General features: G+C 71.0%; 59 protein-coding genes and 2 tRNA genes (1 of these 61 running past the window's edge). 27 read left to right on the top strand and 34 right to left on the bottom strand.

Annotation, left to right across the window (positions count from 1 at the left end; all coding sequences use genetic code 11):
• On the bottom strand, positions 1-184 hold the 5' portion of the coding sequence (locus ABT367_RS03460; protein WP_352249114.1) for a cupin domain-containing protein. 215 nt of this gene lie to the left of the window's left edge; the window shows 184 of its 399 coding nt (coding positions 1-184); its start codon is at positions 182-184; the stop codon falls past the left edge of the window.
• Between the two features lie 200 nt (positions 185-384).
• Between ABT367_RS03460 and fdhA the strand changes: the two genes are divergently transcribed.
• The 3 genes from fdhA to ABT367_RS03445 all read left to right on the top strand — a co-directional run bounded on the left by fdhA (position 385) and on the right by ABT367_RS03445 (position 3,818).
• Entirely contained in the window at positions 385-1,620 is a 1,236-nt protein-coding gene (fdhA, locus tag ABT367_RS03455) for a formaldehyde dehydrogenase, glutathione-independent (protein WP_352249112.1), read from the top strand.
• 163 nt (positions 1,621-1,783) lie between these two features.
• On the top strand, positions 1,784-2,683 hold the full coding sequence (locus ABT367_RS03450; protein WP_352249110.1) for a pseudouridine-5'-phosphate glycosidase: 900 nt from the start codon (positions 1,784-1,786) through the stop codon (positions 2,681-2,683).
• Between the two features lie 121 nt (positions 2,684-2,804).
• On the top strand, positions 2,805-3,818 hold the full coding sequence (locus tag ABT367_RS03445) for a carbohydrate kinase family protein (RefSeq protein ID WP_352249108.1): 1,014 nt from the start codon (positions 2,805-2,807) through the stop codon (positions 3,816-3,818).
• A 372-nt stretch (positions 3,819-4,190) separates the two neighbouring features.
• Here ABT367_RS03445 and ABT367_RS03440 read toward each other — a convergent pair whose 3' ends face one another.
• Positions 4,191-4,985 (bottom strand): methyltransferase domain-containing protein, encoded by a 795-nt coding sequence (locus ABT367_RS03440; RefSeq protein ID WP_352249106.1) that lies wholly within the window; start codon positions 4,983-4,985, stop codon positions 4,191-4,193.
• A 141-nt stretch (positions 4,986-5,126) separates the two neighbouring features.
• Here ABT367_RS03440 and ABT367_RS03435 point away from each other — a divergent pair, with 141 nt between their 5' ends.
• Positions 5,127-5,780 (top strand): hypothetical protein, encoded by a 654-nt coding sequence (locus ABT367_RS03435; protein WP_352249104.1) that lies wholly within the window; start codon positions 5,127-5,129, stop codon positions 5,778-5,780.
• Between the two features lie 45 nt (positions 5,781-5,825).
• Here ABT367_RS03435 and ABT367_RS03430 read toward each other — a convergent pair whose 3' ends face one another.
• Together ABT367_RS03430 and ABT367_RS03425 are read right to left on the bottom strand one after the other, a co-directional pair.
• Positions 5,826-6,245, bottom strand: a complete 420-nt coding sequence (locus ABT367_RS03430; protein WP_352249103.1) for a CBS domain-containing protein — start codon at positions 6,243-6,245, stop codon at positions 5,826-5,828.
• Positions 6,246-6,420: 175 nt separating this feature from the next.
• On the bottom strand, positions 6,421-7,053 hold the full coding sequence (locus tag ABT367_RS03425) for a uridine kinase (protein WP_352249101.1): 633 nt from the start codon (positions 7,051-7,053) through the stop codon (positions 6,421-6,423).
• Positions 7,054-7,267: 214 nt separating this feature from the next.
• Between ABT367_RS03425 and ABT367_RS03420 the strand changes: the two genes are divergently transcribed.
• Positions 7,268-7,750, top strand: a complete 483-nt coding sequence (locus ABT367_RS03420; RefSeq protein ID WP_352249099.1) for a DUF1772 domain-containing protein — start codon at positions 7,268-7,270, stop codon at positions 7,748-7,750.
• Between the two features lie 361 nt (positions 7,751-8,111).
• Entirely contained in the window at positions 8,112-8,855 is a 744-nt protein-coding gene (locus ABT367_RS03415) for a DUF2293 domain-containing protein (protein ID WP_352249097.1), read from the top strand.
• 180 nt (positions 8,856-9,035) lie between these two features.
• Here the strand turns inward: ABT367_RS03415 and ABT367_RS03410 are convergent, their stop codons facing one another.
• Complete coding sequence (locus ABT367_RS03410) at positions 9,036-9,998, bottom strand: D-2-hydroxyacid dehydrogenase family protein (RefSeq protein WP_352249095.1); 963 nt, start codon at positions 9,996-9,998, stop codon at positions 9,036-9,038.
• Between the two features lie 210 nt (positions 9,999-10,208).
• Here ABT367_RS03410 and ABT367_RS03405 point away from each other — a divergent pair, with 210 nt between their 5' ends.
• Positions 10,209-11,696: a glutamate synthase subunit beta gene (locus ABT367_RS03405; RefSeq protein WP_352249093.1), complete on the top strand. Its 1,488-nt coding sequence runs from the start codon at positions 10,209-10,211 to the stop codon at positions 11,694-11,696.
• 89 nt (positions 11,697-11,785) lie between these two features.
• On the top strand, positions 11,786-12,763 hold the full coding sequence (locus ABT367_RS03400; protein WP_352249091.1) for an SGNH/GDSL hydrolase family protein: 978 nt from the start codon (positions 11,786-11,788) through the stop codon (positions 12,761-12,763).
• A gap of 25 nt (positions 12,764-12,788) precedes the next feature.
• On the opposite strand, the gene ABT367_RS03395 is transcribed toward ABT367_RS03400, so the two are convergent.
• From ABT367_RS03395 to ABT367_RS03385, 3 genes are all read right to left on the bottom strand, one after another.
• On the bottom strand, positions 12,789-13,610 hold the full coding sequence (locus tag ABT367_RS03395) for an SAM-dependent methyltransferase (RefSeq protein WP_352249089.1): 822 nt from the start codon (positions 13,608-13,610) through the stop codon (positions 12,789-12,791).
• Between the two features lie 133 nt (positions 13,611-13,743).
• Positions 13,744-14,007, bottom strand: coding sequence for a DUF397 domain-containing protein (locus ABT367_RS03390; protein WP_352249087.1), 264 nt, complete (start codon positions 14,005-14,007; stop codon positions 13,744-13,746).
• Between the two features lie 41 nt (positions 14,008-14,048).
• On the bottom strand, positions 14,049-14,909 hold the full coding sequence (locus ABT367_RS03385) for a helix-turn-helix domain-containing protein (protein WP_352249085.1): 861 nt from the start codon (positions 14,907-14,909) through the stop codon (positions 14,049-14,051).
• Positions 14,910-15,149: 240 nt separating this feature from the next.
• Here ABT367_RS03385 and ABT367_RS03380 point away from each other — a divergent pair, with 240 nt between their 5' ends.
• The 3 genes from ABT367_RS03380 to ABT367_RS03370 all read left to right on the top strand — a co-directional run bounded on the left by ABT367_RS03380 (position 15,150) and on the right by ABT367_RS03370 (position 18,098).
• Entirely contained in the window at positions 15,150-15,593 is a 444-nt protein-coding gene (locus ABT367_RS03380; protein WP_352249083.1) for an ATP-binding protein, read from the top strand.
• Positions 15,594-15,595: 2 nt separating this feature from the next.
• Positions 15,596-16,009, top strand: a complete 414-nt coding sequence (locus tag ABT367_RS03375) for a hypothetical protein (protein WP_352249081.1) — start codon at positions 15,596-15,598, stop codon at positions 16,007-16,009.
• Between the two features lie 202 nt (positions 16,010-16,211).
• The gene (locus tag ABT367_RS03370) at positions 16,212-18,098 is read left to right on the top strand and encodes an ABC transporter ATP-binding protein (protein WP_352249234.1); all 1,887 of its coding nucleotides are present in this window, start codon (positions 16,212-16,214) and stop codon (positions 18,096-18,098) included.
• A 42-nt stretch (positions 18,099-18,140) separates the two neighbouring features.
• On the opposite strand, the gene ABT367_RS03365 is transcribed toward ABT367_RS03370, so the two are convergent.
• Together ABT367_RS03365 and ABT367_RS03360 are read right to left on the bottom strand one after the other, a co-directional pair.
• Positions 18,141-18,323 (bottom strand): hypothetical protein, encoded by a 183-nt coding sequence (locus ABT367_RS03365; protein ID WP_352249079.1) that lies wholly within the window; start codon positions 18,321-18,323, stop codon positions 18,141-18,143.
• A 184-nt stretch (positions 18,324-18,507) separates the two neighbouring features.
• A complete protein-coding gene (locus ABT367_RS03360; protein WP_352249077.1) occupies positions 18,508-19,869 on the bottom strand; it encodes an amidohydrolase in 1,362 nt (453 codons plus the stop codon).
• Positions 19,870-20,022: 153 nt separating this feature from the next.
• Here ABT367_RS03360 and ABT367_RS03355 point away from each other — a divergent pair, with 153 nt between their 5' ends.
• A complete protein-coding gene (locus ABT367_RS03355) occupies positions 20,023-21,459 on the top strand; it encodes a WGR domain-containing protein (RefSeq protein ID WP_352249076.1) in 1,437 nt (478 codons plus the stop codon).
• Here the strand turns inward: ABT367_RS03355 and ABT367_RS03350 are convergent.
• The 4 genes from ABT367_RS03350 to ABT367_RS03335 all read right to left on the bottom strand — a co-directional run bounded on the left by ABT367_RS03350 (position 21,423) and on the right by ABT367_RS03335 (position 23,525).
• A complete protein-coding gene (locus tag ABT367_RS03350) occupies positions 21,423-22,328 on the bottom strand; it encodes a bile acid:sodium symporter family protein (RefSeq protein WP_352249074.1) in 906 nt (301 codons plus the stop codon). The genes ABT367_RS03355 and ABT367_RS03350 overlap by 37 nt on opposite strands.
• A 180-nt stretch (positions 22,329-22,508) precedes the next feature.
• Positions 22,509-22,648: transfer RNA gene (locus tag ABT367_RS03345), tRNA-Pro, on the bottom strand.
• Positions 22,649-22,677: 29 nt separating this feature from the next.
• A tRNA-OTHER gene (locus ABT367_RS03340) sits at positions 22,678-22,777 on the bottom strand.
• A 16-nt stretch (positions 22,778-22,793) separates the two neighbouring features.
• Complete coding sequence (locus tag ABT367_RS03335; RefSeq protein WP_352249072.1) at positions 22,794-23,525, bottom strand: hypothetical protein; 732 nt, start codon at positions 23,523-23,525, stop codon at positions 22,794-22,796.
• A gap of 77 nt (positions 23,526-23,602) precedes the next feature.
• Between ABT367_RS03335 and ABT367_RS03330 the strand changes: the two genes are divergently transcribed.
• Together ABT367_RS03330 and ABT367_RS03325 are read left to right on the top strand one after the other, a co-directional pair.
• Entirely contained in the window at positions 23,603-24,205 is a 603-nt protein-coding gene (locus ABT367_RS03330; protein WP_352249070.1) for a hypothetical protein, read from the top strand.
• A 258-nt stretch (positions 24,206-24,463) separates the two neighbouring features.
• A complete protein-coding gene (locus ABT367_RS03325; protein ID WP_352249068.1) occupies positions 24,464-24,697 on the top strand; it encodes a DUF5999 family protein in 234 nt (77 codons plus the stop codon).
• Between the two features lie 64 nt (positions 24,698-24,761).
• Here the strand turns inward: ABT367_RS03325 and ABT367_RS03320 are convergent, their stop codons facing one another.
• The 4 genes from ABT367_RS03320 to ABT367_RS03305 all read right to left on the bottom strand — a co-directional run bounded on the left by ABT367_RS03320 (position 24,762) and on the right by ABT367_RS03305 (position 29,466).
• Positions 24,762-26,276 carry an MFS transporter gene (locus ABT367_RS03320; RefSeq protein ID WP_352249066.1) on the bottom strand — a complete coding sequence of 505 codons (1,515 nt, stop codon included), beginning with the start codon at positions 26,274-26,276 and terminating at the stop codon, positions 24,762-24,764.
• A 161-nt stretch (positions 26,277-26,437) separates the two neighbouring features.
• Positions 26,438-28,117, bottom strand: a complete 1,680-nt coding sequence (locus ABT367_RS03315) for a membrane-associated oxidoreductase (protein WP_352249064.1) — start codon at positions 28,115-28,117, stop codon at positions 26,438-26,440.
• Positions 28,118-28,204: 87 nt separating this feature from the next.
• On the bottom strand, positions 28,205-28,975 hold the full coding sequence (locus ABT367_RS03310; protein ID WP_352249061.1) for a nucleotidyltransferase domain-containing protein: 771 nt from the start codon (positions 28,973-28,975) through the stop codon (positions 28,205-28,207).
• Positions 28,972-29,466: a MarR family winged helix-turn-helix transcriptional regulator gene (locus tag ABT367_RS03305; protein WP_352249059.1), complete on the bottom strand. Its 495-nt coding sequence runs from the start codon at positions 29,464-29,466 to the stop codon at positions 28,972-28,974. Before ABT367_RS03305 ends, ABT367_RS03310 begins: the two co-directional genes overlap by 4 nt.
• Before the next feature lie 106 nt (positions 29,467-29,572).
• Between ABT367_RS03305 and ABT367_RS03300 the strand changes: the two genes are divergently transcribed.
• The gene (locus ABT367_RS03300; RefSeq protein ID WP_352249057.1) at positions 29,573-31,042 is read left to right on the top strand and encodes an MFS transporter; all 1,470 of its coding nucleotides are present in this window, start codon (positions 29,573-29,575) and stop codon (positions 31,040-31,042) included.
• A gap of 86 nt (positions 31,043-31,128) precedes the next feature.
• Positions 31,129-31,695, top strand: coding sequence for a pyridoxamine 5'-phosphate oxidase family protein (locus ABT367_RS03295; protein WP_352249055.1), 567 nt, complete (start codon positions 31,129-31,131; stop codon positions 31,693-31,695).
• A 61-nt stretch (positions 31,696-31,756) separates the two neighbouring features.
• On the opposite strand, the gene ABT367_RS03290 is transcribed toward ABT367_RS03295, so the two are convergent.
• Positions 31,757-32,473: a class I SAM-dependent methyltransferase gene (locus ABT367_RS03290; protein WP_352249053.1), complete on the bottom strand. Its 717-nt coding sequence runs from the start codon at positions 32,471-32,473 to the stop codon at positions 31,757-31,759.
• A gap of 97 nt (positions 32,474-32,570) precedes the next feature.
• On the opposite strand from ABT367_RS03290, the gene ABT367_RS03285 reads away from it, so the two are divergent.
• From ABT367_RS03285 to ABT367_RS03275, 3 genes are all read left to right on the top strand, one after another.
• Positions 32,571-33,167, top strand: a complete 597-nt coding sequence (locus tag ABT367_RS03285) for a DUF4291 domain-containing protein (protein ID WP_352249051.1) — start codon at positions 32,571-32,573, stop codon at positions 33,165-33,167.
• A 76-nt stretch (positions 33,168-33,243) separates the two neighbouring features.
• Positions 33,244-34,041: a thymidylate synthase gene (locus tag ABT367_RS03280; RefSeq protein WP_352249049.1), complete on the top strand. Its 798-nt coding sequence runs from the start codon at positions 33,244-33,246 to the stop codon at positions 34,039-34,041.
• A complete protein-coding gene (locus tag ABT367_RS03275; protein WP_352249047.1) occupies positions 34,038-34,541 on the top strand; it encodes a dihydrofolate reductase in 504 nt (167 codons plus the stop codon). Before ABT367_RS03280 ends, ABT367_RS03275 begins: the two co-directional genes overlap by 4 nt.
• A 72-nt stretch (positions 34,542-34,613) precedes the next feature.
• On the opposite strand, the gene ABT367_RS03270 is transcribed toward ABT367_RS03275, so the two are convergent.
• Complete coding sequence (locus ABT367_RS03270; RefSeq protein WP_352249045.1) at positions 34,614-35,342, bottom strand: flavin reductase family protein; 729 nt, start codon at positions 35,340-35,342, stop codon at positions 34,614-34,616.
• A gap of 65 nt (positions 35,343-35,407) precedes the next feature.
• Here ABT367_RS03270 and ABT367_RS03265 point away from each other — a divergent pair, with 65 nt between their 5' ends.
• Entirely contained in the window at positions 35,408-36,265 is an 858-nt protein-coding gene (locus ABT367_RS03265; protein ID WP_352249043.1) for an ArsR/SmtB family transcription factor, read from the top strand.
• Between the two features lie 10 nt (positions 36,266-36,275).
• Here ABT367_RS03265 and ABT367_RS03260 read toward each other — a convergent pair whose 3' ends face one another.
• Positions 36,276-37,199 (bottom strand): NADP-dependent oxidoreductase, encoded by a 924-nt coding sequence (locus ABT367_RS03260; protein ID WP_352249041.1) that lies wholly within the window; start codon positions 37,197-37,199, stop codon positions 36,276-36,278.
• 188 nt (positions 37,200-37,387) lie between these two features.
• Between ABT367_RS03260 and ABT367_RS03255 the strand changes: the two genes are divergently transcribed.
• On the top strand, positions 37,388-37,822 hold the full coding sequence (locus tag ABT367_RS03255) for a RidA family protein (protein ID WP_434975390.1): 435 nt from the start codon (positions 37,388-37,390) through the stop codon (positions 37,820-37,822).
• A gap of 56 nt (positions 37,823-37,878) precedes the next feature.
• Positions 37,879-38,328, top strand: a complete 450-nt coding sequence (locus tag ABT367_RS03250; protein WP_352249039.1) for a GNAT family N-acetyltransferase — start codon at positions 37,879-37,881, stop codon at positions 38,326-38,328.
• A gap of 75 nt (positions 38,329-38,403) precedes the next feature.
• Here the strand turns inward: ABT367_RS03250 and ABT367_RS03245 are convergent, their stop codons facing one another.
• From ABT367_RS03245 to ABT367_RS03230, 4 genes are all read right to left on the bottom strand, one after another.
• Positions 38,404-39,780, bottom strand: coding sequence for an alpha/beta hydrolase (locus ABT367_RS03245; RefSeq protein ID WP_352249037.1), 1,377 nt, complete (start codon positions 39,778-39,780; stop codon positions 38,404-38,406).
• An 80-nt stretch (positions 39,781-39,860) separates the two neighbouring features.
• Complete coding sequence (locus tag ABT367_RS03240; protein ID WP_352249035.1) at positions 39,861-40,787, bottom strand: helix-turn-helix domain-containing protein; 927 nt, start codon at positions 40,785-40,787, stop codon at positions 39,861-39,863.
• Between the two features lie 61 nt (positions 40,788-40,848).
• Positions 40,849-41,304: a (2Fe-2S)-binding protein gene (locus tag ABT367_RS03235; protein WP_352249033.1), complete on the bottom strand. Its 456-nt coding sequence runs from the start codon at positions 41,302-41,304 to the stop codon at positions 40,849-40,851.
• Positions 41,305-41,377: 73 nt separating this feature from the next.
• Complete coding sequence (locus tag ABT367_RS03230; RefSeq protein WP_352249031.1) at positions 41,378-43,567, bottom strand: xanthine dehydrogenase family protein molybdopterin-binding subunit; 2,190 nt, start codon at positions 43,565-43,567, stop codon at positions 41,378-41,380.
• Positions 43,568-43,735: 168 nt separating this feature from the next.
• On the opposite strand from ABT367_RS03230, the gene ABT367_RS03225 reads away from it, so the two are divergent.
• On the top strand, positions 43,736-44,137 hold the full coding sequence (locus ABT367_RS03225) for an RNA-binding S4 domain-containing protein (RefSeq protein ID WP_434975389.1): 402 nt from the start codon (positions 43,736-43,738) through the stop codon (positions 44,135-44,137).
• Positions 44,138-44,251: 114 nt separating this feature from the next.
• Here ABT367_RS03225 and ABT367_RS03220 read toward each other — a convergent pair whose 3' ends face one another.
• The 3 genes from ABT367_RS03220 to ABT367_RS03210 form a co-directional block, all read right to left on the bottom strand.
• Positions 44,252-44,695 carry a DoxX family protein gene (locus ABT367_RS03220; protein WP_352249029.1) on the bottom strand — a complete coding sequence of 148 codons (444 nt, stop codon included), beginning with the start codon at positions 44,693-44,695 and terminating at the stop codon, positions 44,252-44,254.
• Between the two features lie 151 nt (positions 44,696-44,846).
• Positions 44,847-45,260, bottom strand: coding sequence for a cupin domain-containing protein (locus ABT367_RS03215; protein WP_352249027.1), 414 nt, complete (start codon positions 45,258-45,260; stop codon positions 44,847-44,849).
• 61 nt (positions 45,261-45,321) lie between these two features.
• Positions 45,322-45,588 (bottom strand): DUF6343 family protein, encoded by a 267-nt coding sequence (locus ABT367_RS03210; RefSeq protein ID WP_352249025.1) that lies wholly within the window; start codon positions 45,586-45,588, stop codon positions 45,322-45,324.
• A 94-nt stretch (positions 45,589-45,682) separates the two neighbouring features.
• Here ABT367_RS03210 and ABT367_RS03205 point away from each other — a divergent pair, with 94 nt between their 5' ends.
• Positions 45,683-46,270 carry a pyridoxamine 5'-phosphate oxidase family protein gene (locus ABT367_RS03205; RefSeq protein ID WP_352249023.1) on the top strand — a complete coding sequence of 196 codons (588 nt, stop codon included), beginning with the start codon at positions 45,683-45,685 and terminating at the stop codon, positions 46,268-46,270.
• A 72-nt stretch (positions 46,271-46,342) separates the two neighbouring features.
• Positions 46,343-47,446, top strand: a complete 1,104-nt coding sequence (locus tag ABT367_RS03200; protein WP_352249021.1) for an ABC transporter substrate-binding protein — start codon at positions 46,343-46,345, stop codon at positions 47,444-47,446.
• Between the two features lie 4 nt (positions 47,447-47,450).
• Here the strand turns inward: ABT367_RS03200 and ABT367_RS03195 are convergent, their stop codons facing one another.
• The 5 genes from ABT367_RS03195 to rpsA form a co-directional block, all read right to left on the bottom strand.
• A complete protein-coding gene (locus ABT367_RS03195; RefSeq protein ID WP_352249019.1) occupies positions 47,451-47,834 on the bottom strand; it encodes a tetratricopeptide repeat protein in 384 nt (127 codons plus the stop codon).
• A gap of 153 nt (positions 47,835-47,987) precedes the next feature.
• Positions 47,988-48,371: a DUF3592 domain-containing protein gene (locus ABT367_RS03190; protein WP_352249018.1), complete on the bottom strand. Its 384-nt coding sequence runs from the start codon at positions 48,369-48,371 to the stop codon at positions 47,988-47,990.
• A gap of 11 nt (positions 48,372-48,382) precedes the next feature.
• Positions 48,383-48,985, bottom strand: coding sequence for a dephospho-CoA kinase (gene coaE, locus ABT367_RS03185; RefSeq protein ID WP_352249016.1), 603 nt, complete (start codon positions 48,983-48,985; stop codon positions 48,383-48,385).
• A gap of 133 nt (positions 48,986-49,118) precedes the next feature.
• A complete protein-coding gene (locus ABT367_RS03180; protein WP_352249014.1) occupies positions 49,119-50,057 on the bottom strand; it encodes a PAC2 family protein in 939 nt (312 codons plus the stop codon).
• A 183-nt stretch (positions 50,058-50,240) separates the two neighbouring features.
• Positions 50,241-51,755, bottom strand: a complete 1,515-nt coding sequence (gene rpsA / locus ABT367_RS03175; protein WP_352249012.1) for a 30S ribosomal protein S1 — start codon at positions 51,753-51,755, stop codon at positions 50,241-50,243.
• A 346-nt stretch (positions 51,756-52,101) separates the two neighbouring features.
• Between rpsA and ABT367_RS03170 the strand changes: the two genes are divergently transcribed.
• Positions 52,102-52,947: a class I SAM-dependent methyltransferase gene (locus ABT367_RS03170; protein WP_434975392.1), complete on the top strand. Its 846-nt coding sequence runs from the start codon at positions 52,102-52,104 to the stop codon at positions 52,945-52,947.
• A 31-nt stretch (positions 52,948-52,978) separates the two neighbouring features.
• Here ABT367_RS03170 and ABT367_RS03165 read toward each other — a convergent pair whose 3' ends face one another.
• The gene (locus ABT367_RS03165; protein WP_352249008.1) at positions 52,979-53,944 is read right to left on the bottom strand and encodes a glycoside hydrolase family 6 protein; all 966 of its coding nucleotides are present in this window, start codon (positions 53,942-53,944) and stop codon (positions 52,979-52,981) included.
• 100 nt (positions 53,945-54,044) lie between these two features.
• On the opposite strand from ABT367_RS03165, the gene ABT367_RS03160 reads away from it, so the two are divergent.
• Positions 54,045-55,085: DEAD/DEAH box helicase (locus ABT367_RS03160; RefSeq protein ID WP_352249006.1), on the top strand; the 1,041-nt coding region annotated here is incomplete at its 3' end.

Here is a 55,085-nt window from a genome sequence, read left to right as displayed (position 1 = left end):
GCTTGCCGTCCGGCGACTCCCACAGCACCTTGCCGGTCACCTCGGGCGTACCCGACACGATCTGGGCGGGGTCGAGCGGTTCGGGTTCGAGCTGGGCGTCCGGGATGTGCACGGCGAAGGAAGCGGGGGCTGCGCTGTCGGCAGCGGCTGTTGCGGTGGCTGCGGGATCAAGATCAGTCGTCATGGCCGGTCACTCTAGAGACCCTGGCCGCAGGGGCCTCGGCCGGGCCGTGCGAACCGGTCCGATTACCCCTCCGCACCCCCTGGCCGCCTCCGCGCCCCGGTAGCAGACTCCGCCATGCGCACAGGCCGTACGAGCCACGGGCGCGACCCGCCCGTGGACGCACATCCGCTGCCGAGAGCCGAAGGGACGGCGAACGTGCCATGAGCGGATCCGCCGGAAACAAAGCAGTCGCGTATCTCAAGCCGGGAGCCGTGGAAGTCAGGACCATCGACTACCCGACACTTGAACTCCAGGACGGACCGGGCGTCGCACCCGAGAACGTCGGCCGCAAGTGCCGGCACGGTGTGATCCTCAAGGTCCTCGCCACCAACATCTGCGGCAGCGACCAGCACATGGTGCGCGGCCGCACCACCGCACCCGAAGGGCTTGTGCTCGGGCACGAGATCACCGGAGAGGTCGTCGAGCGCGGCCCCGATGTGGAGACCATAGAGACCGGTGACATCGTCTCGGTCCCGTTCAACATCGCCTGCGGCCGCTGCCGCAACTGCAAGGAACGCAAGACCGGTCTCTGCCTGAGCGTCAACCCGGCACGCCCCGGGGCCGCTTATGGCTATGTCGACATGGGCGGCTGGGTCGGCGGACAGGCCGAGTACGTCATGGTCCCGTACGCGGACTTCAACCTGCTCAAGTTCCCCGACCGGGACCAGGCGCGCGCGAAGCTCCTCGACCTGACCATGCTGTCCGACATCTTCCCGACCGGTTTCCACGGCGCGGTCACCGCCGGGACGAAGGTCGGCTCGACGGTGTACGTGGCCGGGGCCGGGCCCGTGGGGCTCGCGGCCGCGGCGTCGGCGCAGCTGCTCGGTGCGGCTGTGGTGATCGTCGGAGATCTCAATGCCGAACGCCTCGCCCAGGCACGGAGTTTCGGCTGCGAGACGATCGATCTGACCCGCGGCAGCGTGGACGAACAGATCGCCCAGATCCTCGGCGAGCCCGAGGTGGACGCCGCGGTCGACGCGGTCGGCTTCGAAGCGCGGGCGCATGGTCCGGACGCCCCCGAAGCACCGGCCACCGTGCTCAACTCCCTGATGGGTGCGGTCCGTGCGGGCGGCGCCCTCGGCATCCCCGGCCTCTATGTGACCGACGACCCGGGCGGCGTCGACCAGGACGCGCGCAGCGGCACGCTCAAGGTGCGCCTCGGCCTCGGCTGGGCCAAGAGCCACCGGTTCACCACGGGGCAGTGCCCGGTGATGAAGTACCACCACGGCCTGATGAAGGCGATCCTGCACGAGCGCGTGCATATCGCGAAGGCGGTCAACGCCACCGTGATCGGCATCGAGGACGCCCCGCGCGGCTACGCCGAGTTCGACCAGGGCGCCAGCCGTAAGTACGTACTGAATCCGCATGGCGTGCTGGACGGAGTGCGTCCCGTCTGAGCGGCTGCGCCGTCTGCGTGCCCGCGTATCCGCAGGGGTACGCGGGCACTCACATGCCTGCGGATACGCGGGTACGCGCATGCCGCGGCGGTTTGGCGGTCCGCCGCGCTCGCCAAGGATGAAGGGGACACGACGAGTGTGCTCGACGAGGGGAGACGTGCGCGTGCTGGTGGTTTCCGCTGAAGTACGGGACGCGATCGCGGGGCGGCGGCCGGTCGTGGCCCTCGAGTCGACGATCATCGCGCACGGGCTGCCGCGCCCGCGCAATCTCGAAGTCGCCCTGGAATTCGAGCAGTCGGTACGGGAGGAAGGCGCCGTACCGGCGACGATCGCCGTGGTCGACGGCCAGGCACGGATCGGTCTGGACAAGCAGCAGCTGGAACGGATCGCGGCCGGTGACAGCGTACGCAAGCTCGGCCAGCGAGACCTGCCGCTCGCCCTGGCGACGGGCTCGACCGGGGCGACCACCGTGTCCGGTACGGCGTTTCTGGCCGCACTCGCCGGTATCCGGATCTTCGCGACCGGCGGACTCGGCGGCGTGCACCGGCAGTGGACCGCCACGCAGGACGAGTCGGCCGACCTGGGGCTGCTCGCGCGGACCCGGATCGCGGTGGTCTGCGCCGGGGTGAAGTCGATCCTCGACGTACCGGCGACGCTGGAGCGCCTGGAGACGCTCGGCGTCGCGGTCGCCGGCTATCGCACGGAACGTTTCCCCGGGTTCTATGTGGCGGATTCGGGTCAGCCGGTGGACTGGTCGCTCTACTCCCCCGCGGATGTCGCCGCGGTGCTGCGCGCCCAGGACGAACTCGGCGGCCCCGACGCCGCGTTGATCGTCGCCAACCCGGTGCCGGTCGCGGAGCAGCTCGACCCCGCTCTCCACGACCGGGTGCTCGACGACGCGCTGCGGGCCTGCGACGAGCAGGGGGTGACGGGGCAGGCGGTCACCCCCTTCCTTCTCGACTTCCTTGTGCGGCGCACGAAAGGGGCCTCGCTGCGGGCCAATCTCGCGGCGGTACGGGGGAACGTACGCCTCGCCGCGAAGATCGCGGCGGCGTGGGCATGAGCGGGGCTCGCGGTCATGGGCGCGGTGGTGTGGGGTGAACGGGGCTCGGGGCGGCGCGGGGGTGAGCGGGGCTCACAGCAGCGCGGGGGTGAGTGGGACGCGCGGTGAATGGGGGCAGGCCGTGGGTGGCGGGACGGCGTCGTCCGGCGGACTGCTCGTTCTCGGCGATGTGGTGACCGACGTGGTGGCGCGCCATGCGCAGCCCCTCGCGTCGGGTACGGACACGGCGGCCGCGATACGGATGATGCCGGGCGGCGCGGGCGCCAACGTGGCTTGTTGGGCGGCGTATTGGGGCACCGAGGACGTCCGGTTCGCCGGCCGTGTGGGCGCGGATGCCGCCCAGTGGCACGCCCGGCGGCTGGACGCAGCGGGGGTACGGGCTCACCTCACGGTCGACGAGGAGGCGCCGACGGGCACCGTGGTATGCCTGGTGAACGGGGGCGAAGCGGCGGAACGCACGTTTCTGACGGACAGCGGTGCCGTGTTGCGGCTGCGGCCCGAGGACCTCTCATCCGGCCTGTTCGACGGGATCGCCCATCTCCATGTGTCCGGCTATCTGTTCTTCGCCGAGTCCAGCCGGGCCGCTGCGGTCACCGCCATCCGAACGGCACGAGCCCGGGGTGCCACGGTGAGCGTGGACCCCGCGTCGGCGGGCTTCCTGGCCCGGACCGGGGTCGACCGCTTTCTGGACGCCGTACGTGGTGTGGATGTTCTGCTGCCCAGCAACGCCGAGGCGGAACTGCTCGCGGGAACAGCTGAACTCACCGCCGCCGCATGCCGGTTGAGCCGGACGTTTCCGCTGGTCGTGGCCAAGAACGGTGCGCAGGGCGCCCTGGTGTGCCACGCGGGGGACGTGGTGGCGCGGGTGCCGGCGACGTCCGTGGAGGCGGTCGACACCACGGGCGCCGGTGACGCCTTCACGGGTGCGTTCCTGGCCGCGCGGCTCGCGGGGGCCCCCGCCGCGAAGGCGGTGGTCGAGGGGTGCCGGGCGGGAGCGGTCTCGGTGGGGAGGGTGGGTGCGCGACCCCCGCGCGATGCGCCCGGGGCTCGGGCGGGCGAACAGTGGCGGACGACGGTGCCGGCGGCCGGTTGGGGCGGGGTGGAGGACGGTCGGGGCGGGGCGGCGGACGGTTAGGGCGGGGCGGGGCGGAAGACGGTTGGGGCGGGCCGGCGGATTCGGGGGCGCGGGCGGTGGATCCGGGGCGCGGGCGGTGGATCCGGGGCGCGGGCGGTCTTGAGGGTCAGTGACCGCCCGCGGCGGAGGGCGTCCGGCAGGTCCGACAGTTCGGAGTCCGGCAGTTCCGAGTCCGACTGTTCGGAGTCAGGCAGTTCGGAGTCGAGCCTGCCGAGTCCGGCCCGCGGAGTCCGGCCTCGGGATCGGGGCCTTGTGGGATCCAGGCCTGTGGGATCCAGGCCCGTGGGATCGGGGCCCCTGGACTCGGACTTGCGGACCGGGCCTTGCGGACTCGGCCTTGCGGTTCAGGCCTTGCGGATCGGGCTTTGCGGTTCAGGCCTTGCGGCCCCAGGCCGAGATCATCGGTGAGGTGGCCAGGTCCATGGAGCCGTCCGCGACGTTGGCCAGGTGGCGTTCGACATCGGCGTCGGTGGCATAGCCGGCCGCGACCAGCTTCTCGCGCACCTGCTGCACCGTCGCGAGCTCCAGCGCCGTGCAGGCCGGTGAGGACACAGGGAAGTATGCGTCCGCCTCGACCTGCGAGAGTCCCGCCTCGCGCAGCAGCCGGGGCAGTCTGCGGCCATACGTGAGGTCGGCACCGCGTTCGGCGAGCAGCGCGCGGAAACCGTGCCGCAGACGGTTCGCCAGCTGCTGCTCCGGGCCGTGCTCGTCGGGGCAGATCAGCGGCTGCAGCGCCGGGTCCGCGTCCTCGACCAGCAGCCGGCCGCCCGGGCGCAGCGCCCGGACCATGGAGCGCAACGCGCGCTCCCGGTCCGGCACATGGACCAGGACAAGGCGGGCGTGCACCAGATCGAAGCCCTCCCCCGGCGGCTCCTCGGCGCCGACGTCGTGGCGCAGCACCTGGACCGGCGGGCGCGCGGCATCGGCCGCCCACGAGGTGTCGATGTCGGTGGCGAGTACCCGTCCTGTCGGTCCGACCTTCTTCGCCAGCCAACCGATCACGGAGGTGCCGCCCGCACCCACCTCCCAGACGCGCCAGCCGGGGCCGACGCCGAGACGGTCGAAGTGCCGGAAGGTCGCGGGGTCGAAGAGGGCCGAGAGCGCGTCGAAGCGCTGTCCGGCCTCGGTCTGGCGGTTGTCGAGGAGGTAGCCGTCGGTTCGCGTCATGGGGCCGATCATCCCAGTTGTCATGGTCTGGGACGGTTCTTGTACGGGGTCCGCGGGCGGAAATTTTCCGGGCGGAGCAGTTCGCGGTGGAAATTTTCGGAGCGAGTGGAACCTCGTCCGGCCGAGCGGTGTATCCCATGCATGAACACGATTCGTGTGGACAGCAGTCGGCGGCTCGGCGCTCGCCTCGGAGCTGCAGTGGCGCTGCTCGGCGTCCTGGTGCTGACCGCGTGCTCCGCCGGGTCGCCTCGGGAGGAGCGCGCCGGTCAGGCAGGCCAGGAGCGATCTGGCCGAGCGGGCGGGGTGAGCGATGCGAGTGCGGGAGCCGAAGTGGCGGACGCCGTACGGACGGTGAAGGGCGGCTGCGGTGAGACGGAGATACGGGAGGGGGCGCCACCGGGCTGGAATCCCGAGCCCGCGGGGTTCTCGGATTCGGCGGCCGGTCTGCCCTATGTCGTCGGGGCGCACGACCAGATCATGGGGTACCTGTGGGAGCACCCCATGACGCCGAAGGCTGCCGCCCTCGGCGACGGGGGCGACGGGGGCGACGGCAACAAGGTGCTCTGGTATGTGCGTTCGGCACGCGAGGGGAAGCCGCTGACGATACGGGCGCATCCGCGCGGAGCGGAGCGGCCGGTCGTGGAGCTGTCGGTCCCTGCGGACTCGGGTCCCGGTGAGATCTACCCCTCGGACATAGCCGTACCTCGTCCCGGCTGCTGGACGTTCGAGCTGTCCTGGGCCGGACACCGGGACGAGGTGGACCTCAAGTTCCTTGCGGAGAAAGGGGCTTCATAGGCGGGCGAGGGCTGACGTGGCCCGGCGGTTGGGGCCGAGGGCGGGTCAGCCCTTGGCGTAGACGCTCTCCACCCAGGTGGCGATCTGATCCTCGGAAAGGTGCTTGGCGAGGTCGGCCTCGCTGATCATGCCGACGAGCCGCTTGTTGTCGATGACGGGCAGCCGGCGAATCTGGTGGCTCTGCATCTCCTCGAGCACCTCACCGACATCGGCACCCGCGTCGATCCAGCGCGGTGTGCCCTTGGCCATCTCGCCGGCGGTGGTGTTCGCGGGGTCGTGCCCCATGGCGACGCATCCGACGACGATGTCACGGTCCGTGAGGATGCCGCAGAGCCGTTCGTTCTCGTCACTGATCGGCAGGGCGCCGACGTTGAGGGTGCGCATCAGTTGTGCGGCGCGGTCCAGGGTTTCGTGGGCGGGGATCCACTGAGCCCCGGGGTGCATGATGTCTGCGGCGGTGGTCATGGGATACCTCCCGGTGTCCGGCAGAACCGGCGCGGCACGGGCGGCGCCGCGGGGACCGGCGGAATCATTCTCGTCCGGGGGCAGGAAGGGCGCACCTGGGGGGCGGCAGGTGGCTACGGTGCGTGACGGCCGGGGTGGCTGTCTGGCCACGGGGCGGGTGTCGGGTGCTGCCCTGTCAGCCGTTCCATGCCGGATGGCGGGGGTCGTCGGCGCGGATGAGCACGTCGGCCGTCTCCTGCGGGGTGGCCTCCTGCTCGTAACGCTCGAAGGCCGGCAGGGTCCAGTGCTGGTCGTCGGGGGTGCGTCGGCGCAGCGAACCGGGTCCGAGGCGGATATGGACCGAGAGATCGAAGGGGAACCAGCGACCGAGCAGCAGCGGACCGTGGAGCAACAGCACACCGCCGGAGGGGAGTTCAACCGGTGCACTGCGCGTCGCCCGGTCGGCGACCGGATCCCACAGGTCGGGCAGCACGCGCCCGCTGCCGCCGGGCTCCAGTGGGCCGAACACCTCACGCCACAAGGCACTTGCGTCGAACCAGCCGTCCACATAGGAATCGGGGTCCTGATGACCATGCTCATAGCGAAGTGACGCCGGGCGCAGAAAGCCCTCGGCAGCGACCACCAGCGGAGAACGGCCACGGACACGCAGCGCCTGCGCCAGAGCTTCGGCCAGCTCGCCAGTGCCCGCGGCCGGCGCCCCGTCCAGGCCGATGCGCAGCCGGTCGCCGCCGTCCAGCGCCTTGAGGGCGAGCACGCGGTCGGCGAGGGCCTCGGTCAGGCGGTCCCAGGTGATCGGTTGGAGTCGCACGGACGCCATGATGCCGTGCGGCACGGAAGCACGGCCGTCGAGGGGCGAGACGCTCGCGTATGGGGGTGCGCGCCTGGTCGATGGCCGCAGGGTGCGAGCAGGGATTTCACTTGTGGTGACACCGGCGGCCGTGGAGGATCGGCGCGGTTGCCGCACTGATCGCGGTCACCGTCGACCGGTGCGTCCAACACCCCTTACTCACAATGGAGTTGCCATGATCGAAGGACCGTTCTTCGCGCTGACCCTGCTGGCGGCGCTCGGCTGCGGCCTGATCGCGGGCGTGTTCTTCGCCTTCTCCACCTCGGTGATGAGGACGCTCGGCGCGCTGCCGTGGAAACAGGGCCTCACCGCGATGCAGAAACTCAATGTGCTGATCATCAACCCGGTGTTCCTCGGAGTGTTCGTCGGCACCGCGGTGCTGAGTGTCGTGGTGGCCGTGATGACCTTTGTGATCTGGCCCGACGAGGGAGCGTGGGAGCTGCTGATCGGCTGTGCGCTCTACCTGGTGGGCTGCTTCGGGGTGACGATAGCGGCCAACATTCCGAGGAACGACGCGCTGGACAAGCTCGACCCCGAGTCTCCGGAGAGCGCCGAGCAGTGGCAGACCTACGTCAAGGAGTGGACCGCCTGGAACCACGTACGGGGCGCCGGAGCCCTCGCGGCCTGCGCGGCACTGGTGCTGGCGCTGGCGGCGTGAAGGGTCGCGCCGTTGGGGAGAGTTGGGGCGCGGCGCGGTCGGGGCGGGGCGTGGCCGGGAGGGTTCCGGCATCGGGCGGTTCTTGGCGGTGAGGATCCGGCGGCGTGGGAGTCCGACGTTATGAGGGTCCGGCGTCGTGGGAGTTCGGGGTCCGGTGGCGGGCGTGGTCCGTAAGAAGTCCGAGTGGCGGGCATCGTTCGTAAGAGGTCCGGGTGGCGGGCATTGTTCGTGAGAGGCCGTCGTTCGTCAAAGGGCATCGTCCGTGACACGGCCTCGGCGTGAGGGCCGTCCTTGAAGGGCCTTCTCCAAGGGCCTTCTCCAAAGGGCCGTCTTCGAGGGGCCGGGCGGGAGGTCTGCAGTGATGGCGCGTTCGCGTGCGGGGGCCGGCTCGTCCAGCTCGGCCTCCAGGGCGAGCCGGACTCCGCTCAACGCCTCCGACCTGGTCGCCGTCGAGCCTCGGGGGCGGCGGCACTGTGCGGAGTGCCGCACGGGTCCGCTTGCGCTCCTGGTCATGGCGGATGGCGCCCCGCGCTGTCTGGACTGTGCCGACCTCGGACATCTGGTGTACCTGCCGCGGGGCAACACGGCGCTCACCAGGCGGGCACGGGAGGGCAGTTCGCTGTCCGTGGTCGTGGTCCGGCGCAACAGCAAGCGCCGGCGGTACGAGCGCCAGGGCGTCCTCGTCGAGGAGGCGGCCTTGGCCCTGGCCGAGCGGCGCTGCCTCGCCGATGCCGAGGCCAGGGCCCGGCGGCGGGAGCGGGACGCGGTACGCCGGGCGGAGCAGGATGTGCGGTTCACGGCGGCGTTCGCCGAAGAGGTGCGGCGGCTGTTTCCGGGGTGTCCGCAGGACCGGGCCCGCGCCGTGGCCGAGCATGCCTCGGTGCGGGGCAGCGGACGGGTCGGGCGCAGCGCGGCGGGCCGGGCTCTTGACCGTGGCGCGGTCACGGCGGCGCTGCGGGCGGCGGTGCGCCATGTGGACACGGAGTACGACTCGTTGCTGATGTCGGGTGTCCCGTGGGCCGAGGCCCGTCGCAGGGTGTCACCGGCAGTCGAGGCCCTCCTCAGCGCCTGGCGCGGACGGGCAGACAACTCCCCGCACCCATAACCCGACACCGACCGCCAAGCCTCAGCCCGAACTCCAGCTCAACCCCAGCCCCAACTCACCCCCGGCGCCCGCGCCCTAACCCCAGCCCCAACTCACCCCCGCGCCACGCGCCCTAACCCCAACCCCAGTCCAGCCCCACCCCCCTCACCCCAACCCCAGCCCAGCCCAGCCCCACCCCCCTCACCCCAACACCCGAACCCCCTCCCCCCGCAAGAACCCCTCAATGTCCTCGACGGCCCCCGTGAAGTACCCCTCGTAGTTCCGCCGTGTGACATACCCCAGGTGCGGCAGCCCGAGGAAGTTCGGTGCCGTGCGCAGCGGATGGTCGGCCGGCAGCGGCTCGGTGTCGAAGACATCCGATCCCGCACCCGCGATCCAGCCCTCGTGCAGCGCCCGCACCAGCGCCTCCTGATCGACGATCGCGGCACGCGAGGTGTTGACCAGGTACGCCGTGGACCGCATCCGCTTCAGCTCGGCGGCACCCACCAAGCCGCGCGTCCGGTCGCTCAACTGCACATGCACGGAGACGAAATCGCTGGACGACAACAGCTCGTCGAGCGACCCGGCCAGCGTCACGCCGACCTCGTCCGCCCGGGCCGCCGTCAGATTCTGGCTCCACGCGGTCACGTCCATCCCGAAGGCCCGTCCGACCCGCGCCACCTTGGCACCGATCTTCCCGAGCCCGATCAGACCGAGCCGCCGCCCGTGCAGGTCCGCACCGAGCGTCGACTGCCACGGACCCCCGGTACGCAAAGCGCCGGCCTCCGTCGTCACGGAGCGGGCGAGCCCCAGGAGCAGAGCCCAGGTCAGCTCGGCCGGCGGCTCCGAGTTGCTGGGCGTCCCGCACACCGTCACCCCGCGGCGGGCCGCGGCCGCGAGGTCGATGGAGGCGTTGCGCATCCCGGAGGTGATCAGCAGCCGCAGCGCGGGCAGCCGCTCGAACAGCGCGGCGGGGAACGGTGTCCGCTCCCGCATCACCACCACGATCTCGCAGTCCCCGATCTCCGCGGCCACCGCGTCGGGCCCGTCCAGATGACGCCGTACGAAACGCACGTCGACCTCGTCCGCGAGGCGCGACCACTCACCGAGGGACTCCGCCACACCCTGGTAGTCGTCGAGCACCGCACACCGCAACCTGGCCATGTCCACCCCTGTCCGTTCCGCATACGCCGGCCGATGCCAGTCGATACGCCGACCGATGAGCCGGCTCCGACACCGTACAAACGAAGATCCCCGCACCCTCGCGAGCCCCCCGTGCAGCGCATGGTGCCGAGCCCGAAGACCCGACGTATCGTGACGAAAACACCGACCGCCACCGCCCCACCACTGAAGCCGCCGCAAGGGAGGCCGGCCATGGGCGACCCCAAGGGCTTTCTCACCGTCGGACGCGAGGACTGGCCGCGCCGCCCCGTCGAGGAGCGGGTGCACGACTGGCAGGAGGTGTACGTACCCGGCGCGCTGCTCCCGATCATCGGCAAGCAGGCGGATCGCTGTATGGACTGCGGTATCCCGTTCTGCCACCAGGCCTGTCCGCTGGGCAATCTGATCCCCGAGTGGAACGACCTGGTCGCCCGCGACGACTGGTGGGCCGCGGCGGACCGGCTGCACGCGACGAACAACTTCCCCGAGTTCACCGGCCGGTTGTGCCCCGCGCCGTGCGAGTCGGGCTGTGTTCTCGCGATCAACCAGCCCGCGGTCACCATCAAGAACGTCGAGGTCGCGATCGCCGACCGGATCTGGGACGAGGGCTGGGCCGTACCCCAGCCGCCGGACCGCCTCACCGGCAAGGTGGTGGCGGTGATCGGCTCGGGCCCCACCGGCCTCGCCGCCGCCCAGCAGCTCACGCGCGCGGGCCACACGGTCGTCGTGTACGAGCGGGACGACCGGATCGGCGGGCTGCTGCGGTACGGGATCCCCGAGTTCAAGATGGAGAAGGTGCATCTGGAGCGCCGGCTCGGTCAGATGAAGGCGGAGGGCACCAAGTTCCGTACCTCGGTGACCGTCGGACGCGACGTCACCGCCGCCGAACTCCGTACGCGCTACGACGCGGTCCTCCTCGCGACCGGCGCCACGGCCTGGCGTGAACTGCCGCTCCCGGGGCGCGCGTTGTCGGGCATCCACCAGGCCATGGAGTACCTGCCGCTGGCCAACAAGGTCTGCGAAGGCGATCTGCCCGCCAACCCGCTCTCCGCCAAGGACCGGCATGTGGTCATCATCGGCGGCGGCGACACCGGAGCGGACTGTCTCGGCACCGCGGTACGCGAGGGCGCGGCCTCGGTCTCCCAGCTGGACATCTACCCGCAGCCGGCCGCCGACCGCGACGAGCTGGCCGAACCCTGGCCCGTCCACCCCAAGATCTACCGGCTCTCCGCCGCCCACGAGGAGGCCCGCGATCTGGCGACGGCACCGCAGGCGGATGCGGACGCCCGGCTCTTCAAGGCGTCGACGCTGCGCTTCACGGGCGACGATCAGGGCCGGGTACGGGAGTTGCATCTGGTCGAGGTCGATACGGAACGCCGCCCGCGTCCCGACAGCGAACGCATCCTCCGGGCCGACCTGGTGCTGCTCGCCCTCGGTTTCTCGGGTCCGGACCGCTCGGACGGGCTGATCGACGCCCTCGCCCTGGACCTCGACGAGCGCGGAGTCCTCGTACGGGACGCGGAGTTCGCGACTGAGGTGCCGGGCGTGTTCGCGGCGGGGGACGCCGCGCGCGGTCAGTCGCTGATCGTCTGGGCGATCGCGGAGGGGCGCGCGGCGGCGGCCTCGATGGACCGCTATCTCACCGGCCGCACCACTCTGCCCTCCCCGATCAGTCCGACGGACCGCCCGCTGACCGCGTGACGCGGAAGCGGCCCCTCCTCTGGACCTCTGCGCCCGTACCCGTCACCGTGGTGCGTCCGTCTCACCGAGCGACAGCGCCAGGGGGTCCCATGGCAGGCAAGCGCACCGCGGGGTTGACCATCACCGTCACGGTGTTCGGGCTGCTCGCCGTCGCCGTGCTCGGCTGGCGTCTGCTCGTGGCCTCCGACCCCTCGGGCGCCGCCGCGGCGCCCGCGGTGCCTGCTTCCCGTACCCCTGAGGGCAAGGCCGCCCCGCCCGACCGGGCCACTCCGGAGCCCGCGGCCGACAGCGAACAGGCCGCGTCCGAACAGGAACAGGCCCCGGTCCCCGCCCTCTATCTGGGCGACTCCCTGGCCATGGAGAACCAGCTCGTCCTCACGGACCTGCTCGAGAAGACCGCCACCGTACGCAACGCCCCGTACTCCGGCACCACCCTCTGCGACTACCTGGAGCGCGGCAAGGACCGCTCCCTCGTGCCGCCGCAGCACAAGGCGGCCGCGCTGGTACGGGAGGAGAAGCCGGCCGTCGTGGTGCTGCAGTTCTGGGGCAACTCATGGGGCTATACGCCCTGTATGGGCAGCATCGTCCAGGGATCGGAGGCGTACTACACGCGCTACGCCGCCGACACCCGCGCCCTGACCGCCGAGATCGAGCGGGCCGCGGCCGACGCGGGGATCGCGCGGCCCACGATCGTCTGGGTGCTCCAGGGCCCCGACCCGATGTCCCCGGACCGGATCCGCCGGGTCAACGGCCTGTACGAGAAGCAGGCCGCCGCGGCCGGTGACCTCACCGCGGACGCGGGCGCCTCGGTGAGCCGGGCAGGCGACCGCTACACGCATGCGCAGCGGCTGCCGTGCACGCCGTACGAACGCGCGCACCCCGAGTACTGCACCGACGGCGACAGCACCCGACTGCACCGCGACGACGACTACTTGCACTTCTGTCTGGCCCCGACCACACAGACACCGAAGCCGTGCCCCAAGCGCTCACCGGGCATCCTGCGCTACAGCAAGGCGATCGCGGACGCGGTCACCGACCACGTCCGCGAGTCCCGTACGACGGGGTGATTCAAGGCTTACGCGCCATCGCCGCTCAAGGCTTACGCGCCATCGCCGCATACCCCGGAATGGGCTCGTCGCCGAGCACCGGCACCCGCTCCCCCAGCTCCGGATGCCACTCGGCCGTCAGCGAGACACCGGGCTCGACGAACTCGAGGCCGTGGAAGAAGCGCTCGAACTGCTCGCGCGTACGCAGCGCCAGGATCAGGCCGCGCGCCTTGTAGAGCTCCTGAGCCTCGTCCGCGCCACCGGGATTGAAGTCCCCGGTGGTCTGCGACAGGACGACATAGCTGCCGGGGGCGAGCCGCTCGACCAGGTGGTCCACCAGCTCGTACGCGCCGTCCTCGTCGGAGACGAAGTGCAGGAGGGCGAGCAGCGAGAGCGCGACGGGCTTGTCGAAGTCGAGGAATTTCGCCGCGTGTTCGAGGATCACCTCGGGAGTGCGGGCGTCCGCCTGGATGTACTCGGTGATGCCCTCGGGCGTGGAGCGCAGCAGCGCCTCGGCGTGGGCGAGCACGATCGGGTCGTTGTCGCAGTAGACGATCCGCGACTCGGGGGCCGCCTTCTGGGCGATCTGGTGGAGGTTGGGCTCCGTGGGTATCCCGGTGCCGATGTCCAGGTACTGATGCACCCCGTTGGCGGCGAGCCAGCGGATCGCGCGGCGCATGAAGGCCCGGTTCACCTGGGCGAACTCGCGGGCGCGCGGGTCGATCGTGAGCAGCTGCTCGGCCATCTGCTCATCGACCGGATAGTTGTCCTTGCCGCCCAGGAACCAGTCGTACATACGGGCCGGATGCGGCTTGCTGGTGTCGATCTGCACGGCGGCCTGCCGGTCCGCCGCCTCTTGCCCGGTCATAAGACGCTCCAAGTCCCGTGATGGATGAGAGAGTTGAGCCCCGTGATGCGCTTGGTTCCGATGCGCTCGACTTTGATCATGACAGCAGCAGGCCGCTTCACGACAGGCTGCATCACGACAGACGGAAACTTCATCACGACAGAAGGAAGTCGGCCTGCCCCGACTTCGCACCCTCGATGAAGGCGTGGATCTCGCCCAGGGTGTAGATCAGTGCGGGACCGTCGGGATCGTTCGACTGCCGCATGGCCACGCGTCCGTCGGCGAGCTTCATCGCCTCGACGCAGTTGCCTCCGTTGCCTCCGCTCCACGGCTTGTGCCAGCCCTCGGAGCCCAGCTCACGCGCCGGCATCCCGTTGTATATCCGGTCCTCGTCGCCCTTCGTGGTCCTCATGGTCATCCTGGACTCCATCCGGCCCCCGTTCGCGGACAGTTGACCCATCAGAGCTCCTTGCGGAGAGTCTTGAGAATCTCCTTCGTACGGTGTGCCGACGCGGCCTGCGCCGCCATCCGGTCCATGGCCTCGAGGTAGGTGACGACCTCGGCGCGCCGGTCCAGATAGACGGCACCGGTCAGATACTCGGCGTAGACCATGTCCTGCAGCTCGGGGACCCCGAACCGGAACAGCACGAAGGGCCCGTAGGTCCCGGGGTGGTGTCCCGCGGAGAACTCCGCGATCTGCAGCGTCACATTGGGCAGCTTGGTGGCCGCGATGAGCCGGTCCAGCTGCCCGCGCATCACCTCGGGCGTGCCCACGGCGCGGCGCAGGACGGTCTCGTCCATGATCACCCACAGGCGGGGCGCGTCCTCCTTCTCGAGCAGCTGCTGGCGCTGCATCCGCAGCGCCACATGCCGGTCGATCTCCTCGTCGCTCGTGCTGCCGAGGGAGCCGGCCCGCAGCACCTCACGGGCGTACGCCTCGGTCTGCAGGAGTCCGGGCACGAAGTGCGGTTCGTACGACCTCAGGAGGCTGGCCGCGCCCTCCAGGCTGACGTACATGGAGAACCAGTTCGGCAGGATGTCGTGGTAACGCTGCCACCAGCCGGGCTTGTTGGCCTCCTCCGCAAGCTCGATGAAGGACTCGGTCTCGGCTTCGTCGGCCCCGTACGCCTTCAACAGGAGTTGTACGTACGGGATCTTGAAGGAGACCTCGGCCATCTCCATGCGGCGGACCGTCGCCGGCGCGACGCGCAGCACCCGGGCTGCCTCCTCACGCTTGAGCCCGGCGCTTTCGCGCAGGTCCTGAAGGCGTTTGCCCAGGACGACCTGGCCCACGGTGGGAGCGGACCGCGGTTCGCTCACGTCTACCTCACTCGGTTCGATCTGCAGGGCGGCAACTGCGCCCTGTATCGCGGCGGCTGCACCCGTTACAGGGCGGGCGGGCCGCGACCGGTTCGAGCAGTGTGCCACGGCCTTCCAAGGTGTAACACCGCACTCTGCAATTTTCAGAGTGCGTCTTGCCAAGTGTTCATGGCGGGGAGATAGTGGCAGGCGTGAACCCGTCCCGCAGGGGAGACCCCACTGCCCCGTTAGGAACCGGCCGTGGCTATCGGTAACGCAGCACAACCGGAGCTCGGCCGTCGTTGCCGTTTCGAGCTCCCGGCAGGCGTCGAATCCGTACCTCGCGCCCGCCGGCTGACGCACGACCGCTTGCTGGGCTGGGCGGTCTGCGACGAGACCCGCGACCTGGCCGCCCTCGTCGTCTCCGAACTCGTCACCAACGCCGTGGTGCACACGGCGAGCCGCCGTATCGTCTGCGAGCTGCGTGACGATCACGCGGCGGACCTCCTGCGGATAGCGGTCATAGACGAGGGCTGCGGCCCCGACCGCCCCGCCCCGCACCCTGCGCGTGACGGCGACGAGGACCACGGGCGCGGGCTGCTCCTGGTGCAGGCGCTCTGCCGTTCGTGGGGCGCACAGGAAGCGGGCCTGGGACTCGAGGTCTGGGCGGACCTTCCCCGTACTGCCGTCTCGGAGGTGGGCTGAGTATGCGCGCGATGACTCTCGACCGGCTCACCTCGCTCGCCCGACGCCTCAGCGACATACCGCTGCCGCTGCCCGAGGGCATGCAGACCCGGCTCGGCTGCGACGCGGTGGGGATGCCCGCGGAAATCGGCCGCCAGGTGATGAGCCGGATGAACCGCGTCGGCTGTGTGTACGCGGCCGGTGACCGCTGGTGGTGGATCGTGCCCTCGCATTCGCAGCAGTCCCTGGACTGGCCGGAGCCGGTACGGTACGCGGCCCGCGCGCTGGTGCCCGCGTCTCCGGGAGGCGCGCAGCTGATCCATCTGCCGCAGCGCGACGCCCCGTATACGCCCCCGATCCCGCTGTATCTGACCCTGTGCCGGATCACGCGGACCGTGCCGGTGTGGATGCGGCCCGCGGAGGCCGGGGGCTTCTGAGGGAGGGACGGGCTGCCGGGGGCTCGCGAGGAGCTCGCGGCTCGTCCGGTTCACGCCCTGCCCGAATCCCCTGTTCCGGGCGATAGTTGACCTCCTGATCCGAACGGAGGTCTGAGTGAGACTCGGCTGGGGGGCCAGGACTACTACCGCACCGACCGCACAGGAAAAGGCGTCCACGGACGCGACCTCGGACTCGGAACGTCTGCTCTTCGGCGGCCCGCTCCGCTACGACACCGGCTGGGCCAAGCACGAAGACGCGGCCCTGGAGCTGGACTTCAGGGCCATGGTCCGCCGCTTCCCCGCTCTCATCGCCTCGAGCCTGAGACTCGCGTGGGGCGCCGACCGCCAAGCCGCCCGGGTCATGGTCTCGGCTGAACTCGGCCGCGGACTCGCCCAGGCGGTGAGCCTGCTCGCGGTCAACAGCGTGCTCGGCCGTCTGATGGGCGACGCCCCGATGGAGGAGCGGCTGCGCCAGGCCCTACCGGCGCTCATCACGGTCGCCTGCGTCCTGTTCGTATCGGCACTGCTCCGCTCGGCCTCTTTGTACGCCACCGGCCGGCTTGAGCCGAAGGTCGAACGGGTCGCCACCGAGCAGTACTTGGAGCGGGCGGCCTCGGTGGAGCTGGCGGCGATCGAGGACGACGCGTTCCACAAGTTGCTCGACACCGCGCAGTACGGGGCGGCATCGGCCCGCCGGATGGTCTCGCTCGCCACGCGCGTGATGAACGCGGCGATCTCGCTCGTCGCGGCGGCCGGGGTGCTGACGGTGCTGCACCCTCTGCTGCTTCCGCTTCTGGTGACGATGACGCTGCCGAGCGCCTGGTCCGCGCTGACCAACGCCCGCAGGCGCTACCGCTCCTTCCACGCCTGGGTGCAGCACGCGCGGGCGGGCCGGCTGCTCAGCAGTCTGCTCACCGAGGCCCGGGCGGCTCCGGAGATCCGGGTGCACGGTGTCGGCCCGTTTCTGCTGCGGCACTTCCGCGCCATGTCCCAGTCCGCGGAGACCGAGCAGACCCGGCTCGCCCGGCTCGCGGCCGGCACCAGCCTTGTCGCGGCGGCCTGGACGGGCCTCGCCACGGCCGCCGCCTATACGACGCTCGGCGCCCTGCTCCTGACCGGGGCGATGTCGCTGGCCGTGGCGGGCACTGCGGTGATCGCGATCCGGACCGGCTCGGCGAACCTCAACACACTGGTCCTGGAAGTCACCGAACTGCATGAGAACGCCCTGTTCGTGGGCGACCTGGAACGGATGCACAAGGAGGCCGAGACCCGGACCGTGCCGGTCGGCGGCGCCGAACTGCCCGCCGAACCGCGGGAGATCCGCTTCGAGAAGGTCACCTTCCGCTACCCGAAGAGCGCCAAGGAGCGCCCGGCGCTCGACGACATCACGCTGTCGCTGCCCATGGGGAAGATCATCGCGCTGGTCGGCGAGAACGGTTCGGGCAAGACCACCCTCGTCAAGCTCCTGGCCGGTCTCTACGCCCCTCAGCAGGGCACCATCTGGTGGGACGACGTGGACACGGCGGGCGCTGACCGGCAGCAGCTGGCCGAGCGGATCGCGATGCTGGCGCAGGACTTCAAGCGGTGGCCGTTCACGGCGAAGGTCAACATCGCCATCGGCCGGCCGTCCGCCGAACTCACACAGGAGCGGCTCGCGCGCTCGGTGGACGAGGCGGGTGCGGGCGAGGTCGTTGCCGATCTCCCGCACGGTCTGGAGACCCTTCTTGTACGGGTGTTCACCGGCGGGCATGAGCTGTCGGGCGGACAGTGGCAGCGGCTCGGCATCGCCCGGGCCGCCTACCGGCGCGGCGGGATCCTGATCGTGGACGAGCCCACGGCGGCCCTCGACGCCCGCGCGGAGCTCGAAGTCTTCGACCGTATCCGGGCGCTGGCGGGCTCGGGCCAGACGGTCATCCTCATCACGCACCGCCTCGCCTCCGTACGGCATGCGGATCTGGTGCACGTACTGCAGGGCGGACGGCTCGTGGAGTCGGGGTCGCCGCAGGAGCTCCTGGACAGCGGGGGTGTGTACGCGGAGTTGTACGGGTTGCAGGCACGGCAGTTCGCACGGGACGCGGTCACGGACTGAGGCCCGGCTGCCCGCCCCGCGGGCAGGCGGCCGCCCGCGCGCCTACTCGATGCCCTCCCCGCCCTGCTGGACCACCAGGAAGGCATCCGAGGCGAGGTCCATCACGACCTCCGCCCTCTCGCCCTCGAGACGGCGTGCTTGGGCGAACTCCTCGGCAGGCCACGACCCGCGCGGACCGCCGGCCGGGAAGCTGCGGAGAACCACTCGTCCGTTACGTGTGTTCATGGAGCACCCCCGTGCTCTTTCGTGTTGCGACACCTGTGCGCAACGAAGAATCACAGGGAAAGACACCGCCGGGCGGGTGGAAGGTGCCCAACGTGACGCACCCGACACCAAGTTGATGCATTACGCGACATAAGTCCGGAGTCCCGTCGACCGCCGGTCGTGGCTGTGTGCCGCCCCAGCACCCTCAGCCGTCGTACGTCTGAATGCGCTGCCCATGGCTGCGGTCCGTGAGCGCGGGCAGCCGGCCGGTGAGTTCGGCGACCGTGGCGGGCACGTCGACGGTGAGCAGCCGGCGGTCGCGCATGAGGACCCGCCCGTCGACGACGGTCGTCGTCACATCGCTCGCCCGTGCGCTGTGCACCAGGGTGGCGGCCAGATCGTGCACGGGCTGCGTATGCGGCCCCGACAGGTCCACGAGGACGAGATCGGCCCTGCGCCCCGGCGCGAGCGAACCGATCCGTTCGCCGAGCCCCAGGGCGCGGGCGCTCTGCAGGGTGGCGTGGTGCAGCGCCTGGCGCGCGGTGAGCCACCGCGAGTCGCGCGTGGCGTGCTTCTGCACCAGGGCGGTGAGCGTCATCGCCTCCCATACGTCGAGGGTGTTGTTGGACGCGGCGCCGTCGGTGGCGAGGCCGACCGGGATGCCGAGGGCGGCGAGTTCCCGTACGGGGGTGGTGTCCCAGCCGAACTTCATATAGCCGCGTGGCGCGGTCGCGACGGCGATCCGGCCGCTCGCGCGGGCGAGCACTTCGAGGTCGCGCTCGATGATGCCGGTGCCGTGCGCGATGAGCAGGTCGGTGTCCAGGAGACCGGCGCGGTGCAGCACCTCGATGGGCGTGCGGCCTTCCTGCGCCAGCGAGTTGTCGGTCTGGGCGCGGTTCTCGGCGGCGTGCAGATGGACGGGCAGGGCGTGTGCGCGGGCGAGTTCGGCGGTGGCCGCGAGATCGTCCGCGGTCACGGTGTACGGCGCGTGCGGGGCCAGCGTGGTGGTGATCCGGCCGTCGGCCGATCCTTGACGGCGCAGGGCGAAGTCCAGTGAACGCTCCCTTCCCTCCGGCCCTTGCGAGGAGAAGTAGGCCCAGCCGAGGTGGGCACGCAGTCCGGTCTCGGCCACCACATCGGCGACTTCGTCCATCGCGAAGTAGTGGTCGGCGAAACAGGTCACCCCGGCCCGGATCATCTCCGCGCACGCAAGGCGCGCCCCGAGCGTCACATCGCGCTCGGTGAGCCGGGACTCGATGGGCCAGATCCAGTCGTTGAACCACTCCTCCACGGGGAGGTCCTCGGCGATCCCCCGCAGGGCCACCATCGGGGCGTGCGTATGGCAGTTGATGAACCCGGGCAGGGCGAGCTGCCCGCCGGCGTCGATGCGTTCCCGCGCCCCGATCGCGGCCGCCTCGGCGGCGGGGACCAGGGCTTCGATGACTCCGTCGCGTACGACGACGGCGCAGTCGGGGCGGAAGGCGATCTGCTCCCGCTCGTCGTGGACGAGGGCGGTGCAGGGGGAGATGACGAGATCCGCGGGGGCCTGGGCGGCGGTCGTGGTCATGTCGTCACGTTAGCGGGGGTGCGATCAGGTGGCGGGGGTGCGACCCGGTACCGCGGGCGCGACCAGCCGATTGTCAGTGCCGGACCGTAGATTTCTCTCAGTGGCCGCGAACGCCGGTGGGGCGCCGCGCCCGGACCTGGGGAGAGGTGTGCGATGGGGGACCGTACGTATCTGGAGCTGTCCCAAGACGGCGGCGGAGCGCACAAGTTCTACGAGGTGACCGTGGAGGGGACGGTCGTCTCGGTGCGCTATGGACGGATCGGCGCGAGTGGCCAGGTGCAGACCTCGACCTTCCCGACGGTGCAGAAGGCTCAGGCCGCCGCGGCGAAGAAGATAGGCGAGAAGGTGCGCAAGGGGTACGCACCGGCGGTCCAGGGCCTGCGCGCTCCCCGCGCCGTGACGCGCCGTCAGGTCGCCTCGGCGCCGTCCCGGGCCCGCTCGGTGGCCCCGGTCCTGTGGCGCTTCCGCACCGGGTCCGCGGCCTTCGGCATCCACATCGACGAGGACCGCTGCTGGGTGGGCAACCAGTCGGGCGATGTGTACACCCTCAGCCACGGCGGCGAGGTGCTCGCCCACTATGCGCTGCCGGACGGCGTCAAGTGCCTGGTGGCGGACGACTTCTGGATCTATGCGGGCTGCGACGACGGGAAGGTGTACGACCTGTCGTCCAAGCTCCCGTTCGCCGCGTACGACATCGCCGCCGACGTGGACATCTTCTGGCTGGACATCCACGAGGGCGTGCTCGATGTGTCCGACCGGGACGGCGGCCTCACGGTGATCGACCATGAGGACGAGTACCAGTGGTCCCGTAAGTCGCACGGTGCGCACGCCTGGATGGTGCGCGCCGACGAGCACGCGGTCTACCACGGCCATGCGGGCGGTGTGACGGCCTATGCGCCGGACGGCGGACGCGAGTTGTGGCATACGCCGACGCAGGGCGCGGTCCTGTTCGGCTGGCAGGAGGACACCTCGGTGTACGCGGGCACGGCCCGCCGTACCGTGCAGCGCCTGTCGAAGAGGACCGGCGCGATCGAGGCGACCTACGGCTGCGACGACCCGGTGTACTCGTGCGCGACCTCCCCGGACGGCCGCCATGTCTTCGCGGGGGACAACGCGTCCTCGGTGTACTGCTTCTCCTCCGACGGCACCCGGCTGTGGAAGCTGGGCACGGGCGGCGGCTCGGCGCTGTCCATGCAGTACCTCGACGGGAAGCTCTACATGGTCACCACGGACGGCTCCCTGGTCTGCGTGGACGCCTCCGAGTCGGCGATCGCGGCGGCCCGCTCGGGCTCGGTGCCGACGGCGGTCGACATCAAGTACTCGGCGGCCACGCCGACGTACACCCCGGCGACGGCGGTCACCCAGGTGGCCACCGTGACGGCCGCTCCGGCACACGGCGTGATCGTGGAATGCGTCCAGGACGGCAACAGGCTGCGCGTCCATGTGGCCTCCGCCGGCTATGAGCCGACGTGGAACGTGCAGTTCCCGCGCGATATCCGCCAGGCCGGCGCCCGCTATGTGGTCGACGCGCTGCACCCGGCCGCGGGCGGCTTCTATCGCGTACGGGGCGAGATACGCCGGCTGGTCTGACGGGCGCCGACCCTGCGCAGCAGCAGTCCGGCCGTACCCGCGGTGAAGTACATGAGGATCGCGTACACGGCGCTGGGCACGGCGATCTCGGTGCTGTCGAGCAGCGACGGGCTGAGCGCGATGGTCAGGGACAGGGAGGTGTTGTGCATCCCGATCTCCATGCACGCCGCGACGGCCTGCGGATGCCCGGCCCCGGCGCTGCGGGCGGCGAGGTAACCGGTGCCGAGGGAGATGAAGCTGAACAGCACGGCGACGGGCCCGACTTCGGCGAGGTACTCCCCCACGTTGGACCGTTCGGCGAGCAGCGCGGCGACGATCACCCCGGCCAGGATCACCAGACACAGCAGCTTGACGGGCCGCTCGGCACGCTCGGCGAACCCGGGGCGCTTCGCCCGTACGACCATGCCCACCGCCACCGGAATCAGCACGAGGGCGAACACCTGCAGCGTCTTGCCGAACTGCAGCCCGACGCTCCCGCCGTCATCACCTTCGACATCCCAGTACCCGACCGCGAGGTTCACCACGAGCGGCAGGGTGAACACGGCGAGGACGGAGTTGATGGCGGTGAGCGTGATGTTCAGCGCGACATCCCCGCCGAACAGATGGCTGTACAGATTGGCCATGGTCCCGCCGGGCGAGGCGGCGAGCAGCATCATCCCGACGGCCGGCGCGGCACTCAGCCCGAAGGCCACCACAAGCCCGAAACACACGGCGGGCAGCACGATCAGCTGACACCCGAGCGCGGCGACGACGACCTTCGGATACTCCCGCACCCGCCTGAAGTCCCCGACGGCGAGGCTCATCCCCAGCCCGAACATGATGACCGCGAGCACGATGGGCACGAGGATGGTGACGAGGCCGGAATCCATGGGGGTCAGGGTGGTGGGTGCGGGGTGAGGAGTCCATGGGCGCGGGAAAAGGAGCGGGCCCGAGGGCGTAGCCGGCCCCCGAGCCCTGGTGATGCCACCCCACGTGCACGCCGGCACGCTTGAGGACCCGGGTCAGGTTGATGTCGCCGCGTCCTGCCTTTGGACCACCGCGCATCGAGCTGCGCGGGCCGGAGTTGAACCGGCATTTCGACGTCCGGGGCCCGGGCCCGGTCGATCCGGCGATGGGTGGCGGATGCTGAGTCTGGAGCAAGAGTCTGAGATTGATCGCGGTCTGCCTCTGCCGATTGGGCTACCGCGGCCCGAAAGCCCCTGCACGGAGGGCTTGTTGTGCCGCGGGGAGGACTCGAACCTCCACTGGAACCGCGCAGTCACGACAAGCTTCAGTTTCAGCTTGCGCTCCTCGCGCACCCCGGCCGTTTTTCCACGGCCGGGGAGTCTTTGAGGCTACCCGAACAGGTAGCCGAACACGGCGTCCCCGACGCGCTGATCGGTGACGTCGACCCCGTTCGCCTCCTCGCGCGCGAATTTCACCGCCTGCTGCAACTTCTCCACGCGCTGCAGGAGTTCATTGACCCGCTGGGCGGGCAGGGCGCCCGAGAACTTGACGGTGGTCCAGTACCCCACCGGGATGTCCTCGTAGTACACCTCGACCTGCGCCGGGTGCTTCTCCGTCGCCTCGGCCTTCACGTGGTTGCGCGGCACCTTCTTCGTCCGCACCGTGCGTACGGGCTCGGTCTTCCACGCGTCCGTGGAAGGGTCCCGTACCCAGAACTCCGCGGCGTCCAGGACCGGCAGCTTCCGTACGAAGGTGTTGAGATCGGTGAGCTGCTTCTCGAGGAAGAGCAGATACGACACCGGCACGCCGGCGACCAACACCCGGCCGTCGACGGTCACATCGGCCTTCGCGCTGCAGTTCGCCCAGTCCTTGGTGGCGGTCACATCGAAGAGCCGGGTCAGCGTCGCCGCGGTCTCCCGGAGTACGTCCTCGGCCTGCACCTGCACCCGCGTCGACTCGGGCGGCAGCTGCTCGCCCTCCTCGTCCTTGGGCTGGTACGTGCGGGCGATGCCGGACAGCAACGCCGGTTTCTGCAGCCCGTGGTGGGCCGCGGTCAGGTCCTGATGGGACTTGGACTTGACGCCCTTCTCCACTGCGATGATCTGATTGAGTTTCGCCACCTGGGCAAGGTAGCAACGGGAACGCCGGGAGTTCGACGGGTTATTCACGCCTCCGCGGCCATGCAAGACTCGCGATCATGAACCCGGAACCCAGCGCGTACGTACGCAACCTGCCGATAGGCGAGCAGATCCCCTTCCCCGCCGAGGGCGTCCCGGCCTGGGAGATCTTCCCGTACGAAGGGGACTTGAGGATCAAGGTGCTCGAGGAGCCGGTCCTGCCCGAGCCACCCCGACACGGTGAAGCCGGGCCGCAGGAATGCGGGACGTGCCGCAAGGGCGACGAGGAGTTCCTCTGGACCGACGAGCACTGGCGGCTCACCGGGTTCAGCGAGCCCGAATCCCTGCCGGCCATGGTGATGCTGCAGCCTCGCGGCCACTACGACCTGCATGACCTGCCGGCCGAACGGGCCGCCGAGCTGGGCGGGATGCTGCAGCGGGCGGAGCGGGCCGTGAAGTCCGTCGGAGGGATCTCGCGGGTGCATGTGAACAAGTGGGGTGATGGCTGGGCCCACTTGCACATGTTCCTGGTCGGACGGCCCGAGGGGATGATGCAGCTGCGCGGCAGCTGCCTCGTGCTGTGGGGCGATGTGCTGCCCAAGGTGGCGGCCGAGGTCTGGGCCGAGACCAATCGGCGGATCGCGCGGGCGATGGCCGAGGGCGGCGGGACGGCTCACGTGTGAGATGTGCCTACGCGCGGAATCTTCAAGATCGATTGTCAGTTCCGGCTGCCACAATGGAAGCAGTTCGGAAGACGAATCCTCATGCGGGACCGATGAGTTGTCGTAGCCCGGCCGGTCATTACCGGTGACAGGACCGGGACGTTCGGAGCCCATCATCGAACCAACGGACCAGAGCAAGCCACCGCAGGATCGGCGCCCGGAGCGTCACAAGAGAAGAAGAACCGGAGCAGGAGTCATTCCAGAATACGGAGTTACATCATGTGCACTCACCAGCCTTCGTGCCCCACCGCCGACCGCCCCGACCGCGAAGCCGCGCGCGTCGTCGCCTCCCACCCCGAGCAGGGCTGGAGCCGCTTGTGCAACGGCACGATCGTGTTCGACGACACCGGAGAGCTGCTGCCGGGTGGCGAGATCGTCCCGCCGCACCGTCCGCTGCTCACCCTGATCCCCACGCAGGCGCAGACCACGCCGATCGTCGCGGTCGCCGCCTGAGCCGTAGAGGCGCAGAGGCGCAGAGGCGCAGAGGCGCAGAGGCGTCACCGTAGCCGTGGAGGCGTCACCGTTCCTCGGTGCCGACGCCCCCTGAACCACCGCTCTCCAGCGGCGGAGCGTCCAGTGCACAGTGTGTCTGGCACTCCGGATGGCACGGCTCCGGCTCGCCCTTCACCAGGGCGGGATTGCGGACCGTAAGCCAGGCGATCAGCGCACCGGCCGCGAGCAGTGCCGCGCACAGCGGCATCGCCAGCCGGAAGGCGCTGTTGAACTCGGCCGCCGAGCGATATGCCTCGGGGCCCATCCCCACGAGCAGCGGCAGCGCGGCCACCGCGATCAGGCCGGCCGCCCGGGCCGCCGCGTTGTTGATCCCGCTGGCCAGACCCGCGCGGGACTGGTCGACAGAGGCCAGGACGGTCGCGGTGAGCGGAGCGACCAGCGTGACCATGCCGAGGCCGAGCACCAGGACGGCCGGCAGCACATCGAGCGGATACGAGGCATCGGGACCCGCCCGCATCATCAGGAGCATGCCCGCCGCACACAGCAACGGGCCCGCGGTGAGCGGAAGTCGTGGACCGATCCGCTGCCCGATGGCCCCGGAGCGGGCCGAGAAAAGCAGCATCAGGATCGTGGTCGGCAGCAGCGCGGTGCCCGCCGCGAGCGCCGAGTAGCCCGTGACCACCTGGAGTTGGAGCGCGGACAGGAAGAAGAACCCGCCGAACGCTCCGTAGACGCAGAGGGTCACCAGATTGACCGCGCTGAACTGGCGGGACGCGAAGACCGTGAGCGGCATCATCGGTTCGCGGCTGTGCCGCTCGACGTAGAGGAACGCCGTGGTCGCCGCGACACCTGCGAGCGCCGACCCGACGACCACCGCGGAGGCCCCGTGGTCGGGCGCCGCGATCAGCGCATAGGTGAGGAACGCGAGGGCGAGCGCGCCGAGTACCGCGCCGGTGATGTCGAAGCGGCCGTGGGCCTTGCCGCCCTTGGACTCGGGCACATGGCGCAGCGCGACCGGGACGCAGAGCGCGGCCAGCGGCACATTGAGCAGAAACACCCAGCGCCAGCCGGGACCGTCCACGAGCCATCCGCCGAGGAACGGTCCGACCGCCGCGCCCACACCGCCGAACCCCGACCACAGTCCGACCGCCGCGGCCCGGTCGTCGGCATGGAACGAAGCCTGGATCAGAGCGAGCGACCCCGGCGTCAGCAGCGCGCCGCCCACTCCCTGCAGGGCCCGCGCCGCGATCAGCACCTCCGCGTTGGGCGCCAGACCGCACAGCAGCGAGGCGGCCGCGAACCACACGACCCCGATGACGAACACCCGGCGCCGCCCGAACCGGTCGCCCAGCGCCCCGCCGAGCAGGATCAGCCCGGCGAGGGCCAGCATGTAGGCGTTGACGGTCCACTGCAGGGCCGCCAGATCCGTGTCGAGGTCATCGCCGATCCTGCGGAGTGCCACGTTCACGACGGTCGAGTCGAGCAGCACCATCGTCGATCCGAGCACGGTGGTGAGGAGCACCCAGCGGCCGGCGGCGGTGCCGGTGCGGAGCGAGGCGGGGTCGGCGGCAGCGGCCATATGCGGATTATGCGGGCGCGACGAGAGCGTGGCCACTCGCCGCCACGGTCCGGATGGGGTCGTGACCGCTTGCCGCCACGGACCGGATGGCGTCGTGGCACTCGCCGCCACGGACCGGGTGGGCTGGTGAGAACTCGCCGCCACGGTCCGGCCGGCGCCCGCTACTGCCGACTGATCGTCCGCGTAACTCCCGCCGCGATCGTCGTCGCCAGCACCCAGCCGGCGAGGATCAGTCCGTACGACAGCGTCTGCGTCCACCCCGTGGGCACGTAGGCCCCTTCCTGGCCGAGGCCGACGAGGGGCAGCAGCAGATCGAGGGTGAAGAAGAACGGGGAGAATTCCGGGGCCTCTTCCGCCTTCGGGGCACGCGGCGGCCGTACCGCGTACGCGATCCAGCCGATGAGCAGCAGCGAGAACAGCCAGCCGGCGGCCCGCACGGGCCGGAACCCGTAGCCGACGGTGGCGTCCTGGAGGAGGCCCCAGGCCTTGGCGTGCGGCGGCAGGGTCGCGCGATGGCGGCGCTGTTTGGCGAGTTGGACGGTGCGTGCGGCGGTGTCGTCGCCGAGTGCGCGGTAGGCGAGGGCGAGTTGCTCGTACGAGAAGGGGACGTAGCCGTCCGCGTCGCGGGACAGGAGCGGCAGTCGGCGCCCGGCCGGTTCGTGCGGGGCGAGTCCGGTGTACGTCAGACCGTCCAGGCGTACCTCGGCCGGCCACGCCTCCGGTTCGGCGTGGATCAGCTCGGCCTGGGTCCGGCGCAGGCTGAGCGTTCCCTCGATCGGGGAAGGCCCGCGCAGCCACAGTTCACCGACGACCATGCCGTCCGCCCGCAGGGCCACATCGCCGGGGTGACGCAACGTGGCCTGGGAGAGCACCAGTTGGCCGGGGATGCGAGCGCCGCGAAGATTGACCCGTCCGTGCGCCGTGATGCCGGGCGCCCGCAGATCGGCGCCGACCGTCAGGTTCGAGGCGTGCAGCGCCGTGTCCGTGGGGTTGTCGAGCCGAGCGTTCGCGAGATTCAGGGTGCCGCCCACGGTGGTGCCGTAGAGCCGGACTTCCCCCTGCGCGACCAGGCCGACCGCGCTCAGGAACGTGCCGACCTGAAGCCCCGTCGCACTCAGCGCGATCTCGCCGGGCCGTATGAACCGCGCGGCGTCCAGGCGTATCTCACCGCCTGTCGTCAGCGAGTCGAGCCGGCTCTCGCCGTGCGCCGCGAGGGAACGGGCCGACAACGCGACCCCGACGTGCGCGCGGCTCAGCTCGAGAATCGCGTCGGCACCTGCCCTTGTGCCGACGCCGGGGCTCGTGCCGGTGTCAGGGCTCGTTCCCGCGCCGCCTGCCGTCCGAGGGCCCCCGGGGCCGCCGAGTTCCGCCCCGTCGAGGGTCAGCGTTCCGGCAATCTGCGCCCCCGTAAGGGAGACAGGGCCACTGACCCGGCAGTCCTCCAGAGACAGGTCTCCGTCGAAGACCGCTGTACCGGCCGACAGCCCCGGCAGCACGCACTCCCCCAGATACACCCGTCGCAGCCGCGCCCCGAAAAGCACCGGCGTGTCGTCCAGATGGCAGCCGAGGAGGCTGACCGTGCACTCGACCTGTCCGTACAGCAGATACAGCGGTCCTGTGATCCGCGCCCCGGCGATCCGCAGCGCCGGGATCTCGCCCGCCTCGCGCGGTCCGTCGAGCAGCAGCTTCGTGAGCACCTCGGCCCGCAGCGTCCGCTCCGGGCCCCAGTCGGCACCGAGGGTGATGTCCTCGTCCACGGAGGTACGGAAGTCCAGCGCCGTCCCACGCGGGAAAGCCGCCCAGACGCGCGCTTCGGCAGGGGTCAGGTCGCTCGGTTCCATTCGCGGGACTGTGACCTGGGCGGCAGGGCGCTGTCAACAGCCTTCGTCGTACGGGCGGTTGATCGGTCTCCCCCACCGGGGCCGGCCTCACGCCGCCGCGAACAGCGCCTCCGCCGCGTCCACCGAAGCCGCCAGCACCTCCGCATCCGGCCGCGTCCCGGCCACGATCCCGTCGACCGCGCGCAGACCGGCCCGGCTCAGCAGCCTCTTCTCGTTGGTGACCCACTCCCCGCGCTCGGCGAGCACGGCATGTGCCGTGTACATCGCCGCCGTGACGAGCGCGCCCGCCACCTCGGCCGGCTGGGCGCGCGGGGCGAAGTTGGCCCTCGCATAGCCGAGGGTCAGGGCCGCACGTTCGCGCCAGACACCGGGCGCGCGGCTGCGCAGCTCCGGCGGGTAGCCGGGGCGCGGGAGTTCGCCGTGAAGGACCTGGTTGACGGCGACCTCGGCGACGACCAAGTAGCTGGGGATGCCCGCGAGATGGAACATCAGCGGCTCCCAGTGGAAGCGGCCCGCGCGCGCCTCGGCCAGTTCGTGCTCGACGACGTCCAGGTCGCGGTAGTGCACGTCGATGGCGCGGCCCTCGACCGTGAGCCACGCGCCCCCGTTGAACACCCCGCCGCCCCAGCCGCCCAGCTCGGACACCTGCCCGGGCCAGCCCACCGCGCGAAGGTGCTCGGGGTCGAACGTGCCGCGATAGTAGAGCGCGAAGTCCCAGTCGCTCTGCGGCGTATGGGTGCCCTGGGCGCGGGAGCCGCCGAGCGTGACGGCTCGGACACCGGGCAGGCGGGCGAGCCTTTCGGCCACATAGGAGGGGAAGCGCTCGTCCGTGACGCCACCGGGCGGGCTCCCGCTCACGAACGCTGCCTCGCCCTGCGGACCACCTTGTTGAGCGCGGCTTCCGCAGGTGTCGCGCGATGCCCTTCGACCAGGCGCTTCAGCGCGCGCATGAGGACCTCGCGCTCGTCCTCGGGCAGCGCGGACAGCGCCTCGCGGTGCACCGCGTCCACGATCCGCTGACTCTGCTCGGCGACCCGGGCGCCCTCATCGGTCACCTGGATGATCCGGGCCCTGCGGTCGGTGCTCGACGGGCGCCGTTCGGCCAGGCCCGCCTTCTCCAGGGCGTCGACCGTGACGACCATCGTCGTCTTGTCCATGTCGCCGATCTCGGCCAGCTGCGCCTGTGTGCGCTCCGCGCCGACGGCATGGACCAGGACGCAGTGCATCCGGGCCGTGATGCCGATCTCGGAGAGCGCCGCCGCCATCCGGGCGCGCAGCGCGTGGCCGCCGTAATCGAGCAGGTAGGAGAGGTCCGGCTCCGTACGCGTGGGCGGGGACATCGCAGTCATGGCCTCAGCATAACCGAGAATCCGATCCGAAAGGGATCGTCTGCAACGGAACTATCTGCTACGGTCTTTTCAACGACAGCGACCAAGTCGATGACCGGAGTGCGTCATGTCTTTCAACTCGCGTGTTTCCCAAGCTCTTTCAGCAAGGACGAAGCAGCTCTCGCTCGCCGTGGTGGCGACCGGGACGCTGATGATCGTGCTCGACGGCTCGATCGTGACGGTGGCGATGCCGGCCATACAGCACGATCTGGGCTTCACCCCGGCCGGGCTGAGCTGGGTGGTGAACGCGTATCTGATCGCCTTCGGCTCCCTCCTGCTGCTCGCCGGGCGGCTCGGCGATCTGCTCGGCCGCCGCCGGATGTTCCTGTACGGCACCGGGGTCTTCACCGCCGCCTCGCTCCTCGCCGGTGTGGCCACCTCCCCCGCGCTGCTCATAGCGGCCCGCTTCCTGCAGGGCGTGGGCAGCGCGATGGCCGCGGCGGTGAGCCTCGGCATTCTCATCACGCTGTTCACCGAGACACGTGAACGGGCCCGCGCGATCGCGGTGTTCAGCTTCACGGGAGCGGCCGGTGCGTCCATCGGCCAGGTGGTGGGCGGTGTGCTCACCGATGCCTTCACCTGGAACTGGATCTTCTTCATCAACCTCCCGATCGGCCTCGCCTCGCTCGTGGTCGCCGCCGCCGTGCTCCCCCGCGACCGCGGCCTGGGCTTCGCCGCCGGTGCCGACGTCCTCGGCGCGCTGCTTGTCACGGCCGGTCTGATGCTCGGCATCTACACGGTCATCGAGGTCGAGTCGTACGGCTGGGTCTCGGTCCACACACTCGGCCTCGGCGCCCTGTCCGTGCTCCTGCTGACTGCCTTCGCCGTACGTCAGACGAAGGCCCGCACCCCGCTCGTACCGCTGCGGATCTTCCGCTCCCGCCAGGTCACCGGCGCGAATCTCGTACAGATCCTGATGGTGGCGGCGCTGTTCTCCTTCCAGGTCCTGGTCGCGCTCTACCTCCAGCAGGTACGGGGATACGGCGCCGCCGAGACCGGCCTCGCGATGCTGCCCGCGGCCGTGGTGATCGGCGTGGTCTCCCTGGGCGTCTCGGCCCGCCTGAACACGCGCTTCGGTGAACGACGGGTGCTGCTCGCCGGGTTGACGCTCCTGATAGCCATGCTGGTGCTCCTCACCCGCCTTCCGGAGCGTGCGAACTACGCCGTGGACCTGCTCCCGGTGATGCTGCTCGCGGCCGGCTTCGGGCTCGCGCTGCCCGCGCTCACCTCGCTCGGCATGTCCGGAGCGAGCGAGTCCGACGCGGGTCTGGCGTCCGGAGTCTTCAACACGACCCAGCAGATAGGCATGGCGCTCGGGGTCGCGGTCCTGTCCACGCTCGCGGCCTCCCGCACCGATTCCCGCCTTGCGGAGGGCGCCTCCGAGGCTTCAGCCCTGACCAGCGGCTACCACCTGGCGTTCGCCATCGGGACGGGGCTGCTCGTGGCGGCGTTCGTGATCGCGTACGCCGTGCTGCGCAAGGCGGGCGCTCCGGCACCGTCCACGCCCCGCACCGCCCCGGTCCACGTCACGGTCTGAGGACTCCGCCCGCACCTCTTGCGCAGCACTCAGCACTTCTGACGCAGCACTCCGCGCTTCACTCCGAACTCACCAGGGAGATCACCATGACCGGCCGCCCCGCCACCGCCGCCACGTCCCGCGCATCCGCCACCACCGCCGAGTCTGTCACCACCCCGCCCCGCACATCCGCCACCGCCCCGCGCAAGCCCGCCTCCGGACCGGCGCCCCGGGTCCTCACCGATGACGAACTGTCCGGACTCCTCGGCTCGCAGCAGTTCTCCGTCCTGGCGACGGTGCGCCGCACCGGACACCCCCACCTGTCCACAGTTCTGCACCACTGGGATCCGCAGGAGAGAATCCTGCGGATCTCCACGACGGCCGACCGTCTCAAGGTCCGTCAGGTGCAGGCCGATCCGCACGCCGCGCTGCACGTCTCCGGCCCCGGCAACTGGTCGTTCGCGGTGGCCGAGGGCGAGGCCGAGGTCTCCGCCCCGACCACGGCCCCGGGCGACGCCGTGGGACGTGAACTCCTCTCCCTCACCCCGGGGTTCAGCGATCCGGCCGACGAACAGGGCTTCCTGGAACAACTGGTGGACGAGCGCCGCGTGGTGATCCGCCTACGGGTCTCGCGGCTGTACGGCACCTCGCTGGACATACCCGCGGAGGCCTGAGCCGCGGGCGGGCCCCGGTGAGCCACCGGCTCCGTACGACGAGCTGCGGCACGGACCCGGGTCAGTCCCCGGTTCCGGGCCGCGGCGCGTAGTACGCCGCGACACCCGGCTGGCCCGTGTAGTTGGGGCCGGCGTCCGGGTCGGCGCCCAGGTAGCGGAAGGGGAGTTCAACGGGCCGGCTCCCTCGGAGGGTGAGCCGGTGATGCCGGGCCGAGTAGGCGAAGCCGGCCTTCCGCAGCGCCGCCGGTACCGCACGTGAGGAGTCCCCACCGCCCCACATCCGCACCGTGGAGGGATCGAAATGCGCAACGAAGAGTCCGTCGGAGGTGAGCCAGGTGGCGATCCGCGCGAGCAGCCCGAGCCGGTCACCGATGTAGTGCAGCCCATGGACACAGGTGATGAGGTCGTAGCGACGCTGCGGAGCCCAGACGGTGAGATCGGCGGTGACGAGTTCGAGCCCCGCGGGCGAGGGGGCCTGCCGCATCGGTCCGACGAGATCCACCCCGGTGAACGTGCCGCCCTCCACTGCGCGGGCCGCCTCCCGCAGCGCCAGTCCTTCCCCGCTGCACAGGTCCAGCCAGGCGGAAGCCCTGCCTCGCGCGGCCAGGAACGTGCCGGGATCGAAGCCCAGTTCGCGTGCGTAGCTGTTCACCCCGGTCAGGACCCGCTCGCGGTTCATCGCGTTGTTGGCGACGACGGAGTGGCCCGCCAGCTGATCATCCTGCAGCAGGCGGTCGGGCAGGGGAGTCCGCTCGAGCACCACCCCATTCTCCGCCACGACATCTCGCTCCGGCACCCCTGATTCACTCGCGTAATTCACTGTTCACTCGCGTAATTCATTCGCGCCCGATCTCCGTGAACGGCACCCTCACCCCATGCAACGAACCGACCCGAAGGTGATCCGAGCCCACCACACCGACGAGACCGTCACCGTCTACCAGGCCTACTCCCCCGCGCTCGGGCTGCCCACGGCCCGCGACGGGCGGTTTCCCGCCGAGTGGAAGAGGGAGCGGATGACCTGGATCAAGCCGTCGTTCCTGTGGATGATGTACCGCTGCGGCTGGGGCACCAAGGAGGGGCAGGAGACGGTGCTCGCCGTGGAGATACGGCGGGACGGATTCGAGTGGGGGCTGGCCAACGCCTGTCTGTCGCACTATGTGCGCGGTCTGCACCCGGACCGGGCTTCCTGGCAGCGGGAATTGAAGCGGGCGCCGGCGCGCGTGCAGTGGGATCCCGAGCGCGACCTGCGACTGAAGGCCCTGCCGTACCGCTCGCTCCAGCTGGGTCTGTCGGGTGAGGCGGCGCGCCGGTACGCGGACGAGTGGATCGTCACCGTCCGCGACGTCACTGAAACGGCGCGGACGATCCACTCCCTCGTAAGGGAAGGGCGTCTGGACGCCGCGGCAGAGCTGCTGCCCGACGAGCCGGTCTACCCGGCGGGCGACGAGCTCCTCGCCCGGCTGCGGGCCTGAACCCGGGGGGATCCTCGCCTGGCTGCGGGACCGCGCTGGTGAGCGTGCGCGTGGGCGGCCAGTAGACTCGTCGCCCGTGGCGGACACCCAGTACGAAGACCTGTTGCGGTTGGCACTCACCAGCGGGACGGCGAAGGCCGACCGGACGGGCACAGGCACCCGAAGTATCTTCGGACACCAGCTGCGTTATGACCTCTCGCAGGGATTCCCGCTGGTCACCACCAAGAAGGTGCACCTCAAGTCCATCGTGTACGAGCTGCTGTGGTTCCTGCGCGGCGACTCGAACGTCGACTGGCTGCACGAGCACGGCGTCACCATCTGGGACGAGTGGGCCGACGCGAACGGCGAGCTCGGTCCGGTGTACGGCGTGCAGTGGCGCTCCTGGCCGGCCCCGGACGGCCGGCACATCGACCAGATCAGCGAGGTCCTCGCCACCCTGCGCAAGGACCCGGACTCCCGCCGGATGATCGTGTCCGCGTGGAACGTCGCCGAGCTGGACAAGATGGCGCTCGCTCCGTGCCACGCCTTCTTCCAGTTCTACGTCGCCGACGGCAAGCTCTCCTGCCAGCTCTACCAGCGCAGCGCGGACCTGTTCCTCGGCGTCCCGTTCAACATCGCCAGCTACGCCCTGCTCACGCACATGGTGGCGCAGCAGGTCGGCCTCGAGCCGGGCGACTTCGTGTGGACCGGCGGTGACTGCCACATCTACGACAACCACGTCGAGCAGGTGACCGAGCAGCTCTCGCGCACCCCGTACGAGTTCCCCCGGCTGCGGCTGCGTCAGGCCGACTCGCTCTTCGACTACGCCTACTCCGATGTGGAAGTGCTCGACTACCGGCACCACCCGGCCATCAAGGCCCCGGTGGCCGTGTGAACGTCGGGCTGATCTGGGCGCAGACCCCTGCCGGCGTGATCGGCGCGGACAACACGATTCCGTGGCGCGTGCCCGAGGACATGGCGCATTTCAAGGCGACCACCCACGGCCACCCGGTGGTGATGGGGCGCAGGACATGGGACTCGCTGCCGCCGCGGTTCCGTCCGCTGTCCGGCAGACGCAACATCGTCCTGACGCGCGATCCGCAGTGGGCGGCCGACGGTGCGGAGCGCGCCGGGTCCATCGCCGAGGCGCTGGACCTCGCGGCCGGATCGCCCGAGCCGGCCGCCCCAGCTGTGACCTGGGTGATCGGCGGCGGGGAGATCTACCGGGCCGCCTTGGAGTACGCCACGACGCTCTCGGTGACGGAGATCGACTCGACGGTGGACGGCGATGCCTACGCCCCGTCCTTGGACCCGACGTGGCAGGTCGCCGAGGACGCGGGCTGGCAGTCCTCCACGTCCGGGGTGCGCTACCGCATCCGCCGCTACACACGGTGACGACCGGCCCGCTTCACTGAGACCCGCCCGCGGTCCGCGACTGCGCTGAGACCCGGCCGCGCTCCCCCGAGCTCACTGAGAGCCCGCCGCGGTCTCCGAGCGGAAGCCGTGGCCCAGTTCAGGGCCGAGGCCGAAGTAGTGGCGGAAGTTGTAGAGCAGCGGGCTCCAGCGGGACGGGTCGATGTGCTCAGTGCCCGGCACGACGATCGAGGGTGCGGCGTGGACCCGTACGACCTCGCACTCGACGATCCGGAAGTGGTCGTCGGGACCGCCGGGCCGCAGGCTGCGCACCCTCGCCTCCAGATGCAGCGGGCACTCCGCCACCCGGGCGGGACGCACCGCCTGCGACGGCAGCCGGCTCAGACCGGCCGCACCGAACTTGTCGGGCTCGTGGCGGTAGACCGCGCGCTTGGCAGCGGGGACCGGGTGCGCGCCGGTGAGCGGAGCGAGCCGTTCCACCGAGGCCCACTGGTGCGGGGACGGAAGGCTGACGGCGAGTTCCGGACGGTCGGCGAGGTTGGCCGCGGTGCGGCTCTCGGCCCCGATACCCAGGACGAGGGTGTGGCCGAGGGCCCAGGCCGACGAGATCGGGGCGAGGTTGTCGGTACCGTCCGGGTTCTCGGTGGTCAGGAGGGCGACGGGGGTACCGAAGTACAGGATGGACGGGGAGATCCGCACATGGGAGCCGGACGAGGGGGAGATCGGCTGGTGAGAGGCAGACGAGGCGGATATCGGCTGGTGCGAGCCGGCCAAGGGGGATATCGGCTGGTGAGAGGCGGTGCGTTCCGCTGCGGTGGTCATGCGGGGAACGCTAGGGCGGGGATATTTCGGTGCCCGCCGAACCGACCGGCCGTCAGAATCGACCCATGACCGTCACCCCGGCCCTCACCTCGGCGCAGACCACCCCGACGCAGACCACCCCGACCGCGGCTCGGACCACGCCCGCCTCCGGACGGACCACGCCCGCACCCGTGCCGACCCCCCGGGTACAGACCACCCCCACCCCCGACAGCATCTCCGCCCCCGATCTCGCCTCGCTCGCGGGCCTGCTCGCCGACCGCACCCGCGCCTCGATCTGCCTGGCGCTGCTCGACGGACGCGCCTGGACCGCCACGGAGCTGGCACAGCACGCCGGGGTCGCCCGCTCCACGGTCACGGGTCATCTGCATCAGCTCGTCGCGGGCGGGCTCCTGGAGGAGGCGCGGCAGGGCCGGCATCGCTATGTGCGCCTGTCGGGGCCCGCCACCGCGGAGATGATCGAGTCGCTCGCCTCGCACGCCCCGCTGCGCACGACGCCGGTACGTTCCCTGCGCGACGCCAACCGTCGCCGCGCCCTCGCCCACGCCCGCTCCTGCTACGACCACCTCGCCGGCGCGGTCGCCGTGGCGATCACCGACGCCATGACCGAACGGGCGCTGCTCGCCTGGGACTACGGCCCGTCCCTCTCCGAGGACGGCAAGGCCTGGCTGCGGGACATGGGCATCGACGACCACCGCCCGCTCGGCTCGTGCCGCGCCCACATCCGCACCTGCCTCGACTGGACGGAACGCCGCCCGCATCTGGCCGGCGCGGTGGGCGCCGCACTGTTCCAGCGGGCGCTCGACGCCGGCTGGGTGACACGCCGCGGCACGACCCGCGGGGTAGAGCTGACCGACGCGGGCCGTGCCGTCTTCCGTACGCAACTGGGGCTCAGCGACGAGGTGTTGAGCCCGCCTCAGGGCTGAGCCGGAGCACTCAGACCGTCAGAACGATCTTCCCCCGGGTCCGCCCCTCCTGGCTGAGCCGCCAGGCCTCAGCGGCCTGCGCAAGCGGCAGCGCCTTGTCCACATGGACGGTGAGTTTGCCGGCGTCCGCGAGCTGCGCGAGCGCCGTGAGGTCCTCGGCCGACGGACGCACCCACACGTAGTGGCCACCGGCCTCAAGCGCGCCCTGACCGTCCGTGATCGACGCGACCCGGCCCGGCTGCCTGAGCAGCGGCAGCGACTGCGCGACAGCGCCCTCGCCCACGAAGTCGAGGGCGGCGTCGACGCCCTCGGGCGCCAACTCCCGTACCCGGTCGGCGAGTCCGTCGCCGTACGTGACCGGCTCGGCGCCCAGTTCCCGCAGATAGGCGTGGTTGCGCTCGCTGGCCGTGCCGATGACCTTGGCACCCAGCGCGACCGCGATCTGCACACCGATCGAGCCGACGCCGCCCGCCGCGGCATGGATCAGGACGGTCTCGCCCGCGTCCACCGCGAGCCGCTTGAGCGTCTGGTACGCGGTGAGCCCGGCCAGCGGCACCCCGGCCGCCTGCTCCCAGCTCAGCGCCGCGGGCTTCTTCGCGAGGGTGCGTACGGGCGCGGAGACCAGCTCCGCGTAGGTGCCGTTCTGCGCCCAGTCCTTGCGTACGTATCCGAAGACCTCGTCGCCGACGGCGAACTCGATCGCGTCGAGGCCCACCTGCTCCACGACACCGGCCACGTCCCACCCGGAGATCAACGGGAAGCGGACCTCCATGATCGGGTCGAGGTAGCCGGCGGCGAGCTTCCAGTCGACCGGGTTGACCGCGGCCGCCTTCACCCGGATCAGCACCTCTCCGGGAGCGACCTTGGGGTCGGGGAGGTCGACGAGGCGCAGGTCGTCGGGGGAACCGTACTTTTCGAGTGCAATGGCCTTCATGATGGTGGGCAACTCCATGGGAGAGCGGATCATTCCTGGACACGTCACCAGGCGGCGCACTGGATGATCACCAGGTGCATCGCCCGGGTGACGCCAAATTCGGATGCACAGGCCGCGGCCGCACGTTTGGATGAGCACGGCCGCCGAGTCCAGCATCCGCACACTCGTGGCACGCGGCCACTCGGCACGTGTTCCCCCTGGAGGTCGTCATCATCAAGCGCAGCATCGCCGCCGCCGGTCTGCTCAAGCCGCCCACGTATTCGCATGCGTCGATCGTCGAGGCCGGTACACGGCTGGCCTTCCTGGCGGGCTCCGTCCCGCTGGACGCCGACGGGGAGCTGGTCGGCGAGGGCGATCCGGTCCGCCAGACCGAGCAGGTGCTCGCCAACCTCGAGGCCCAACTGCGGGATATCGGCAGCGGTCTGTCCCAGGTCCTCTACACGGATGTGTACGTGGTGAGCGGCGATCCGGCCGTACTCGCGGACGTGTGGCGGGTGGTCGAGGCCTCGGGTCTGAGCACGGCCGAGGGCGGACCCCACTCGTCGACGCTGCTCGGGGTGGCGAGCCTCGGCTATCAGGGGCAGCTGGTCGAGATCACGGCGACGGCCGTGGTGCCCGAGTGACCCCGGTGCCGCGTAGTGGTGCCCGAGTGACCCCGGTGCCGCGTAGTGGTGCCCGAGTGACCCCGGTGCTGCGCCGGGCCTCGGCAGCGGATGCCGGGGCCCTGGCCGATGTCTGGCTGCGGTCGTATGCGGCGGCACTGCCGGGTGTGCGCCGCGCGCATACGGACTCCGAGGTACGGGACTGGTTCCGCCATGTCGTCGTGGAGCAGCACGAGACCTGGCTGGCCGCGGCGCAGGACGGGTCCGTGGCGGGGCTCCTGGTCCTGGACGGCCCGGAACTCGACCAGCTGTACCTGGCGCCCGAGTGGCGCGGCAGGGGCCTGGGCGACCAACTCGTCACCCTCGCCAAGTCCCGCCGCCCGACCGGTCTTTCGCTGTGGACCTTCCAGGTCAACGCTCCCGCCGGCCGCTTCTACGCGCGGCATGGCTTCGTGGAGTCGGAGCGGACGGACGGCTCACGCAACGAGGAGAAGGAACCGGATGTCCGTATGACGTGGACACCGTGACGTGGACACCGTGACGCGGGCGGTGCGGTAGGCCGGGGCGGGCGGCCGGCTCCCGCCCCGGGCGCGCTCGGCCGCCTACCGCAGCAGGAACTCCTCCGCGGCCCGCGCCCCCGCGTCACTGCGCCGCTGCACGGAGTGGCCCGCGCCGTCGATCACGGCCAGTTCGCCCGCCGGGGTCTTCAAGGCCAGTTCCTCGGCCCAGCGCAGGGGCGTGGACAGATCGCGGTCGCCCTGCAGCAACAGCACAGGCATCGTCAGCCTGTTGTGCGGCGGGGCCGGGTTGGGCGTGGACGGGGGCCAGGCCAGACAGGTCTGCGGGATGCCCTGTTCCCCGGCCGTCGACCGCTCGAACGGCCACGTGTACGCCGGCTTGATCCGCTGCACGGCCTTGCGCAGCGCCTGCTCTCGGCCCGCCATGGGGGCCGAGGCACCGCCCCACGGGAAGCGGGTGTCGGCGCACAGCGTCGCCGCGTGCAGACCTGAGCTGAACTCCTCCGGCGGTGTTCCGCTGGGGTCGTTGAAGCCGTCGATCAGACCGTTCAGGGCAGCGGTGTCGCCGCCCGCCGAGCGGTGGACGGCGTCCAGGATCTTGAAGTTCGGGTTGTTCAGCTTCGGGTCGATGATGCTCGCGACGACCAGCATGCCGAACACCTCCACCCCGTTGCCGTCCCGGCGCACCACCTGCGCCAGGTCCTTCGCCGGGTCGAACCCGCAGCTCTGCTCCTTGCACGCGGTGCGCAGCACGGCGCGGGCGTGGTGCAGCGAGTCCTCGTAGAGCGCGCCGGCCCCGTCGCTCGGCACCACCGAGTCGAGGACGAGCCGTGTGGTGCGCTTCGGGTGCGTGAGGCCGTACTGCGCCGCGGTGAACGTGCCGTACGAGACGCCGTCCAGGGTCATCGCCGGCACCTTCAGGGCCCGGCGCAGATCCTCGAAGTCGGCGACGGTGTCGGCCGTGCGGTAGAAGTTCCTTGTCGCGCCGAGGAGTTGGGCGCACTCCTCGACCGCCGCCCCGCTCGGCGCGGTGGTGTCGCTGCCGCCGACCTCCTTCTGCAGCGTCGGGCAGTCGATCGCCGTGCCGCCCGTACCGCGCTGGTCGATCATCACGAGCCGGTACTGCTTGACGACGTTCGGCAGCCTGGCTGCGAGCGACTGGTAGTACGTCACGCCCGGCTGCCCCGGGCCGCCGGTGAGCAGCAGCAGTACACCGCGCGGCGCGTCGGTGTTGTCCGCGGCCGCGACCTGCAGCTTCAGGGTGCCCGGCCGCTTGCCGGTGCGGTCGAGCGGCACCACGAGATCGGAGCAGGTGACGTCGGTGAGGCCGGGGCAGGGCCGCGGGTCGACAAGACGCGGGCCGCCGCGCGCCAACCCCTCCGCGGACGGCGCGGCGCCGGTGCAGGCCGCGATGGTGATGAGCGCGGCCGCGAGCAGGCCGGCGCGTCGGGTGAGTGCCATGAGCGTCCCCCGGGAAGGCGAAGTGGTCAGGGTCCGCCATTCTCGAAGGTGCCCGGCTCCGCGGCGTTGGACATTCATGCTCACTTCATCCCCGCGCCCGAACCCAGCCCCGCGCCCGAACCCGGGTCCGCACTCACACCCACACCCACACTCACACCCAGCAACTCCCGTACGACACTGGGCGGTTCACCGGTGTGCCGGCGCATCACCCGGGTCAGATGCGCCTGGTCGGCGAACTCGTACGCGGCCGAAAGGGCCCGCAGCCCGCCCCTGCCGTCCTCGATGTCCTGCAGGACGGCCCGGATCCGCAGCTCGTTGCGGTACCAGGTCAGCGTCCGCCCCGTCACGCGCCGGAACACCCGGCTCAGATGGTGCGGCGAGGCCCCGACCCGGGCGGCAAGCTCGTCGAGCGATCCCGTCAGGAACCCGGTGGCGAGCGCCGCGCACACATCGGCCACCAGGCGCTGATGCACCCGCCGCGCGGGCAGCGGTGGCGTGCCGTCATAGCCGCCGCACCCCGCGCTCGCGGCCACCTCGTCGAACAACTGGTGCAGGCGCTCGGCGAGTTCGAACCCGTCGGTGCCTCGGCGTACCGCCGCCATCAGCGCCCGGTGTCGCAGATCCGTCGGGCCCGTGATGACGAGCCTGCGCCGGCCCGCCGCCCCGTCGAAGTGCTCGGCGAAGGCATCCGCGCTGAGATGGATCTCGGTCGATCTGTCGCCGGTGCCGAGCGGATGCGCGCTGAACACCTCGTCGCCGATGTGCGTGACATAGCCGGCGGTCGCGTCCATCCACGACTCCTCGCCCTGCTGCCGCCACCGGTACGCCCCTGACCTGGAGAGCACGACGCTGTGCCCGGTCTTGTATCCGGGCCCGATGAACCCCTTGTGATCGGTACAGCATTCGGTGTCGACCACGTACACCCCGGGCAGCCGCAGCACGCACGCGCCGCGTCCGCCGCGCTCCCGCTCCGCCGCCGTCCACCCGCCGAACTCGCGTGAGCCCATGGGCTTCACCCCCCTGTGCCATGGTCCGCGCAGGGGGCGGGACAGGCGAGGTGGCGCGCAGTCACATTCTGGCGGCAGCCGCCTTGATGGCCTCGCGGATACGGACGTACGTACCGCAGCGGCAGACGTTGGCGATCTCGTCGATCTCCGCGTCCGTGGGCGTCGAGGTGCGCTCGAGCAGAGCGACCGCCGCCATGATCTGGCCCGGCTGGCAGAAGCCGCACTGCGCGACGTCCTGTGCGAGCCACGCCTCCTGTACGGGATGGAGCCGGTCGCCGTCCGCGAGGCCCTCGATGGTGGTGACGGAACGGCCCGCCACCGAAGCGACCGGTGTGACACAGGGGTTGAAGGCCTCACCGTCCAGATGGCTCGTACAGGCTTTGCACACATCGATCCCGCAGCCGTACTTGGGACCGCGGATGCCGAGCAGATCACGCAGCACCCACAGCAGCGGCAGGTCGTCGGGGGCGTCGACCGTCACGGTCTCGCCGTTCACGGTGAAGGTCTGGTCCGGCATGGCGGCGGCTCCTCGGCGCTACTTGTCTGTACGCGGGATCTTTGTCCGTACGCGCGATCTGCTGTTCGCGGGTTCAGCGGGGGAAGGGCTCGAAGTCGATGCTCGAGTCGACCGGGAAGCTCCGCGGCCGCCGCCCGGTGGCCCGGGCGTACGCATTGGCGATCGCGGCGACCGGCGCGGGCACGCCCAGCTCGCCGATGCCGCCGGGTTCGGCGTCGGGGCCGCCGTCGAGCACATGCACCTTCGCCTCGTTCGGGGAGTTGCGCTGGCGCGCGTAGTGGAACTGCGAGTAACTGCCCTCCAGGGGAAGGCCCTTGTCGAAGTGCAGCCCGGCCCGCAGGGTGGTGGCGATGGCGTCTGTGAGTCCGCCGAGCATCTGCGCCTCGATCCCGCGCGGGTTGACGGCCCGCCCCGCGTCCACCGCGATCACGGCCCGCATCACGCGGGGCGCCTTCGGGTCGGTGGCGTCGAGGTCGACGACGCAGGCGGTCCGTGACCTGTACTCCTCGTGGAAGGCGACGCCCTGCGCCCAGCCGTCGGGCAGCTCACGCCCCCAGCCGGCGGCCGCCTTGTCGAGCACCGCCCGCTGCGCGGCCGTCCTGAGCCGCGCCCGCCGGAAGGCCACCGGGTCCTGTCCGAGGCGCTCGGCGATCTCGTCGACGAACATCTCCTCGGCCGCCCGCCCCGTCCCCGAGAAGACACTGCGCCACGACCCGGTGTGCAGCTTCAGCGGCACCTCGGTCAGCGTCTGCCGCGTGGCGCCCATGTCGTACGGAGAGCGGACGGACAGCGCGAACATGGCCTGCGCGGTGGTCTCGCCGACCAGCGGAAGTCCGGTCAGGCCCGCGGTGATCGCGTCGCCGAACCCGTGCCGTACATCCATCGCGACCGAAGCCATCCGGTGCCGGAAGGACAGCAGCGCACCGCCCGCGTGGACCGCCCGGAGCTTGTGGTGCGTGGGCGGCCGCATCCGGCCGTGCCGCATGTCGTCGATGCGCGACCACATCAGCCGTACGGGACGGCGCACCGCCTTCGACACCTGGGCGGCCTCGATAGCCGCGTCGTGGAAGAGCCGCCGTCCGAAGGAGCCGCCGGCCTGCACCACATGGAAGTCGACCAGTGCGTCCGGCAGCCCGATCGCGTCGGCCACGGCTTTGCGGGCGGCGATGGGCGACTGCGCGGGAGCCCAGACGGTCGCGCGCGCGGCCCGCACATCGGCGACGGCGCAGTTGGTCTCCAGGGGCGCGTGGCTGACGGGCGCGAAGTCGAACTCCGCGTCCACGTACCGGCCGAGCAGCGGCGGGAGCCCCTGCGCCACGGCGCCCCGCAGCTTCGCGCGCAGCGAGTCGTCGGAGAGCTCGTCGACGGGCCCCGGCCCCCATTCGACGTCGAGTGCCTCCTTGCCGGCGAGCGCCTGCCCGAAGGTCTCGGCGACCACGGCGACCCCGGTCGGGATGGCGGTGACGGCGAGCACCCCCGGCATGGCCTCGACGGCGGTGGCGTTGCGGACCCGGCGTACGCTGCCGCGGATCGTGGGCGGCCGGCGCACCATCGCGGGCTTGGCGCCCGGGATGTCCAGGTCGAGCGTGTACTGCTGCCGGCCTGTGACCAGGGCTCTGGCGTCGATACGGGAGGTCGGGCTGCCGATGAGGCGGTGCTCGGCGCGTGGCTTGAGCGCGAGCGGCTGCTCGGCGGAGCGGTCGGTGCTCGCCTCGCGCGCCAGTTCGCCGTAGGCGACCGACCGTCCGTCGGCCAGGAACGCCCGGCCGTCCCGTGTGGTCACCTGGGCCTGCTCGGTCCCCCACCGCAGCGCCGCCGCCCAGGCCAGCCGCTGCCGGGCGGCCGCCGCGGCGGTGCGGACCGGGCGGTAGAGGGAGCGGATGGAGTTGGAGCTGCCGGTGAGCTGGTTGAACAGCAGCTCGGGCCTGGCCTTGTCGAGATGGACGCGGACCGTGTCGAGCGCCGTGTCCAGCTCCTCGGCGACCAGCATCGCCACCGCGGTCGTGAGCCCCTGCCCGACCTCTGCGCGCGGCAGCCAGAAGTCGACGGTGCCGTCCTCGGCGACCTTCAAGGTCAGCAGATGCGAGGTGGGCAGTGCGGCGAGGTTGAGCACATCGCCGAGGTCAGGCGGCTCCGGCAGGGGGACCGCGGCGGCGGTGCCCGGCGTATCGAGCTGGACGGCGACCGTGAGGGTGGGTGCGGCGACCAGGAAGGCGAGGAACCGACGGCGGTCGACTCCGGTGTGCTCGGCGTTCTCCGTCACGGCGAGGCTCCAGGCGAGGGGGCGTCGCGTGCCGGACCGCACGCGGCGGCTGACAGACTGTCAGTAAGCGGGCCCCCACGGAATGCCACGGCCGCGGTGTCGCCCACCTCTGCACAACTTCCGCCACACCGGACCACAGCCCCCGCCGGCGCCCATTAAGGTCGGGGCATGACTTCCGATGCCTCCGGACTCCCCGAGAGCGGCAGCGTACGGGTCGACGCCTGGATCTGGTCCGTACGGCTGCTCAAGACCCGCTCCGCCGCGGCCGCGGCCTGCCGCGCGGGCCATGTCCGGGTGAACGGTGAGCGTGCCAAGCCCGCACAGCCCGTGAAGGCGGGCGACGAGGTGCGGGTGCGGGCCGAGCACCGTGAGCGCGTCCTGATCGTCAAGAAGATCATCCGCAAGCGCGTGGGCGCCCCGGTGGCCGTCGAGTGCTACCAGGACAACAGCCCGCCGCCCCCGCCCCGCGAGGCCGTCGCACCGGCAGGCATCCGCGACCGCGGTGCGGGCCGCCCGACCAAGCGCGACCGCCGCGAAATGGAGCGCCTGCGCGGCGCGGCCGGCATGTGAGCACGGATTCCGCCTCGTCCGGCGCATGAGCACGCAGGCACCCGTCTCCGGGCATGCCGCGGGCCCGGCCCACCGGATGTATCCGGCGGACCGGGCCGCGTAGGCCACCGGGCATCACACCCGGCGCCGCACCGCCTTGATGAGGCGCACCGTCTGATCCCGCTGCGCTCGCGCGACGAGGACCAGCGGCACGATGAGGATCACCGGCGTGTACCAGAACTCCCCGTCCAGGAAGGCGAGCGAGAAGCCGCACGCCCCGATCATCAGGCCGACGAAGGCGATCGAGGCGACACCGGACAGGACGGGGATCAACAGGGCGATTCCACCGGCCAGTTCGAGCCCGCCGATGGCGTACATGAACCAGTCCCCGAACCCGATCTTGTCGAACACCTCGGTCGCCGACGCGTGCGCGGTCAGCTTCGGGAACGCGCTGGCGACGGCGAAGAACAGCCCGAGCACGATCCGCAGCGTGTGCAGCGCGACAGTGGCGCTCCGGCTGCGCTGCAGGGCGACGGGGGTGGCGACGGCGGCGGACGTGGGGAGAGTGGCCTCGGACATGAGCTGCTCCTTGTGACGCGGGGGCGGGCGCTTGGTTGCGCTGTCACAGGGATAGACCGGGGGTACGGCCCCAACTCATCGGTCCCGCGCCGCTTTTCCCGTACGAGATGCGCGGAGCCCACTCGTACGCCAAGCACAACACCCACCCCCGTCAGACCAGTTCGCGCCCCTGCGTGCTGTCCACGTGCTCCGGCAGCTCCCCCTCGAACCGGTCCCCCGTCGACACCGTCCCCGACGGTTCGAACATCAGGATCGATCCGCCGGACGAGGACGGCTTGTGCTCGGTGCCGCGCGGCACCACGAAGACATCTCCCTTGCGCAGAGCGACCGTTGACTCCACGCCGTCCGCATCGCGCAGCGCGATGTCGAAGCGGCCGTCGAGGACGAGGAAGAACTCGTCGGTGTGCTCGTGGACGTGCCAGACATGCTCGCCTTCGGTGTGGGCGATCCGGACGTCGTAGTCGTTCATCCGCGCCACGATCCGAGGACTGTAGACGTCCTGGAACGACGCGAGCGCTTCGGTCAGATTCACGGGTGCGGCGGGCTTCGCCGGTCGGTTCTCCATGCGCCCAGCTTCGCGCCGCGACCTGTCCGGCGTCTTGTACGGAGCTGACGCGACGACCGGCTCAGCGGGGGTTGCCGTGATCCGGTTCGTACGGCGGGACATCGGGGCCGGGCTGATAGTGCGGCCCCTGCCGGATGTGCCGCAGCACCAGGGCCAGGTCCACCGTGACGACCAGCCACAGCACACCGCAGGCCACGGCCCAGCCCGTACGGCCCGCGAGGGCGAACGCGACCGTGCCGGCGATCGCCCACACCACGCCCCACAGGCTCAGCCAGAAGCGCATCCGCAGCGGACTGCGCGCGGTCGTCGGCTCACTGCCTGTACGCATCGCGGCTCACCTCCCAGTGCGGTCCGCTCCTTCCAGGATGCACCCGCCGAAGCCTGTTAGACACGCGAAAGATGCACGACCATAATCGTTAGCCATGGGAAAGACTTATGAACGCATAGACGGCCGCCTGCGCGGATTCATCGAGCAGCAGCCCATGTTCTTCACCGCCACGGCACCGCTGTCCGGCGACGGAACGGTCAACCTCTCCCCCAAGGGCCTCAAGGGCTCCTTCGCCGTACTGGACGAAGTCACCGTGGCGTATCTGGACTTCGCGGGCAGCAACGCGGAGACCGTCGCTCACCTGCGGGAGAACGGCCGCATCACCCTGATGTGGTGTGCCTTCCAGGGACCGCCGAGCATCGTCCGGGTGCACGGCCGGGGCGAGCCCGTCTTCCGCGACGACCCTCGTTTCGACGGACTCCTGGCGCACTTCCCCGGTATCGACGTCACCGCGCACGGACTGCGCGCCATCATCGTCGTGACCGCCGACCTCGTCCGCGACACGTGCGGCTATGCGGTGCCGTTCATGGCGTACGAGGAGGACCGGGAGCTGCACGGGCAGTTCTTCGCGCGCAAGGACGACGAGGCGCTCAGCGAGTACTTCGCCCGCAAGGACGACATCGCCACCAGCATCGACGGCCTGCCCGGGCTGCCCCTGCCGCTGCCGCCCCGCGGCGCCTGAACAGCGCCCTGTGGACCCGGGGTTCGGGGCGCCGCGTTAATCGCTTGCCCGGCGGCGGCGATCGTGGATGCAATGTCGGGCATGGTCACCCAGGTGCGCGCCGCGCGGCGCGACGAGTCCCCCGTACGCATCGGCGTCCTCGCCCCGCTGACCAGGCCGGGCTGGGCGGAGGCGGGCCGACATCTGCTCGCCGGAATGGAGTTGGCCGTCCGCGCGACCAACGGGGAGGGCGGGATCGGCGGACGACCGCTCGAACTGGCCGTACGGGACACCGCCGCCGATCCGCAGCGCGCCGCGGCGGCCGTCGAGGAGCTGGCCGGCCTGGGCGTGGCCGCGTTGGCGGGCGAGTATCACAGCGTCGTCGCCCGTACCGCCGCCACCAGGGCCGATGCGCTCGGCGTGCCCTTCCTCTGCTCGTCGGCCGTCCTGGACGCCCTGACCGAGGAGCCGACGTCCTGGGTCGCCCGGATCGCTCCGGCGCAGTCCCTGGGCTGGCGTCTCTTCGCGGACCATCTGCTCGACGCCGGCCACCGCCGTATCGCCGTCGCCACGCAGCCGAGCGTCTACTGGCAGACCGGCACGCGCATCCTGCGCGATCACCTCGCACCGCACGGCGGCACCGTCGTCGAGCTGGACGCGCAGAAGCCCGAGGCCGTGTGCGACGCACTCGTCGAGCACGGTGCGACCGCGCTGCTGCTGCTGGCGGGCCACCCGGAGCCGGCCGTGCCGCTCGTACGAGCCGTGCGCGGCGACAAGCGCCTGACCGAGGTGCTGATCGGCGCTCCGGCCGGCCAGCCGGAGTTCGCCGAGTGGGCACAGCTGCTCGGCGAGGACGGGGCCGCGGTCCCGTTCCTGCGCTATCTGCCGGAGCGGATGACCGCGCTGGGCGGCCGGGCCGAGCTGTCCCTGCGCGAACAGCTGGGCGCAGCGCCCTCGTTCGTCGCCTTCGAGGGCTACGACACGATCGCGGTCCTCACCGAGCTGCTCCGCTCGGGCGAGGGGACCGTCGCGGCCGATGCCTGGCCGGGCGCCGACGTCGAAGGCACCCGTGGGCGCATCCGGTTCTCCCGTACGGCGGATATCGGCGTCTGGCAGTGGGCTTGGCCGCCCGTCCAGGTCGTCGACCGCGATCCGGCGGCGCCCGGCCGCTTCCGGATCCTGCGCAGCTCCCCGTGAGCCCCTATCCGGCCTCGTCGAAGCGCGCCGCCGCCAGGTACTCGGGCTGCGGATCGAGCGCCGCGGCGAGGCGGAAGTGCCGTTTGGCGGGGCCGGGCCGGCTCATCCGCTCGTAGGTGCGGGCCAGGGCGAAGTGGGCGAAGGCGTTGTCCGGCTCGCGCTCGAGGACGATGGAGAACTCCAGCTCCGCGGCGCGCAGTTGGGCCGCGGCGAAGAAGGCACGGGCGCGCAGCAGACGGGCCGCCGTATGTTCGGGGTGCGCCTCGATCACCGCGTCGAGCAGCTTGATCGCACCGCGCGGGTCGCGTGCGTCGAGCAGCTGCTCGGCGGCACGGAAGTCGATGACGTCCGTCTCCGGGGTCCGCCCACGTCCATGGTCCTGAGGCACGCCCTCATCCTTCCGCTTGCCGATCACCTTCAACGCCCGTCGCTCCAGCGCTATTCCACCGCTGTTGCATCCGCGGATCCGCACGCCGTTCCGTCACAGCCTGCCGGAGTCCTAAGGCTGCCCCGGCATCCCACGCCCCATACGCGATGGGGCTCAGCCCAGCGTGAGGGCGAGCACCGCGCCGAGGACCACGAGGGCCGCACCCGCCGCGATGAATATCTGGTCCAGGCGTACCCGCTCGCTGCCGATGACGACGGTGTCGCGCGGGTCGGCGGGGTCGTAGGCGAGCCGGACCTCCGTGCCCGCCGTCAGCGGCCGACGCTTGTTCGGCGGCACCGGCGAGGGCAGCTCCATGACGCGTCCGTCGAGCGTCTCGAACTGCAGGAGCGGCCGGTCCGCGCCCTGCGGCGGCGGCTTGACCAGCGCGGTCACGGCTTCGCCCGCGGCGGATATGCGCCGGGTCTGCCGCAGCCCGTAGGCGCCCGCGAGCAGCGCCACCAGACCGCCGAACGAGGTGAGCGCGGCGAACACGACCACGTCTGCTCCTGTCAGCCTCGCGCCGCGCGGGTCCGCAGCTCGTCCCAGACCGCACGGACCTGGGGCTCGAGAGCCTCGAGCGGCCCGTCGTTGTTGATCACGAGGTCGGCGATCCCGAGACGTTTCTCGCGGGTGGCCTGCGCGGCCATCCGCGCCCGTGCGTCGTCCTCGGTCATACCCCGCAGCCGTACGAGACGGTCCAGCTGGGTCTCGGGCGAGGCGTCCACGACGATCACCAGGTCGTAGAGCGGTGCGAGGGAGTTCTCGGCGAGCAGGGGGACGTCATGGACGACCACCGCGTCCTCGGCGGCCGCCCGTTCCAGCTCGGCCGAGCGTGCGCCGACCAGCGGGTGCACGATCTTGTTGAGCTGCGCGAGACGCTCGGGGTCGGCGAAGACGATGGAACCGAGCCGGGGCCGGTCCAGCGTCCCGTCCGGCGCGAGGATCTCCTCGCCGAAGGCCTCGACGACGGCCTCGAGCCCGGGAGTTCCGGGCGCGACCACCTCGCGGGCGATCTGATCGGCGTCCACGATCACGGCCCCGTACGAGTCGAGCAGCCGCGAAACCGCACTCTTGCCGGCACCGATCCCGCCGGTCAGACCCACCTTCAGCATGAGCGGAAGCTTAGGCCCTGCGTTCACTGTGTGCCCAGGGCCCCTCGGGACGCATACGGAACCCCTACTTCTCCCCGCCCCGGTGGGCTACTTGTCCCCGTCCCGGTGGGCTACTTGTCCCCGTCCCGGTGGGCTACTTGTCCCCGTCCCGGTCCGCCAGGAACTGCTCCAGCTCCCGCCCGATCTCGTCCGCGGACGGGATCTCCACGGGCTCGGCGAGCATGTTGCCGCGGGTCTCGGCACCTGCCGCCGCGTCGTACTGGTGCTCGAGGCCCTGGACCATGGAGACGAGCTCCTCGTCGCCCTCCTGGATCTGGCGCTCGATCTCGTTCTGCGTGCGGTGCGCCTGGGTGCGCAGGGCGTGCGCGATGGCGGGCAGCACGAGGCCCGTTGCCGAAGTGATCGACTCCAGGACGGTCAGTGCGGCGTCGGGGTACGCGGAACGCGCGATGTAGTGCGGCACGTGGGCGGCGACACCGAGCACGTCGTATCCGGCCTGGATCAGCCGGTACTCGACGAGCGCCGCCGCGCTGCCGGGCACCTGCGCCTCGTCGAACGGGCTGCGGTGCCCGGGTACGAGGTCGGTGCGGTTGCCGTGCGGGGTCAGGCCCACGGGGCGGGTGTGCGGGACGCCCATCGGGATGCCGTGGAAGTTCACCGCGAGCCGTACGCCGAGCCGCTCGACGACCTCGCCGACGGCCTGCGCGAACAGCTCCCACTCGACGTCCGGCTCGGGTCCGGACAGGACCAGGAACGGCGCACCGGTGGCGTCCTGGAGGAGGCGCACCTCGATGGCCGGCTCCTCGTAGTCCACCCACTGGTCGCGCTGGAAGGTGAGCAGCGGACGGCGGGCGCGGTAGTCCACGAGCCGGTCGTGGTCGAAGCGCGCCACGACCTGGCCGGGCAGCGCCTCGAAGAGTTCGTCGACGATCTGCTCGCCGGTCTCGCCCGCGTCGATGTAGCCGTCGAAGTGGTAGAGCATCACAAGTCCGGCCGAGTCCTGCGCCAGCGCCATGTCGGCCACGGCGAGACCCTTGGGATCCCATTCGTACAAACTCTGCGCGTCAACCACAGTGACCGTTCCTCCTCGTGTTCGTACGCAAGAACGCCCACGACCGGCATGGCATTCCCGTTCGGGAAACGGTCAGTTGCCCCGTAAGGCCATACATGCCCAGCCCGCAACGCATCGAGACCCCGCCTCCCTTTCGGGAAACGGGGCCTCGATGTCGTTCAACTACCGCCTAGGCGGCTGCGATCAGCTCTGGCCGCCGGCCAGCTTCTCGCGGAGCGCGGCAAGCGCCTCGTCCGAGGCGAGCGCACCGGAGTTGTCCGCACCCTCGGAGGAGTACGAACCGCCGCCGCCACCCTGGCCACCGGCGGCCGGAGCCGCGCCGGCCGGAGCCGCCGCACCCTCGGCCTCGGCCTGGGCGTCGGCCTCGCGGGACTTGATGACCTGAGCCTGGTGCTGCTCGAAGCGCTGCTGCGCCTCGGCGTACTGGGTCTCCCAGGCCTCGCGCTGGGTCTCGAAGCCCTCGAGCCAGTCGTTGGTCTCGGGGTCGAAGCCCTCGGGGTAGATGTAGTTGCCCTGGTCGTCGTAGGACGCGGCCATGCCGTACAGGGTCGGGTCGAACTCGACCGACGCCGGGTCGGCACCGAAGGACTCGTTGGCCTGCTTGAGGCTCAGCGAGATCCGGCGACGCTCGAGGTCGATGTCGATGACCTTGACGAAGATCTCGTCGTTGACCTGGACGACCTGCTCCGGGATCTCCACGTGGCGCTCGGCCAGCTCGGAGATGTGGACCAGACCCTCGATGCCCTCGTCGACGCGCACGAACGCACCGAACGGAACGAGCTTCGTGACCTTACCCGGGACGACCTGACCGATCTGGTGCGTACGGGCGAACTGCTGCCACGGGTCTTCCTGCGTCGCCTTGAGCGACAGGGAGACGCGCTCGCGGTCCATGTCGACGTCGAGGACCTCGACGGTGACTTCCTGGCCGACCTCGACAACCTCGGAGGGGTGGTCGATGTGCTTCCAGGAGAGCTCGGAGACGTGGACGAGACCGTCGACGCCACCCAGGTCCACGAAGGCACCGAAGTTGACGATCGAGGAGACGACGCCGGAGCGGACCTGACCCTTCTGCAGGGTGGTGAGGAACGTCTGGCGCACCTCGGACTGGGTCTGCTCGAGCCAGGCGCGGCGGGACAGGACCACGTTGTTGCGGTTCTTGTCCAGCTCGATGATCTTCGCCTCGAGCTCCTTGCCCACGTAGGGCTGAAGGTCGCGGACGCGGCGCATCTCGACGAGGGAGGCCGGCAGGAAGCCACGGAGGCCGATGTCGAGGATGAGACCACCCTTGACGACCTCGATGACGGTACCGGTGACGATGCCGTCCTCTTCCTTGATCTTCTCGATGGTGCCCCAGGCGCGCTCGTACTGGGCACGCTTCTTCGAGAGGATCAGGCGGCCTTCCTTGTCCTCCTTCTGGAGAACAAGGGCTTCGATCTCGTCACCGACGGCGACGACCTCGTTGGGGTCGACGTCGTGCTTGATCGAGAGCTCGCGGCTCGGGATGACACCTTCGGTCTTGTAACCGATGTCGAGGAGAACCTCGTCCCGGTCAACCTTGACGATGACGCCGTCGACGATGTCACCATCGTTGAAGTACTTGATCGTCTCGTCGATAGCGGCGAGGAAAGCTTCCTCGTTACCGATGTCGTTGACCGCAACCTGCGGCGTGGTGGCGGTGGTCTCGGTGCTGCTCGTCATGTGGGAAAGGGCTCCGGTACGGACATTGAAGTCGTAGGTACTGCTACGCCGGGAGCCCGTTTCGCTCTGCAGAAGCCGGACAGCCTAGGAAGCGCCTAACCGGAAGGACTCCGAGGCGCCTCGACAACCGAGGGGACATACAACAGACGCGAGCGCAGCCTGCTCTGTCCGAGGCACGCAGGCTCGCAGCGCAACTTGTAGCATACGGGGGCTGCCGGGCAGGGTCAATGCGCGAAGGCGCACACCCGGGGCGGATCGCCGCATACCCGGCACAAGAACTGTCGCACGAGGCCACCAGGACAGCTCTGGTCCCGGTGGTCCGCACCTTACGACGCGGGAGCCCACCATCCAAGAGTCAGCAGCAGACGCTTCCGTATACGACTCCGTACACGACGAGACCGTGGCCACCCGACGGGACGCGGGCATCGCCGAGAGCAGCCGTGCCAGCCGCGGCTGGTGGGACCGGAACGCGGACGAGTACCAGAGCGACCACGGGTCCTTCCTCGGGGACGACCGCTTCGTCTGGGGTCCCGAGGGCCTCGACGAGGCAGAGGCCCGGCTGCTCGGGCCCGCCTCGTCCCTGAAGGGGGCCGCGGTCCTGGAGATCGGGGCGGGCGCCGCACAGTGCGCGCGCTGGCTGGCCGCGCAGGGTGCGCGGCCGGTGGCGCTCGACCTCTCGCACCGCCAGCTGCAGCACGCGCTGCGCATCGGCGCCGAGGGGGTGGGCCTGGTGGAGGCGGACGCGGGCGCGCTGCCGTTCGCGGACGGCTCCTTCGACCTCGCCTGCTCCGCGTACGGCGCTCTCCCCTTTGTCGCGGACCCCGTCCTCGTGCTGCGCGAGGTGCGCCGGGTGCTGCGCCCGGGCGGCCGTTTCGTCTTCTCCGTCACGCACCCGATCCGCTGGGCGTTCCCGGACGAGCCCGGGCCCGAGGGGCTCTCCGTCTCGGGCTCGTACTTCGACCGCACGCCGTATGTGGAACAGGACGAGCACGGTCGCGCGGTGTACGTCGAGCACCACCGGACGGTGGGCGATCGTGTACGGGACGTGGTCGCGGGCGGTTTCCGGCTCGTGAACCTGGTCGAGCCGGAGTGGCCGGACTGGAACACCCAGGAGTGGGGCGGCTGGTCCCCGCTGCGGGGCTCGCTTCTTCCGGGTACGGCGATCTTCGTCTGCGTCAGGAGCGACGAATAGGAGCTCCTGGATACCCCGGGCTACGTCACCCTCAAGACCTCGCGCCCCCGGCAGTCCGAGCCAAACCGAGCGCGTACTCGGGCCACCACTCCCCCGCCGGCGGCGCTCCCCGGCAGGCTCCGTCGGAGTCGCCGGGGTGCTTGACCCACAGGAACGCGTCGATACGGGGATGGCCCGTCGCGGTCGTCGGAGTACGGCCGAGCGTGCGGCCCGGCGGATTGCACCAGGGTTCGCTGATGCCCGGGGGCGGCGGTCCGCTGCCGTTGCGGCTCGTGTCCATCACGAAGTGCTTGCCGCCGAGGAGTTCACCGAGCGTCTCTCCGTACGTGATGACCTCGGCGTCGGCGCGGAAGTTGGACACGTTGAGCGCGAAGCCGTCGGCGTCGGCCACGCCGGAGCGCATCAGCGCCGGGACCATCCGCCAGGGGTTGGGCACCCAGGCCGGGTGGCCCGCGTCGAGATAGACCTTTGTACGGGGCTGGCGCTTCAGCCGGTCGATCGCCTTGTCGAGCAGGTCGAAGCGCTCGTCGTGGAAGCGGGCCGGGGTGCAGCCGTCGAGCAGGTGCGGGACGGCGTCGGGTTCGAGGATCACGAGTGCTCTCGCCCGGCCGATGGCGGCGGCGAAGCGGTCGATCCAGCGCAGATACGCCGGCCCGTTCTCGGCCCCGCCCGCGGAGTACTGGCCGCAGTCGCGGTGCGGGATGCGGTAGGCGACGAGCAGGACGGTGCGGCCCTTCGCCTGCCGGACCGCGCGCTCGATGCCGAAGGCGGGGTCGGCGTCGGCGAGCCAGGTGGGGGTGGGCTGGTCGGCGATGCGGCGCAGGACGCGGGCGTCTTCGGTCCGCCCGGCTTTCCGCCAGGTCTCCGCCTGGCGGGCGGCGTCGCTGCCCGGGTCCACCCAGAAGGGGTGGGGTTCACGTTCCGCGGGCGCGGCTTCGGCTGCGGTCGCGGTGAGCAGCGCCGCGAGCAGGGCGGCGGCGAGGGTGCGCTGGAGCATGCATTTCTTTCCCCCACCCCGCCCCTTCCCGAAACCGGGGCCCGCCCCGGCCCCCCACCCACCCGCACCCCCACCCACTCGCACCCGGGACACTGGACGCGTGACCCGCACCGCCGCAGCCCTCGCCCAGCTCCCCGTCAGCAGCGCGCTGCCCGACCTCCGGGCAGCCCTGGACGAGCGCGGCACCGCAGTCCTCTGCGCCCCGCCGGGCACGGGCAAGACCACCCTCGTACCGCTGGCCCTCGCGGGCCTCCTGGGCGAGGGCGAACCCCGCCGCGTCCTCGTCGCCGAGCCGAGGCGGATCGCCGCACGAGCCGCAGCCAGGCGCATGGCCTGGCTGCTGGACGAAAGCGTGGGCGACCGCGTCGGCTTCACCGTGCGCGGCGAACGGAACGTCGGACGCGGCACCCGCGTCGAGGTGGTCACCACCGGTGTCCTGCTCCAACGCCTGCAGCGCGACCAGGAGTTGAGCGGCGTGGACCTGGTCGTCCTCGACGAGTGCCACGAGCGGCACCTCGACGCCGATACGGTCGCGGCCTTCCTCCTCGACGTACGGGAGGCCCTCCGCCCCGAGCTCCAGCTGATCGCCGCCTCCGCCACCACCGACGCCGAGGGCTGGGCCCGCCTCCTCGGCGCGGCAGCGGACGCGGACGCCCCGGTCGTCGAGGCGCAGGGCACGGCCCATCCCGTGGAGGTCGTCTGGGCGCCGCCGCCCCGCGCCGTGCGCCCGCCGCACGGCATGCGCGTCGACCCCGCGCTGCTCACCCATGTCGCGGGCACGGTCCGCCGCGCCCTCGCCGAGCAAAGCGGTGACGTGCTGTGCTTCCTGCCCGGCGTAGGTGAAATCGCCCGGGTCGCGGGGCAGTTGGGTGAGCTCGGTGACGTGGACGTGCTCCAGGTGCACGGCCGCGCACCCGCCGCCGTGCAGGACGCCGTGCTCGCCCCGGGCGAGCGGCGCCGGGTCGTGCTGGCGACCTCCGTGGCCGAGTCGTCCCTGACCGTTCCCGGCGTACGCACCGTCGTCGACTCCGGGCTCGCGCGCGAGCCGCGTACCGACCACGCACGGGGGCTGAGCGCGCTCACGACCGTACGGGCTTCGCAGGCCGCGGGACGCCAGCGGGCCGGCCGGGCCGGACGCGAG

Origin of the sequence: Streptomyces mesophilus (assembly GCF_040300965.1) — a bacterium.
GTDB lineage: Bacteria > Actinomycetota > Actinomycetes > Streptomycetales > Streptomycetaceae > Streptomyces > Streptomyces mesophilus_A.
This window is presented reverse-complemented; position numbering and strand designations above follow the sequence as displayed.

Coding starts and splice junctions, on each gene's coding strand:
- fdhA (WP_352249112.1), top strand. CDS start 385: ATGAGCGGATCCGCCGGAAACAAAGCAGTCGCGTATCTCAAGCCGGGA.
- ABT367_RS03440 (WP_352249106.1), bottom strand. CDS start 4,985: ATGACGCGAACCGACGGCTACCTCCTCGACAACCGCCAGACCGAGGCC.
- ABT367_RS03435 (WP_352249104.1), top strand. CDS start 5,127: ATGAACACGATTCGTGTGGACAGCAGTCGGCGGCTCGGCGCTCGCCTC.
- ABT367_RS03430 (WP_352249103.1), bottom strand. CDS start 6,245: ATGACCACCGCCGCAGACATCATGCACCCCGGGGCTCAGTGGATCCCC.
- ABT367_RS03420 (WP_352249099.1), top strand. CDS start 7,268: ATGATCGAAGGACCGTTCTTCGCGCTGACCCTGCTGGCGGCGCTCGGC.
- ABT367_RS03415 (WP_352249097.1), top strand. CDS start 8,112: ATGGCGCGTTCGCGTGCGGGGGCCGGCTCGTCCAGCTCGGCCTCCAGG.
- ABT367_RS03410 (WP_352249095.1), bottom strand. CDS start 9,998: ATGGCCAGGTTGCGGTGTGCGGTGCTCGACGACTACCAGGGTGTGGCG.
- ABT367_RS03405 (WP_352249093.1), top strand. CDS start 10,209: ATGGGCGACCCCAAGGGCTTTCTCACCGTCGGACGCGAGGACTGGCCG.
- ABT367_RS03400 (WP_352249091.1), top strand. CDS start 11,786: ATGGCAGGCAAGCGCACCGCGGGGTTGACCATCACCGTCACGGTGTTC.
- ABT367_RS03395 (WP_352249089.1), bottom strand. CDS start 13,610: ATGACCGGGCAAGAGGCGGCGGACCGGCAGGCCGCCGTGCAGATCGAC.
- ABT367_RS03390 (WP_352249087.1), bottom strand. CDS start 14,007: ATGACCATGAGGACCACGAAGGGCGACGAGGACCGGATATACAACGGG.
- ABT367_RS03375 (WP_352249081.1), top strand. CDS start 15,596: ATGCGCGCGATGACTCTCGACCGGCTCACCTCGCTCGCCCGACGCCTC.
- ABT367_RS03365 (WP_352249079.1), bottom strand. CDS start 18,323: ATGAACACACGTAACGGACGAGTGGTTCTCCGCAGCTTCCCGGCCGGC.
- ABT367_RS03360 (WP_352249077.1), bottom strand. CDS start 19,869: ATGACCACGACCGCCGCCCAGGCCCCCGCGGATCTCGTCATCTCCCCC.
- ABT367_RS03355 (WP_352249076.1), top strand. CDS start 20,023: ATGGGGGACCGTACGTATCTGGAGCTGTCCCAAGACGGCGGCGGAGCG.
- ABT367_RS03350 (WP_352249074.1), bottom strand. CDS start 22,328: ATGGATTCCGGCCTCGTCACCATCCTCGTGCCCATCGTGCTCGCGGTC.
- ABT367_RS03330 (WP_352249070.1), top strand. CDS start 23,603: ATGAACCCGGAACCCAGCGCGTACGTACGCAACCTGCCGATAGGCGAG.
- ABT367_RS03325 (WP_352249068.1), top strand. CDS start 24,464: ATGTGCACTCACCAGCCTTCGTGCCCCACCGCCGACCGCCCCGACCGC.
- ABT367_RS03320 (WP_352249066.1), bottom strand. CDS start 26,276: ATGGCCGCTGCCGCCGACCCCGCCTCGCTCCGCACCGGCACCGCCGCC.
- ABT367_RS03315 (WP_352249064.1), bottom strand. CDS start 28,117: ATGGAACCGAGCGACCTGACCCCTGCCGAAGCGCGCGTCTGGGCGGCT.
- ABT367_RS03305 (WP_352249059.1), bottom strand. CDS start 29,466: ATGACTGCGATGTCCCCGCCCACGCGTACGGAGCCGGACCTCTCCTAC.
- ABT367_RS03300 (WP_352249057.1), top strand. CDS start 29,573: ATGTCTTTCAACTCGCGTGTTTCCCAAGCTCTTTCAGCAAGGACGAAG.
- ABT367_RS03295 (WP_352249055.1), top strand. CDS start 31,129: ATGACCGGCCGCCCCGCCACCGCCGCCACGTCCCGCGCATCCGCCACC.
- ABT367_RS03285 (WP_352249051.1), top strand. CDS start 32,571: ATGCAACGAACCGACCCGAAGGTGATCCGAGCCCACCACACCGACGAG.
- ABT367_RS03270 (WP_352249045.1), bottom strand. CDS start 35,342: ATGACCACCGCAGCGGAACGCACCGCCTCTCACCAGCCGATATCCCCC.
- ABT367_RS03265 (WP_352249043.1), top strand. CDS start 35,408: ATGACCGTCACCCCGGCCCTCACCTCGGCGCAGACCACCCCGACGCAG.
- ABT367_RS03260 (WP_352249041.1), bottom strand. CDS start 37,199: ATGAAGGCCATTGCACTCGAAAAGTACGGTTCCCCCGACGACCTGCGC.
- ABT367_RS03245 (WP_352249037.1), bottom strand. CDS start 39,780: ATGGCACTCACCCGACGCGCCGGCCTGCTCGCGGCCGCGCTCATCACC.
- ABT367_RS03240 (WP_352249035.1), bottom strand. CDS start 40,787: ATGGGCTCACGCGAGTTCGGCGGGTGGACGGCGGCGGAGCGGGAGCGC.
- ABT367_RS03235 (WP_352249033.1), bottom strand. CDS start 41,304: ATGCCGGACCAGACCTTCACCGTGAACGGCGAGACCGTGACGGTCGAC.
- ABT367_RS03225 (WP_434975389.1), top strand. CDS start 43,736: ATGACTTCCGATGCCTCCGGACTCCCCGAGAGCGGCAGCGTACGGGTC.
- ABT367_RS03220 (WP_352249029.1), bottom strand. CDS start 44,695: ATGTCCGAGGCCACTCTCCCCACGTCCGCCGCCGTCGCCACCCCCGTC.
- ABT367_RS03215 (WP_352249027.1), bottom strand. CDS start 45,260: ATGGAGAACCGACCGGCGAAGCCCGCCGCACCCGTGAATCTGACCGAA.
- ABT367_RS03210 (WP_352249025.1), bottom strand. CDS start 45,588: ATGCGTACAGGCAGTGAGCCGACGACCGCGCGCAGTCCGCTGCGGATG.
- ABT367_RS03205 (WP_352249023.1), top strand. CDS start 45,683: ATGGGAAAGACTTATGAACGCATAGACGGCCGCCTGCGCGGATTCATC.
- ABT367_RS03200 (WP_352249021.1), top strand. CDS start 46,343: ATGTCGGGCATGGTCACCCAGGTGCGCGCCGCGCGGCGCGACGAGTCC.
- coaE (WP_352249016.1), bottom strand. CDS start 48,985: ATGCTGAAGGTGGGTCTGACCGGCGGGATCGGTGCCGGCAAGAGTGCG.
- rpsA (WP_352249012.1), bottom strand. CDS start 51,755: ATGACGAGCAGCACCGAGACCACCGCCACCACGCCGCAGGTTGCGGTC.
- ABT367_RS03165 (WP_352249008.1), bottom strand. CDS start 53,944: ATGCTCCAGCGCACCCTCGCCGCCGCCCTGCTCGCGGCGCTGCTCACC.